This window comes from Paenibacillus sp. FSL R5-192, from assembly GCF_000517845.1.
GTDB classification, from domain to species: Bacteria; Bacillota; Bacilli; order Paenibacillales; family Paenibacillaceae; genus Paenibacillus; species Paenibacillus amylolyticus.
The window spans coordinates 115,344-173,014 of record NZ_ASPR01000049.1 but is presented as its reverse complement, the minus strand read 5'-3'; the positions used below and the strand labels follow the sequence as shown (position 1 = coordinate 173,014).

54 protein-coding genes (1 of these 54 only partly in view) are annotated in these 57,671 nt (G+C 46.6%); 40 read left to right on the top strand and 14 right to left on the bottom strand.

Going from position 1 to position 57,671, the window contains the following annotated elements; translation table 11 throughout:
• The first annotated feature begins 140 nt into the window (after nt 1-140).
• The 10 genes from C161_RS25980 to C161_RS25935 all read left to right on the top strand — a co-directional run bounded on the left by C161_RS25980 (nt 141) and on the right by C161_RS25935 (nt 12,005).
• Nucleotides 141-869, top strand: coding sequence for an FCD domain-containing protein (locus tag C161_RS25980; RefSeq protein WP_235193939.1), 729 nt, complete (start codon nt 141-143; stop codon nt 867-869).
• Nucleotides 870-910: 41 nt separating this feature from the next.
• Complete coding sequence (locus tag C161_RS25975) at nt 911-2,959, top strand: hydantoinase/oxoprolinase family protein (protein WP_036673741.1); 2,049 nt, start codon at nt 911-913, stop codon at nt 2,957-2,959.
• Nucleotides 2,956-4,929 (top strand): hydantoinase B/oxoprolinase family protein, encoded by a 1,974-nt coding sequence (locus C161_RS25970; protein WP_036673740.1) that lies wholly within the window; start codon nt 2,956-2,958, stop codon nt 4,927-4,929. The genes C161_RS25975 and C161_RS25970 overlap by 4 nt, the downstream gene beginning before the upstream one ends.
• Nucleotides 4,930-4,997: 68 nt before the next feature.
• Nucleotides 4,998-6,134, top strand: a complete 1,137-nt coding sequence (locus C161_RS25965; RefSeq protein WP_036673739.1) for an ABC transporter substrate-binding protein — start codon at nt 4,998-5,000, stop codon at nt 6,132-6,134.
• A 72-nt stretch (nt 6,135-6,206) separates the two neighbouring features.
• The gene (locus C161_RS25960) at nt 6,207-7,337 is read left to right on the top strand and encodes an ABC transporter ATP-binding protein (protein WP_036673737.1); all 1,131 of its coding nucleotides are present in this window, start codon (nt 6,207-6,209) and stop codon (nt 7,335-7,337) included.
• Nucleotides 7,334-8,251 carry an ABC transporter permease gene (locus C161_RS25955; protein WP_036673736.1) on the top strand — a complete coding sequence of 306 codons (918 nt, stop codon included), beginning with the start codon at nt 7,334-7,336 and terminating at the stop codon, nt 8,249-8,251. The genes C161_RS25960 and C161_RS25955 overlap by 4 nt, the downstream gene beginning before the upstream one ends.
• The gene (locus C161_RS25950; RefSeq protein ID WP_036673735.1) at nt 8,244-9,089 is read left to right on the top strand and encodes an ABC transporter permease; all 846 of its coding nucleotides are present in this window, start codon (nt 8,244-8,246) and stop codon (nt 9,087-9,089) included. Before C161_RS25955 ends, C161_RS25950 begins: the two co-directional genes overlap by 8 nt.
• The gene (locus C161_RS25945) at nt 9,082-10,299 is read left to right on the top strand and encodes a M24 family metallopeptidase (protein WP_036673734.1); all 1,218 of its coding nucleotides are present in this window, start codon (nt 9,082-9,084) and stop codon (nt 10,297-10,299) included. The genes C161_RS25950 and C161_RS25945 overlap by 8 nt, the downstream gene beginning before the upstream one ends.
• A gap of 82 nt (nt 10,300-10,381) precedes the next feature.
• On the top strand, nt 10,382-11,569 hold the full coding sequence (locus C161_RS25940; protein WP_036673733.1) for an MFS transporter: 1,188 nt from the start codon (nt 10,382-10,384) through the stop codon (nt 11,567-11,569).
• Between the two features lie 85 nt (nt 11,570-11,654).
• On the top strand, nt 11,655-12,005 hold the full coding sequence (locus C161_RS25935) for a hypothetical protein (RefSeq protein ID WP_036613800.1): 351 nt from the start codon (nt 11,655-11,657) through the stop codon (nt 12,003-12,005).
• Between the two features lie 281 nt (nt 12,006-12,286).
• Here the strand turns inward: C161_RS25935 and C161_RS25930 are convergent, their stop codons facing one another.
• A complete protein-coding gene (locus tag C161_RS25930; RefSeq protein WP_036613802.1) occupies nt 12,287-12,913 on the bottom strand; it encodes an FMN-dependent NADH-azoreductase in 627 nt (208 codons plus the stop codon).
• Nucleotides 12,914-13,149: 236 nt separating this feature from the next.
• Between C161_RS25930 and C161_RS25925 the strand changes: the two genes are divergently transcribed.
• The 6 genes from C161_RS25925 (at nt 13,150) to C161_RS25900 (ending at nt 19,928) form a co-directional block, all read left to right on the top strand.
• Complete coding sequence (locus tag C161_RS25925; RefSeq protein ID WP_036613997.1) at nt 13,150-14,088, top strand: sugar-binding transcriptional regulator; 939 nt, start codon at nt 13,150-13,152, stop codon at nt 14,086-14,088.
• A 213-nt stretch (nt 14,089-14,301) separates the two neighbouring features.
• Nucleotides 14,302-14,952 (top strand): deoxyribose-phosphate aldolase, encoded by a 651-nt coding sequence (gene deoC / locus C161_RS25920; protein WP_036613998.1) that lies wholly within the window; start codon nt 14,302-14,304, stop codon nt 14,950-14,952.
• Between the two features lie 230 nt (nt 14,953-15,182).
• Nucleotides 15,183-16,370: a NupC/NupG family nucleoside CNT transporter gene (locus C161_RS25915; RefSeq protein ID WP_036613804.1), complete on the top strand. Its 1,188-nt coding sequence runs from the start codon at nt 15,183-15,185 to the stop codon at nt 16,368-16,370.
• A gap of 29 nt (nt 16,371-16,399) precedes the next feature.
• Nucleotides 16,400-17,578, top strand: a complete 1,179-nt coding sequence (gene deoB, locus C161_RS25910; RefSeq protein ID WP_017688192.1) for a phosphopentomutase — start codon at nt 16,400-16,402, stop codon at nt 17,576-17,578.
• Between the two features lie 97 nt (nt 17,579-17,675).
• The gene (gene deoD / locus C161_RS25905; protein WP_017688193.1) at nt 17,676-18,383 is read left to right on the top strand and encodes a purine-nucleoside phosphorylase; all 708 of its coding nucleotides are present in this window, start codon (nt 17,676-17,678) and stop codon (nt 18,381-18,383) included.
• Nucleotides 18,384-18,626: 243 nt separating this feature from the next.
• Nucleotides 18,627-19,928 carry a pyrimidine-nucleoside phosphorylase gene (locus tag C161_RS25900; protein ID WP_036613808.1) on the top strand — a complete coding sequence of 434 codons (1,302 nt, stop codon included), beginning with the start codon at nt 18,627-18,629 and terminating at the stop codon, nt 19,926-19,928.
• Nucleotides 19,929-20,049: 121 nt separating this feature from the next.
• Here C161_RS25900 and C161_RS25895 read toward each other — a convergent pair whose 3' ends face one another.
• Both C161_RS25895 and C161_RS25890 read right to left on the bottom strand, forming a co-directional pair.
• Nucleotides 20,050-21,033, bottom strand: a complete 984-nt coding sequence (locus C161_RS25895; protein WP_051449950.1) for a TIGR03943 family putative permease subunit — start codon at nt 21,031-21,033, stop codon at nt 20,050-20,052.
• A gap of 84 nt (nt 21,034-21,117) precedes the next feature.
• On the bottom strand, nt 21,118-22,158 hold the full coding sequence (locus tag C161_RS25890; RefSeq protein WP_036673731.1) for a permease: 1,041 nt from the start codon (nt 22,156-22,158) through the stop codon (nt 21,118-21,120).
• A 224-nt stretch (nt 22,159-22,382) separates the two neighbouring features.
• On the opposite strand from C161_RS25890, the gene C161_RS33445 reads away from it, so the two are divergent.
• Nucleotides 22,383-22,481 carry a GTP-binding protein gene (locus C161_RS33445; protein ID WP_156946167.1) on the top strand — a complete coding sequence of 33 codons (99 nt, stop codon included), beginning with the start codon at nt 22,383-22,385 and terminating at the stop codon, nt 22,479-22,481.
• Between the two features lie 23 nt (nt 22,482-22,504).
• Nucleotides 22,505-22,792, top strand: coding sequence for a GTP-binding protein (locus tag C161_RS25885; protein ID WP_036673730.1), 288 nt, complete (start codon nt 22,505-22,507; stop codon nt 22,790-22,792).
• Nucleotides 22,793-22,861: 69 nt separating this feature from the next.
• On the opposite strand, the gene C161_RS25880 is transcribed toward C161_RS25885, so the two are convergent.
• Entirely contained in the window at nt 22,862-23,719 is an 858-nt protein-coding gene (locus tag C161_RS25880) for a stalk domain-containing protein (protein ID WP_036673729.1), read from the bottom strand.
• A 169-nt stretch (nt 23,720-23,888) separates the two neighbouring features.
• Here C161_RS25880 and rpmG point away from each other — a divergent pair, with 169 nt between their 5' ends.
• The 6 genes from rpmG (at nt 23,889) to C161_RS25850 (ending at nt 28,277) form a co-directional block, all read left to right on the top strand.
• Nucleotides 23,889-24,038, top strand: coding sequence for a 50S ribosomal protein L33 (rpmG, locus tag C161_RS25875; RefSeq protein WP_036613813.1), 150 nt, complete (start codon nt 23,889-23,891; stop codon nt 24,036-24,038).
• Nucleotides 24,039-24,087: 49 nt separating this feature from the next.
• Nucleotides 24,088-24,795: a metal ABC transporter ATP-binding protein gene (locus C161_RS25870; protein WP_036673728.1), complete on the top strand. Its 708-nt coding sequence runs from the start codon at nt 24,088-24,090 to the stop codon at nt 24,793-24,795.
• On the top strand, nt 24,741-25,634 hold the full coding sequence (locus C161_RS25865; protein WP_036673727.1) for a metal ABC transporter permease: 894 nt from the start codon (nt 24,741-24,743) through the stop codon (nt 25,632-25,634). The genes C161_RS25870 and C161_RS25865 overlap by 55 nt, the downstream gene beginning before the upstream one ends.
• Nucleotides 25,621-26,691, top strand: coding sequence for a metal ABC transporter substrate-binding protein (locus C161_RS25860; protein ID WP_036673726.1), 1,071 nt, complete (start codon nt 25,621-25,623; stop codon nt 26,689-26,691). The genes C161_RS25865 and C161_RS25860 overlap by 14 nt, the downstream gene beginning before the upstream one ends.
• A gap of 165 nt (nt 26,692-26,856) precedes the next feature.
• On the top strand, nt 26,857-27,339 hold the full coding sequence (locus C161_RS25855; protein ID WP_036673725.1) for a hypothetical protein: 483 nt from the start codon (nt 26,857-26,859) through the stop codon (nt 27,337-27,339).
• A gap of 236 nt (nt 27,340-27,575) precedes the next feature.
• The gene (locus C161_RS25850; protein ID WP_036673724.1) at nt 27,576-28,277 is read left to right on the top strand and encodes a M50 family metallopeptidase; all 702 of its coding nucleotides are present in this window, start codon (nt 27,576-27,578) and stop codon (nt 28,275-28,277) included.
• A 115-nt stretch (nt 28,278-28,392) separates the two neighbouring features.
• Here C161_RS25850 and C161_RS25845 read toward each other — a convergent pair whose 3' ends face one another.
• The 5 genes from C161_RS25845 to C161_RS25825 all read right to left on the bottom strand — a co-directional run bounded on the left by C161_RS25845 (nt 28,393) and on the right by C161_RS25825 (nt 32,371).
• Nucleotides 28,393-28,764: a DUF4363 family protein gene (locus C161_RS25845; RefSeq protein ID WP_036673723.1), complete on the bottom strand. Its 372-nt coding sequence runs from the start codon at nt 28,762-28,764 to the stop codon at nt 28,393-28,395.
• 26 nt (nt 28,765-28,790) lie between these two features.
• Nucleotides 28,791-29,519: a DUF421 domain-containing protein gene (locus C161_RS25840; RefSeq protein WP_051447333.1), complete on the bottom strand. Its 729-nt coding sequence runs from the start codon at nt 29,517-29,519 to the stop codon at nt 28,791-28,793.
• Between the two features lie 206 nt (nt 29,520-29,725).
• Nucleotides 29,726-30,589: an SDR family oxidoreductase gene (locus C161_RS25835; protein WP_036673721.1), complete on the bottom strand. Its 864-nt coding sequence runs from the start codon at nt 30,587-30,589 to the stop codon at nt 29,726-29,728.
• A complete protein-coding gene (gene uxuA / locus C161_RS25830) occupies nt 30,586-31,653 on the bottom strand; it encodes a mannonate dehydratase (RefSeq protein WP_036673719.1) in 1,068 nt (355 codons plus the stop codon). Before uxuA ends, C161_RS25835 begins: the two co-directional genes overlap by 4 nt.
• 40 nt (nt 31,654-31,693) lie before the next feature.
• Entirely contained in the window at nt 31,694-32,371 is a 678-nt protein-coding gene (locus tag C161_RS25825; RefSeq protein ID WP_051449975.1) for a GntR family transcriptional regulator, read from the bottom strand.
• Nucleotides 32,372-32,643: 272 nt separating this feature from the next.
• Here C161_RS25825 and C161_RS25820 point away from each other — a divergent pair, with 272 nt between their 5' ends.
• Together C161_RS25820 and C161_RS25815 are read left to right on the top strand one after the other, a co-directional pair.
• The gene (locus C161_RS25820) at nt 32,644-32,946 is read left to right on the top strand and encodes an ArsR/SmtB family transcription factor (RefSeq protein WP_017688208.1); all 303 of its coding nucleotides are present in this window, start codon (nt 32,644-32,646) and stop codon (nt 32,944-32,946) included.
• A 90-nt stretch (nt 32,947-33,036) separates the two neighbouring features.
• Nucleotides 33,037-34,440, top strand: coding sequence for an aldehyde dehydrogenase (locus C161_RS25815; protein WP_051449949.1), 1,404 nt, complete (start codon nt 33,037-33,039; stop codon nt 34,438-34,440).
• Nucleotides 34,441-34,470: 30 nt separating this feature from the next.
• Here the strand turns inward: C161_RS25815 and C161_RS25810 are convergent, their stop codons facing one another.
• Nucleotides 34,471-35,382, bottom strand: coding sequence for an AraC family transcriptional regulator (locus C161_RS25810; RefSeq protein ID WP_036673718.1), 912 nt, complete (start codon nt 35,380-35,382; stop codon nt 34,471-34,473).
• A 220-nt stretch (nt 35,383-35,602) separates the two neighbouring features.
• Here C161_RS25810 and C161_RS25805 point away from each other — a divergent pair, with 220 nt between their 5' ends.
• From C161_RS25805 to C161_RS25765, 9 genes are all read left to right on the top strand, one after another.
• Nucleotides 35,603-37,792, top strand: a complete 2,190-nt coding sequence (locus C161_RS25805) for a glycoside hydrolase family 52 protein (protein ID WP_036673716.1) — start codon at nt 35,603-35,605, stop codon at nt 37,790-37,792.
• Entirely contained in the window at nt 37,789-39,936 is a 2,148-nt protein-coding gene (locus C161_RS25800) for an alpha-glucuronidase family glycosyl hydrolase (RefSeq protein WP_051449948.1), read from the top strand. The genes C161_RS25805 and C161_RS25800 overlap by 4 nt, the downstream gene beginning before the upstream one ends.
• An 81-nt stretch (nt 39,937-40,017) precedes the next feature.
• Nucleotides 40,018-41,085 (top strand): NAD(P)-dependent alcohol dehydrogenase, encoded by a 1,068-nt coding sequence (locus C161_RS25795; RefSeq protein WP_036673715.1) that lies wholly within the window; start codon nt 40,018-40,020, stop codon nt 41,083-41,085.
• 164 nt (nt 41,086-41,249) lie between these two features.
• Nucleotides 41,250-41,516, top strand: coding sequence for an HPr family phosphocarrier protein (locus C161_RS25790; RefSeq protein WP_026081056.1), 267 nt, complete (start codon nt 41,250-41,252; stop codon nt 41,514-41,516).
• Between the two features lie 144 nt (nt 41,517-41,660).
• Nucleotides 41,661-41,912 (top strand): type B 50S ribosomal protein L31, encoded by a 252-nt coding sequence (locus C161_RS25785; protein ID WP_036613829.1) that lies wholly within the window; start codon nt 41,661-41,663, stop codon nt 41,910-41,912.
• Nucleotides 41,913-42,061: 149 nt separating this feature from the next.
• Entirely contained in the window at nt 42,062-42,367 is a 306-nt protein-coding gene (locus tag C161_RS25780) for a Dabb family protein (protein WP_036673713.1), read from the top strand.
• Between the two features lie 151 nt (nt 42,368-42,518).
• On the top strand, nt 42,519-43,280 hold the full coding sequence (locus tag C161_RS25775) for an SDR family NAD(P)-dependent oxidoreductase (RefSeq protein ID WP_036673711.1): 762 nt from the start codon (nt 42,519-42,521) through the stop codon (nt 43,278-43,280).
• 257 nt (nt 43,281-43,537) lie between these two features.
• Nucleotides 43,538-45,265, top strand: coding sequence for a ubiquinone-dependent pyruvate dehydrogenase (gene poxB / locus C161_RS25770; protein ID WP_036673710.1), 1,728 nt, complete (start codon nt 43,538-43,540; stop codon nt 45,263-45,265).
• 323 nt (nt 45,266-45,588) lie between these two features.
• Complete coding sequence (locus C161_RS25765; protein ID WP_036673709.1) at nt 45,589-46,344, top strand: SDR family NAD(P)-dependent oxidoreductase; 756 nt, start codon at nt 45,589-45,591, stop codon at nt 46,342-46,344.
• Between the two features lie 108 nt (nt 46,345-46,452).
• Here the strand turns inward: C161_RS25765 and C161_RS25760 are convergent, their stop codons facing one another.
• The 4 genes from C161_RS25760 to C161_RS25745 form a co-directional block, all read right to left on the bottom strand.
• Complete coding sequence (locus C161_RS25760; RefSeq protein WP_036673708.1) at nt 46,453-47,637, bottom strand: MFS transporter; 1,185 nt, start codon at nt 47,635-47,637, stop codon at nt 46,453-46,455.
• Between the two features lie 228 nt (nt 47,638-47,865).
• The gene (locus C161_RS25755; protein ID WP_036613842.1) at nt 47,866-48,150 is read right to left on the bottom strand and encodes an ArsR/SmtB family transcription factor; all 285 of its coding nucleotides are present in this window, start codon (nt 48,148-48,150) and stop codon (nt 47,866-47,868) included.
• Between the two features lie 171 nt (nt 48,151-48,321).
• Nucleotides 48,322-48,663, bottom strand: coding sequence for a ribosomal protein L7/L12 (locus C161_RS25750; RefSeq protein WP_036673706.1), 342 nt, complete (start codon nt 48,661-48,663; stop codon nt 48,322-48,324).
• Between the two features lie 40 nt (nt 48,664-48,703).
• On the bottom strand, nt 48,704-49,903 hold the full coding sequence (locus C161_RS25745; protein ID WP_036673705.1) for a cytochrome P450 family protein: 1,200 nt from the start codon (nt 49,901-49,903) through the stop codon (nt 48,704-48,706).
• Between the two features lie 189 nt (nt 49,904-50,092).
• Here C161_RS25745 and C161_RS25740 point away from each other — a divergent pair, with 189 nt between their 5' ends.
• The 5 genes from C161_RS25740 to C161_RS25720 form a co-directional block, all read left to right on the top strand.
• The gene (locus C161_RS25740) at nt 50,093-51,070 is read left to right on the top strand and encodes an aldo/keto reductase (protein ID WP_036673957.1); all 978 of its coding nucleotides are present in this window, start codon (nt 50,093-50,095) and stop codon (nt 51,068-51,070) included.
• A 421-nt stretch (nt 51,071-51,491) separates the two neighbouring features.
• Entirely contained in the window at nt 51,492-52,592 is a 1,101-nt protein-coding gene (locus C161_RS25735; protein WP_017688223.1) for an ATP-binding protein, read from the top strand.
• A complete protein-coding gene (locus tag C161_RS25730; RefSeq protein ID WP_036673704.1) occupies nt 52,580-55,048 on the top strand; it encodes a DUF5682 family protein in 2,469 nt (822 codons plus the stop codon). Before C161_RS25735 ends, C161_RS25730 begins: the two co-directional genes overlap by 13 nt.
• A complete protein-coding gene (locus tag C161_RS25725; RefSeq protein WP_235193938.1) occupies nt 55,033-56,256 on the top strand; it encodes a VWA domain-containing protein in 1,224 nt (407 codons plus the stop codon). Before C161_RS25730 ends, C161_RS25725 begins: the two co-directional genes overlap by 16 nt.
• 19 nt (nt 56,257-56,275) lie before the next feature.
• Nucleotides 56,276-57,671, top strand: the 5' portion of a protein-coding gene (locus C161_RS25720) for a DUF4132 domain-containing protein (RefSeq protein WP_036673703.1). Its footprint extends 2,162 nt past the window's final position; the window shows 1,396 of its 3,558 coding nt (coding positions 1-1,396); the start codon lies at nt 56,276-56,278; its stop codon lies beyond the right edge, outside the window.

Here is a 57,671-nt window from a genome sequence, read left to right as displayed (position 1 = left end):
TGAAGAAATAATTCGCACTATTTTGATGAGAATTGTTGAAATTGTGATGTCTGCAAGGTATACTAACGTTAATCATCAGTGAGTAACAACAATAAGATAGAAGATTAAAAACAATTAAGTATCTAAGAGGGGTGAAATCAGTGGGTCCTGAGCTAAACGAAATGGAGTTGGAATACGAACTGCTGAAGCAGCTTCGAGACGCTAACGCTCCCATCGGGGCCAGTACGTTGGTTCATACTTTGGGCAAAACGTATGGTCTGAGTCAGGCAACCATCGGAAGAAGACTTATGGAGATGGATGTTGAAGGTTTTACAGTTCTGGAAGGTCGCAAGGGAAGAACTTTGACCGAACAGGGTCTGGATCGAATGAAGACGTTGGAAAAAGATTTGCAGCAACAAAGCGTGAACTCACAGTTAATTCAGATGCTGAACCATTCCGGGGAAAAGGCTCTGCTAGATGTTCTCGTTGCCAGAAGGGCACTTGAGCGAGAAATCGCTTCCCTGGCAGCACAGCGTGCCTCGAAAGAATACATAGTACTGTTGCAAGCATCGATTAACAACCAGCATGAATTGCTTTCCAAGAATATTATACCATACGAGGAGGACCGGGAGTTTCACAGATTGCTGGCTTATGCTGCGCAAAACCAAATTCTTCTGCATGCGGTTGAACTGGTATGGGAGACAAGCCGCGATTTTCTGGAAACAGCGTATATTCGCCGGAGAGTAGGAAGTGAATTAGTTGTGGATCATCAGCAGATTCTGGATGCTATTGTAGCGGGCTCTCCGGAGCAGGCTGAAGCGGCAATGGTGAATCATATCAACCAAATGATCGATGATGTCAAACGTTATTTCGCCATGCAAAACCAATAACATTCCTTAGAAACAGACCCGGTGATAAAGGAGTTGAGCTTGTGGACACAATCTACCGTTTAGGCATAGATATCGGAGGTACTTTCACGGATGCGCTGGTGATGGACCATCAGGGCAGGGTGATTGCGGCGCTGAAGACGCCATCGATTGCAGTAGCTCCTGAACAGGCGATTTTTAACGCACTTGATCAGTTGAAGGCGAGTGGCGTGAATATTCATGAGATTGATCTGTTTGTGCATGGAACAACGCTTGGCGTCAACACGTTGATTGAGCGAAATGGCGCAGTTACAGGTCTGCTGGTCACTAAAGGATTCCGTGACATTCTTGAAATCCGCCGGTTGCGACTTGAGGATACAACCAATCTGTATGGTGACAAGACCGATGCGCTAGTACCGAGACATCGCGTTAAGGAAGTCGATGAACGGGTCATTGCGAGTGGAGGCATACTCCAGCCACTGAATGAGGAACAACTGTTGCAATCGGTGGATGAGCTGGTGGAGGATGGCGTTACCGCTTTGGCGATTAGCTTTTTACATGCTTATGTGAATCCTGCTCATGAGCAGCTTGCAGAAGATCTGATCAGGGAACGTTATCCGCAACTGTTCATCTGCCGAAGCAGCGCCATCTGGCCACAACAGCGTGAGTTCGAACGAACACTCGCAACGGCCATGAACGCTTATGTAGGTGAACGGATGGGGTCTTACTTCCTGCGTCTGCAAGAAGGGATTCAGGCATACGGCCTCAAAGCCAACTTGCTGTCGACCATGTCCAACGGTGGAATTATGACGGCTGCCAGAGCGGCTAATGAGCCGGTACGTACGCTGCTGTCCGGGCCTGCTTCCGGTGTAATCGCCGCGACCCATATTGCTGAACGAGCGGGCATTCATCAGGTCATCACATTTGATATGGGTGGGACAAGCGTTGATGTCGCCCTTATTGACAAAGAACCGAGTTATTCTTCTGAGAACAAGGTTGGAGATTTTCCTGTCATCATTCCCGCTGTTGATGTAACGGCTATAGGAGCTGGTGGTGGTTCAATTGCCTGGCTTGATTCCGTAGGCGTACTCAAGGTCGGGCCACGCAGCGCGGGAGCCAATCCCGGTCCGGCATGTTATCAGCGCGGGGGAGAAGAGCCGACAACCACAGATGCCTATCTACAGCTCGGTATCCTGCATGCTGACCGTTTCCTTGGCGGACAAATGCGTCTGTATCCCGAACTTGCAGAGTGTACTCTGGGCAATCTGGGAGAGAAGCTTGGACTGAATGCCGAACAGACTGCGCAAGCCATTCTTGATGTGGCAACCGCCAATATGTATGCCCAGTTTTCTCCCCTCATGGCTCGCAAGGGCGTTGATCCCCGCGATTTTACGTTGCTCGCATATGGTGGAGCAGGCCCGATGCATGCTTTTCTGATGGCACGCGAGGTAGGTATCGGCAGAGTGCTGATACCGCCATCTCCGGGAACACTGTGTGCCATGGGCTGCACGGTCGCCAATCTCCGCAATGATTTCGTTCATACGTTACACAAAAGTACCCAGACTCTGGAGTCTGGTGAATTAAGCTCTCTTTTTGCTGAATTGGAAAACCAGGGACGTAGCTGGATTGATGAGGAAGCCCGTGGTGGTGTCAAGTTGGACAATATTTATTGCCTATACAGTGCGGATATGCGATATGAGGGACAGGCCTTTGATCTTGAGGTCACGCTGACATTGGAAGAAATTGAAGATCCCAAGAAGGCAGGGATTAAATTCCATACGTCTTACCAAAACGTGTTTGGCATTAGTCAGCCAGAGGCAGAGGTCATGTTTGTAAGTCTCAGAGCGACCATTGTTGGTGTTTTACCTACCCATAACACGGTAGATCCGGCAAATTTGCCATTTGATGAGAGTGTAGCGGAAGAAAGGCTCATCACCTTTGACCATGTACAGCAGATTGCCAAGGTACTGAAAAGGGGACAAATTCCATCGGTGGATGCCCCCATCCCCGGGCCCATTATTGTGGAGGAATATGATACAACGATCTTTATTCCGCCAGGATATAAGGTATACCGGGATGTGCATGGGAACGTGATTGGGGAGGTGGAAGCATGATCGGTGACAAGGTCTTTCTTGAGATTTTTAACAACCGAATTCAAGCTGCCGTGGAAGAAATGGCAAATGTTGTTCTGCGCACAGGATTCACCGCTTTTGTCAAAGAAACTGGCGATTTTGGAACCTACCTCTTATCTCCATCCGGGGAAACGTTCGGATCGCCGCTGGAGACGGGTTACAATCTGTCCCTGGGCATCCCTGCTGCTGCGACCATTAACAGTATAGAAGACTGGAAAGAAGGGGATCTCGTCATATGTAATGATCCTTATTCCACCAAAGGCATGGTCACACACCTTCCAGACATTCATCTCATCAAGCCTTATTTTCACGAAGGGCGAATCATTGCTTACGGCATGTGCTTTGTCCATTCATCCGATGTGGGCGGCAAGGTACCGGGGAGCGTATCTCCCAGCGCCTACGATATTCATATGGAAGGCATTCGAATTGCACCAGTCAAGCTGTATGAAGCTGGTGTTCTCAACGAGCAGATCCTGCGAATGTTTATGGACAACAGCCGAATTCCGGAGCAAAATCTCGGTGATCTCAAAGCGCTTATGGCTGCATTGAATCGGGGAGAGCAGCGGCTCGAGGATCTCATACAACGTTATGGCGTGGAAAAAATTCAACAGGGCATCGAACAATTGCTGGAATATGCAGAGCTGAAGGCACGTGTTATCGTGCAGGATATCCCGGACGGTTCCTATGACTTCTGGGACTATCTGGAGAAAGGACCAGGGGGATATCCTATTCGGTTACGCTGCAAAATGACGATTGCAGGCAGTGACATTCATCTGGACTTTAGCGGCACCGATCCTCAGGTCAGGGCTTCATTCAACATTCCTACCCACAACCAACAGGGGCATTACATGCTGGTGCCCGCACTCATTCGTTATTTCCGTACGCTCGATCCGACAATTCCGTGGAATTCGGGCATGATTCGCATGGTGCGAAATTACGCGCCGCCTGCTTCCGTACTTAACCCGGAGCCGATGGCAGCAGTTGGGGCACGTGCTGCGACCTTTATCCGGCTGATGGACGTTATCACGGGAGCACTAGGGAAAGCTCAGGGCAGCATGGTTCCCGCGGCAGGAGCTGGACAAGCTTGCATTGTCATGATGGCGATGACAGATGCATCCGATGGCAAGAAAAAGGTGGGCGTAATTCAGCCGATCTGCGGAGGTTCGGGAGCTAGGCCGATGAAAGACGGCATTGATGGCATGGATTTTGCGGTCGGTCATCTTCGGAATATTCCTGCGGAAACGGTGGAATCCGAGATGCCTGTGTTGATTGAGCATTATGGTCTTCGTGCTGACTCGGCGGGTGCAGGAACCTTCCGTGGCGGAAGCGGGATTGACCTGTGCGTCAGAATTCTAACACCGGATACGGTGATGACGGCCAGAAACATGGAGCGTATGGAGTTCCAGCCCTGGGGCAGGCTCGGTGGTGGCGTAGGTTCACATGGAGAAGCGATTCTTAATGCTGGACGTGCAAGTGAGCATCATCTGGGAAGAATTGATGAGCTGCTGCTTCAACCTGGAGAAACGGTTACGTTCCTGTCGCAAGGCGGAGGCGGATATGGTGATCCACTTGAACGTGAACCACGCCTAGTTCTGGAGGATGTAAGAAGTGGACTAGTATCCCCGGAGAAAGCCCTTGATTTATACGGTGTTGTGATTGACGACCTGGAGCTGAACGAGAGCGATACCGAACAAATGCGAGCCAAGCGACCACGGCAGCAGGAGGAATTCGCCTTTGGCAAGGCGCGGGAGCAATTTGAAGACATATGGAGCGATGAGATGCAGGTAACACTGAATCAGGCCTTGCTGAATGCTCCGCTTGCACTAAGAGACTATCTGAAGCGTCAGACCATGGGCGTTGTAGAGGAGAAGTATAAGGATTCCCTATCTGTAGATCCACGGGAGATATCCGACATTATGGAAGGTTTACGCCAGCAAATAGGGTTGCATTGATCAAGTGTATGGAGACTATCTAGTTCTGTCTTATCGGTAAAACCAACTACATGGATGGGGGAATTTGCATGTTCAAATCCAACAAAAAACGCTTTCTCAGCCTCGCCTCTCTAACACTGGCTGGTACATTGGTGCTTTCCGCCTGCGGTGGAGCAGGCAGCTCAAGTAATACTGCCGGAGAGACCGACTCTTCAGGAGCAAGCGGAGACAAAGTTAAGCTGACGATGTTTATCTGGGCTGGCTCCAATCAGGATGTCGTTCCGAAAGAAGTGGTTGCCGAGTATGTGAACGAACATCCCAACGTTGAAGTCACCTTTGAGGAATCCTCCAATTCGGTAATGTACCCCAAGATGGTCGCAGGCAAGCAGGCTGATGCCAACAATCCGGTGGTTAACTTCGGTTACTTCAATGCAGATGCGACGGCAAAAGGATTGAATGATGACATGTGGGAGCCACTGGATACCAGCATCGTGACCAATATCAAGGATATTCCGGAGTCCTTCCACAAGCCAGACAATAAAGGTGTGGTTTGGGGCGTTTCGAGCTTTGCCTTGGTGTATAACAAAGATCTAGTGAAAACGCCGCCTACCAGCTGGAACGATCTATGGGATAACGAGGAGTTCAAAGGAAAAACGGCGCTCTGGGACTACATGTTCTATTCCTATATCTCCCCACTTATTGCTACCAAAGGTCAAGAGATTGGCGCATCCTATGAAAATCCCGAGCCAGCCTTCCAGTTCTGGGCAGATCGCAGTGACCAGATTGGCACATTGGTTTCATCCAATGATCAGCTGAAGGCACTCCTGGAGTCTGGTGATGCGCTCATTGCCCCATTCAGTGCACAGGTTGCACAGACATGGATTGATGGCGGTTCTCCACTGGCCGTAGCATATCCGAGCGAAGGTGCCATCTCCTTCCCGTACACACTTCAGGTAGTGAAGGGCTCAACACCTGAGCAGGCACGTGTTGCAAATGAAATTATTAACGAGTTGTTGAGCGCAGAGGCGCTGTCACAATATGCAGAAGCAACGGGTACGCCAGTAACCAGTACGACAGCTGCAGTTCCGGACAAGTACAAGGATGATCCTTCATTCTCCGTCGAAACGCAAAGTAACGGCATTAATCCAGACTGGGATGTGCTTGCACAGAACAGTTCTTCCTGGAAGGAACTATGGGACCGCCTCGTGAAAACAAAACTTCAATAAAACGATTGTTGCCAGGCACACAACCATTCCGGGTTCTGTTATGAACCCGGAATGGATGGGAGGGAATCAGAGATGAGCAGCGGACAAGAGACCATATCCATTGAAACAAGGGAAGTCACGAAAACTTATGGTGAGCGAGCCGCCGTTGATCAAGTAACACTCCAAGTGAAAAAGGGCGAATTCGTTTCCTTGCTTGGTCCGAGTGGCTGTGGCAAAACAACACTGCTGCGCATGCTTGGCGGACTTGAGCAGCCGGATCAGGGCACCATTATGCTGGGAGGTCGGGATGTTACTGGCATCCCGGCTTATGGACGCAATAGCAATATGATTTTTCAGCAGCTTGCGCTGTTCCCTCATATGGATGTATTCAACAACATTGCCTATGGGCTAAAGGTGAAGAAGTTACCAAAAGCCGATATCCAACGGCAGGTAGGTGAAATGCTTGATCTGGTCCAGCTCGGAGACTATGGCAGGCGTGCTGTATCCGAGCTGTCCGGGGGTCAGGCCCAACGCGTCGCCATTGCTCGCGCACTGATAAACAGACCCGAAGTGCTGTTGCTTGATGAACCTCTCTCTGCATTGGACATGCAGCTGCGTCTCGATATGCAGCGTGAACTGAAACGCATCCAGCGTGAATTCGGCGGAACGTTTATCTTTGTAACGCATGATCAGAGCGAAGCCATGAATATGTCTGACCGAATTGGCGTTATGCGCGATGGAAGGCTGCTGCAATACGCAACCCCTGATGAAATCTATGAAAGACCGACCGATAGTTTCGTGGCCAAGTTTATTGGAGATACCAATCTCTTTGAGACGGAAGTACTGGGACATGATGTGAATGGAATTCGGGTGGAATGCTTCGGCAAGCCATTGCTGGTGAAAGTCAGTGATGGCAATGCTGTACCGAAAGCGGGAGCACGACATTCCTTATCAATCCGCAATGAGTATATTCGACTTGGAGAAGATGCAACTCATTGCCTGAACAAGCTGGATGGACACGTGATTGAAGCGGTGTATGGCGGAGCAAATATTCGATACAACGTGCAGATTGCTGAGGGTTTTCTAGTTCAGGCCTGTGTGCTGCATCAGCGGGGAACCTCACGTTATAGTCCAGGTGAGCCAATACAGGTTGGCTTTGATCCAGAGGACGCGCTCTTGTTATCCGAACCCATTGATGACCGTGTACAGGGGGCAAGAATATGAACCGGATCGCGGAACGGATCGTGAATCTGTATTCCTTTGGAAACCGCACATGGGTAACCCGGTTACTGCTTCTGTTGCCTGCGCTTGCTCTGATGGGCATCGTGTATCTGGGTGGGTTGCTGATCTTTGGCAGATATAGCTTTGATATGTATGAGAATGGAAAGCTTATTCGGGGCTGGGATTTAGGAGCTTATCGTGCGTTTCTGTCCGACCCTTATTATTGGAAGCTGATTGGCACAACGTTTCGCATTGCCTTCAAGGTTACGCTATGGAGTCTTCTGCTTGCCTATCCGCTGGCCTATTGCATTGCGGGTCTAAAGAAGCCTGGCATGAAGCAATTGTTGCTGCTGCTCACGTTTCTTCCGCTACTGGTCAGTGCCGTTGTGCGTTCTTACGGATGGCAGCTTTTGTTGTCCAAACAGGGCTTCATGAACTGGCTGTTCATCCGTCTGGGGCTAACCGAGGAAGGATTCAGCATGATATACAACGAGACAGGTGTTGTCGTGGCCCTTGTCCATATTTTCCTGCCGTTTATGGTCTTTCCGATCTTGAATGTACTGTCCCAAAGTGACGCTTCCTTAAAGGCAGCTGCTCAGGATCTGGGGGCGGGCAGCTGGAGAACATTCCTGACCATTACCCTGCCTTTATCGGCAAGAGGTATTGCAAGCGGGGTGCAGATTGTGTTCACGCTATGCCTCACCGCCTTCACCACACCTCAACTGATCGGTGGGGGAAGAGTCATGACACTTCCGGTGTTTATATATCAGCGAACCTTGGACACCAACTGGCCGATGGCTGCGGTTGCCAGCCTGTTTTTACTTGTGTCTTCCATTGTTGTCTCGTTGCTTGTGAATAAAGGAGCAGAAATGCTGATGTTCCGTCGTTCCCATAAGGGAGGTCAGGCGTATGGTTAAGTCGAACAGGGGCACCAAGCTGTTGCTCTACATCTTTGTGGGCGCCGTAGCGATTTATTTGCTGCTGCCACTGCTGATGATTATGTTGACATCTGTAGGCTCAGGTTCAGCCAGCAAATTTCCCCCGGAAGGTCTCACCTTGAAATGGTATGCCAATCTGAGTGAGCAGACCCAGTTTCTCGATGCATTCAAGAACAGCCTTATTGCTTCTACAGGGGCGGTTCTGCTGGCTTTGATTACAGGTACGCTTGCTGCATTAGCAATCGTGCAATACCCTTTCCCGGGTTCGGGTATCTTAAGGGCATTTTTTGTATCTCCGATGGTTATGCCAAAAATTACGCTGGGTATCGCATACCTGATTTTATTCTCGAAAATGCATATTGCTGGTGGACTGTTTGCACTTATTTTGGGTGAAGCGGTCATTGTGCTTCCATTTGTGCTCACTATTGTGGGCAGTGCGTTAGCCAATCTGCACCCGGCTCATCGGGAAGCTGCCGCGGACCTTGGCGCAGGGCCGATGCGCATTTTTTTCACAATTACGTTGCCACAGCTCCGACTATCCCTGCTTCTGTCAGGGTCAATCGCTTTTGTCTTCACTTTCGATCAGGTAGAGGCTGCTCTGTTGCTGCTCCGTCAGGACAGCTACACGTTGCCAATACAGCTATTCCTGTATATGGAAAAATGGCAGGACCCAACAATTGCTGTTGTGTCTGTAGTTCTGATCGCTTTTGCGCTGGCTCTGTTTATGACGATTAAACTAGTGTTGCGCTCTGTACCAGGACTTGAAAGTTTGTTTGGTCGCAGGAAAACAAAAGGAGGTCTGGATCAAAATGAATAATTCACTGCATCTATCCCATAGCTCAGGTCTGAACCGGGACCGGGCGGAAGAAGTGATGAAAGCTCAAGGGCTAAGCGCCCTGATCGCAACAACTCCAGAGAACATTCACTATGTCATCGGGTCTCAGCTACGTGCAAGCAACTGGACCATGCAGATTTATGCTGTTTTACCTGCCGACAGATCTGCTAAGCCTTGTATCGTCATTCCAACGAATCGGTTAGGCGTTGTGGCCCAATTCGGTATCACAGGGGTGGATATATTTGCCTATAGTGATTTCTTCGTAGAAGGTTCAATTGAAGGCAAACCTTCCACTGACGACATTGATCTCTTTTATTCTCTCCTCCAAACGACGGTTATTCATCCAGGTCCTGTTGAAGCACTCAAGGCTGCATTAAAACAGCTTGAGATCGAAGATCAGCCGATTGGAATCGATGAGATGCGGATCGCTCCCGATATTCTGGCTAGAATCAAGGAGGAGGTTCCTGAAAGACCGGTAATTCCCGCATATAAGTTGTTCCGAGAAATCCGTCTGGTCAAGACACCTTTCGAAATCGAGCAACTTCGTCAGGCTGCCCAATTAAATGAACGGATTGAGCAGGAACTAATTGACCTGATTGCAGCAGGTGTTCATGAGAAGCAACTTGCCGATCATTATCGTCTGGCTGTGATGAGAGCGGGTGGAACTCCGGCAATGACAGCGGTAGGGGCAGGGCCACGTAGTGCGCTACCACTCATCGAAAATTATTTTCATATGATTGAGGTTGGAGATCAGGTCCGTTTCGATCTTTGCCTGCAGCTGGAAGGATACTGGGGAGATACGGGCCGCACGGTTGTTGCAGGGGAGCCTACCGCTTGGATGAAAAAACATTTTGCTGCGGTCAAAAGTGGATGGGAGACGGCACTTGAAACGGTGCGCCCTGGCGTCAAGGCGTCGGAAGTATTCCATGCGGCAGTATCTCGCGTACAGCGTGAAGGGATTCCACATTACCGACGTCAGCATGTCGGACATGCCATCGGGTTGGAACTGTACGACGATATAACCCTCTCCCCTGGGGACCAGCGTATACTGGAGCCCGGTATGGTGTTATGTGTTGAGGTACCGTATTACGAGCTAGGTGCTGGTGGATTCCAAATCGAAGATACAATTGTTGTAACGCCAGATGGTTATGAGTTTTTAACCCATATGGAGCGGAAATTGTTCACTAAATAACGATAGATGGAAGGCTTCGCTGACCGGCGATCAGACCACAGTCGATCCAAGAAGCTTTCTTACTGGGAAAGTTGGAACATCCATGATTCAGCAGGGAACTAAGACGTTTCGTAACATTAGCCTTGCACTGTTCGCCGGAGGTTTTGTCACTTTTGCTTTGCTCTACAGCCTCCAGCCCCTGATGCCTGAGATTAGCAATGCATTCTCCATTACGCCGGCACACGCCAGTCTTACGTTATCCGTTACAACGATCGCCATGGCACTGACGATGCTGTTCATCGGGTCCTTGTCTGATTCTGTGGGCCGACGCTTTATAATGACAGCTGCACTGGTGATATCTTCTGTTTTTGCTTTGCTCAGCGCATTCAGCCCGGGATATACGGAGCTTCTTCTGCTTCGTATTCTCCAGGGTGTGGCACTCGCGGGGTTGCCAGCGATAGCCATGACATATTTGTCAGAAGAAATTGAACCTAGAAGTCTTGGTTATGCTATGGGCCTATATATAAGTGGCAATTCGATAGGAGGCATGGCCGGCCGTTTCATCAGCGGTGTGGTGACAGATTGGTTCAGTTGGCGCGCTGCTGTGGGTTTCATTGGTATTCTTGGACTGTGTGCAGCCGTTATTTTTTGGCTTGTCATCCCGCCATCCCGTCATTTTGTCAAAGCTGCACCTGGATTCAAAAATCCAATACCTCTTTTGTGGTCACAATGTCGCAATCCAAGGCTGTTATGCCTGTATGGACTCGGTTTTCTCCTGATGGGGGGATTCGTGACCCTGTTCAACTATATCGGTTTTGAATTAACGGGTGAACCCTATCATCTTAGCCAGTCTATCGTTGGAAGTCTTTTTGTGGTATATCTGATGGGCACAGTCAGCAGTACCTGGATGGGCAGGATGGCAGATCGGTACGGCAGGTCACATGTGCTTGGAATCGCGCTGGGAATTATTCTGGCTGGTGCAGTCTGTACCGTTCATCCAGCGCTTTGGGTCAGAATTATCGGACTCGCCCTGTTTGCCTTCGGTTTCTTTGGCGGTCATTCCATCGCAAGCAGCTGGGTTGGACTCGTGGCCAATCAGCACAAATCTCAAGCCAATGCGTTGTATTTATTTTTCTACTATCTTGGTTCAAGCGTAAGTGGAACAGGAGGTGGACTGCTTTACAGTCATCTTGGATGGATAGGCATTGTGGGGATGATCGGTGTGTATGTTTTGATCGGTTTTGTCTTGTGTAATTTGCTTGTTCACAGGTTGAAGGGACAGGCTACATAAATCAACTTTTTCCGACAGCTATTGCATATCCTGAAATACCGAGTATAATACTTGGTAAATAGACGAAAAGGGGATGCAATAAACGATGAAAACACATGCTGAATTGAACTCACTTCTTGTTGACGATTATCTGGATCTCCTGAACATTGCGAAACAGCTAGGTGATGACGAATGGAAAGATGCTATTCTGCAAGCATTGAAGGAAGAAGTCGATGCGAATCATCATCTGGATTCCAAAGAGGTAAGACAGGATTTATGGATTCAATTTGAAGGCATTAATGAACAAATGCATGATCTGTTAATGCAATTGAAGCATGCCGACAGTCCTGAGGAGAAAGAACAGATTATTGAAATGATCTGGGGATTGAAAGTAGACCGTCATGCGATCACACGTAAACTTGAAACCATGAGCCGTGCCAGTGCTGGACATCAGTAAGCTCTAGGTTGATTATACATTGAAAACCCGCGTGTTTCCTGGGATTATCCCCTAGGTCGCACGCGGGTTTTGTTTTTGCTTTATTGTTTACTACACTTTAGTGAGTGTTCAAAAAGGTCGGTTTTCAGTACCGAGAAGATGGGATGAAGCTAGAAATGGAGTAGCGGAGCGTAGGGAAAACTACGTGAGCAACGGACATTTCGGCTGAATTCCATATTCGATGCTGATGATGCCATTAGGCATCCTTCGTAATCAAAAGCGGACTTTTTGAACTACTTCTATTAAAACTGTTTTGCGAAAGTGCGTGCTTGTTCGATAGCTTGTTGCTTGATCTCATCTGCACGATCTTTATATTGATTATGCCCCTCAACAAAAATGCCATCAAGCTTCGGCACACCGAGGAATGACATGATAATGCTTAAGTAACGATGACCGGATTCCATTTGAGCCGCTGGGCCTTCGGAATAAATGCCACCGCGCGCCTGAATATGCAGTGCTTTTTTGTCGGACAACAGTCCAACAGGACCTTGTTCGGTATAACGAAATGTTTTGCCAGCTACGCAGATCGAGTCGACATAAGCCTTCAGAATAGGAGGAAACGAGAAGTTCCACATCGGGGTTACAAAAACATATTTATCTGCTGAGGCAAATTGATCCGATAGTTCATTCAAACGGCTTACTTTGGTCTGTTCTTCGGCAGTCAGATCACTGCCCGATTGCAGTTTGCCCCAACCACTGAAGACATCCGCATCGATATGGGGGATATCCGAGCGATACAGATCGAGGTGAACAACCTCATCAGAAGGGTGACTTTCACGATACGCATCAATAAATGCTTTGCCCGTAGCCATGCTGAAGGAGGTTTCATGATCGTGAGGATGGGCAGTAATATACAATAAGGTAGACATGTAATTCTTCCTCTCTGTGCGATTCATGGGGGAACCGATGTTTGTTAGTAATAAAGCGACCGCAGTAGTATGCATCGTTTCCCCCGTTTTATACGTCAGAAAGGGATATGTATGGATTGATCATGATACTGAATTAGATGCTATATAGTGACCGGATACTCAATCCATGTATAATATACAGGACGAGTATTTATTTTCCAAAGACAATAGGATGAGTGAGATGAGCGCACATGGGAATGGACCTGGAGAAGCAACGATTAAGCATTGAAGCAGCGAAATTGTATTATCAGTCCGATTATAGCCAGCAGGATATTGCCGCAAGGTTGGGCGTGTCGCGTCCAACCGTATCAAGGTTACTTCAGTACGCCAAAGATCGTGGATATGTCCGGATTGAAATTATGGACCCGCTGGAGGATATCGACATCATTGCCGGAGAACTTAAGTCAAAATATGATCTGGATACGGCACTTGTGTGTTTTACCCCGTTGAAGAGTGATGAGGAAATACAGAAGCATATCAGTAAACGAGCAGCGGATTATCTTCAAGAGACGGTTCAGGATGCAGATATTATCGGGGTGACTTGGGGAACAACCATGCATGCTGTAGCACGCCAGCTTCGTCCCAAGCAGGTTAAAGGTGTCGAAGTCGTGCAATTGAAGGGGGGCGTAAGCCACTCCCATGTCAATACGTATGCCGCTGAGATTGTTCATTTGTTCGCTGAGGCATTCCATACGGTACCAAGGTATCTGCCGCTGCCTGTTATTTTCGACAACATTGAAGTAAAAAACATGGTAGAAGCGGATCGACATATCGGCAGAATCGTGGAACTTGGCAGACAGGCCAACATTGCTTTGTTTACCGTGGGTACTGTGAAAGAAGATGCATTATTGTTCAGGCTCGGTTACTTCAATGAAGAAGAGCAACAATTGCTGATGAACTCCGGTGCAGGTGACATTTGTTCACGCTTTTTCGATGCGGAAGGTCAGTTGATCAGTGAAGAGATTAACAGCAGAACCGTTGGAATTGATCTAGCCGAGTTGAGAAATAAGGAAAAATCAATCCTTGTCGCTGGGGGACAACGCAAAATTGAAGCCATACACGCCGCGCTCAAAGGTCATTACGCAAATATTCTGGTCACGGATCAGTACACAGCGCAGGCATTACTTCGATTTTAATTTCAAATGGATATGGATGACAACATCTGCCACGTAAAAAGGGCGGATGTTTTGCTTTTTTAGGAAGAAAATATAACGAAGAAGAAATGTAAGTGTAACTGTGAACAAAAGTTCAAGTTGATTTTTACATATGTTCATGTTAGTGTAAGTGTATAGAAAATAACTAGTTCAGATAAGGGAGAGATTTAATTGACTACACCACAATTAGCGAAAATGATCGACCATACGTTGCTTCGTGCGGACGCAACGCAAAGTGAAATGGCCAAGTTAACCGAAGAAGCGAAACAATACCAGTTTGCTTCCGTATGTGTTAATCCAGGCTGGGTTGCTTATGCTGCTGAGCAGTTGCAGGGTACTGGCGTAGATATCTGCACCGTTATTGGTTTCCCTCTGGGAGCATCTACATCGGAGACAAAAGCTTTCGAAACTAAAGATGCGATTGCTAAAGGTGCAACTGAAGTCGATACGGTCATCAACATCAGTGCTTTGAAAGATGGCAAAGATGATTACGTTGAACAAGATATTCGTGTTGTCGTTGAAGCGGCTGCGGGTAAAGCTTTGGTGAAAGTTATTATTGAAGCTTGTCTGTTGACGGATGAAGAGAAAGTACGTGCTTGTCAGGCAGCTGTGCGAGCTGGAGCTGATTTTGTTAAAACTTCTACAGGTTTCTCCACAGGTGGAGCAACGCCAGAGGATATCGCTTTGATGCGTCGTACTGTAGGTCCTGATGTTGGCGTTAAAGCTTCCGGTGGCGTACGTAGCCTGGAAGATATGCAAAAAATGATCGAAGCGGGTGCAACTCGTATCGGTGCAAGTTCTGGCGTGAAGATTATGCAGGGTGGTCAGTCTACATCTTCTTATTAAGCAAAAGCATCTTATTAAGAAAAAGCTTAATAAATAAAAGTAATGTTATATTCTCTGTACTTGGGCATTCGACTCAGGTACAGGGAATACAACTTACACTTGTATTTTAAATAACGGAACTAATTGTAAGCGCTTCATAAGTTTTCTGAAAGATTACTGATAAGAATGCTTAAGAGCCCTTTGAGCTGAATTTTCACATCCGGCTTAACTACCTTCAAAGGAGAAATCAAATGAAATTTCTAATTGCCATTATCGGCTTACTCGTTGTTTTTGGACTGGCTTATATCGCAAGCAACGGCAAAAAGCAGATTCGTTACCGGCCGCTGGCTATCATGATTGTTTTGCAAGTTATATTAGCTTATGCTCTGTTGAATACAGGAGTGGGTACTTTTTTAATTGGCGGTTTCGCGACCGTATTTAAAAGTTTACTCGACTATGCGAATGAAGGTATCGCATTTGTATTTGGGGGTTTGACTACTGTAGGTGCCGAAAGCGGGGGGGCACCGTTCTTCCTCAGCGTATTGATGCCGATTGTTGTCATCTCCGCCCTTATCGGTATATTGCAGTATATCCGAATCTTGCCTTTTGTTATAAAATATATTGGTCTGGTATTAAGCAAAATCAACGGAATGGGCAGACTGGAATCATATAACGCGGTTGCTTCGGCTGTATTGGGGCAATCTGAAGTGTTCATTTCTGTGAAAAAACAAATTGGGTTGTTGCCAAAACATCGGCTGTACACCTTGTGTGCTTCGGCGATGTCCACGGTATCGATGTCGATTGTTGGTGCTTATATGACCATGATCGAGCCGAAATATGTGGTTACAGCTCTTGTACTGAACCTGTTTGGCGGTTTTATCATTGCTTCGATTGTGAATCCTTATGAGGTTACAGAGGAAGAAGATATATTGGAAGTACAGGAAGAGGAGAAACAGTCCTTCTTCGAAATGCTTGGCGAATACATCCTGGATGGATTCAAAGTTGCTATCATCGTAGCTGCGATGTTAATCGGTTTTGTTGCCTTGATTGCACTTGTTAACGGAATTTTCAGCGCGGTGCTTGGCATTTCGTTCCAAGAGCTACTTGGTTATGTGTTTGCACCATTTGCCTTCATCATGGGTGTTCCATGGAAAGAAGCGATTCAGGCAGGAAGTATTATGGCAACCAAAATGGTATCCAACGAATTCGTAGCTATGCTTAATTTGAAGGAGACTGCAATGTCTGCCAGAACAACGGGTATCGTATCTGTCTTCCTCGTGTCGTTCGCCAACTTCTCCTCCATCGGTATCATTGCTGGTGCGGTGAAGGGACTCCATGAGAAGCAAGGTAATGTGGTCGCCCGCTTCGGTCTGAAACTGCTTTACGGTGCTTCGCTTGTCAGCGTGCTGTCAGCGATCATTACTGGACTGTTCTTGTAAACCGGATTATTGGAAGGAGTGCTTAGGTTATGTCAACATTCAAAAGAGTACATCTAATCGTTATGGATTCTGTAGGGATCGGCGAAGCGCCGGATGCAGCAGAATTTGATGATTTTGATGTAGATACCTTCGGTCACATTGCACGTGAACGCGGAGGTCTGAAAATGCCTCACATGGCCAGTCTCGGACTGTCCAACATCAAAGAAATTGAGGGTGTCCCTGTAGCGGATGCACCTAAAGCGTATTACACCAAGATGCAGGAAGCATCCAGAGGCAAAGACACAATGACAGGTCACTGGGAGCTAATGGGTCTTTACATTGATACACCTTTTCGTGTGTTCGAGAATGGTTTTCCTGATGAGTTGATTCAACGCATTGAAGAGAAAACGGGCCGCAAGGTGATCGGTAACAAACCGGCCAGCGGCACGGAAATTCTGGATGAGCTGGGTGCAGAGCATGTTGAAACTGGCGCGCTCATCGTTTATACATCCGCCGATTCGGTTCTGCAAATTGCAGCACATGAGGACGTTGTTCCACTGAAAGAGCTGTATGAGATCTGTGAGTTCTGCCGTGAAATTACACTTGAAGATCCGTATATGCTCGGCCGCATTATTGCACGTCCATTTGTAGGTGAAGCGGGTAACTGGAAACGTACTGCAAATCGTCATGACTATGCGCTTAAACCTTTTGGTCGTACGGTTATGAATGAACTGCAAGATGGTGGATTTGATGTGATTGCTTTGGGTAAAATCGCAGATATCTATGATGGCGAAGGTGTAACCAAGGCTGTTCGTACCGTCTCTAACATGGATGGCATGGACAAGTTGTCTGAAACAATGGATGAAGAGTTCACTGGACTCAGCTTCCTGAACCTGGTTGATTTTGATGCCCTGTACGGTCACCGTCGTGATCCGCAAGGTTATGCTCAGGCACTTGAAGACTATGATGCACGACTGCCCGAGATTTTTGCCAAAATGACCAATGATGATCTGCTGCTGATCACAGCTGACCATGGTAACGATCCAACATACCGCGGTACAGACCATACACGTGAATATGTACCACTGCTTGCCTATTCTCCGCGCTTCAGCGAGGGCAAAAAGCTTGATCTGCGCAGCACATTTGCTGACCTTGGTGCAACCGTAGCCGAGAACTTTGGAGTGAAAATGCCGGAATACGGCACCAGCTTCCTGAAAGATTTGAAATAAGTTTTTCAAAACTGGATAGGGGAGGTCGGAGTAGCTTGGGCTGCTCCGGTCCTGCCATCATAATAGACTAATTTGTATAACTGGAGGAGATTCATTCATGAGTACACATATTGGAGCAAAACCCGGGGATATCGCAGAAACGATCCTATTGCCAGGAGACCCTTTGCGCGCGAAATATATTGCAGATACGTACCTCGAAGATGTTGTATGTTACAACGAAGTTCGTGGAATGCTCGGTTACACAGGTACATATCAAGGACACCGGATTTCGGTGCAAGGTTCAGGGATGGGTATTCCGTCCTTCGCAATCTATGCTAACGAATTGATCAGCGAATATGGCGTAAAAAACCTGATCCGTGTGGGTACTTGTGGCGGTATGCAGGAGCATGTACGTGTACGTGACGTTATCCTTGCACAAGCAGCATGTACAGATTCCAGCATGAACAAACACGTATTCGGTGGTTATGACTTCTCACCAATCGCTACGTTCTCCCTGTTGAAAGAAGCATATGACCGTGCAACAGCTAAAGGTATGAAGATTCACGTTGGTAACGTATTCAGCTCCGATTCTTTCTACCGCGATGACCGTTCCGTAACCGAGAAGTTGATGAAACACGGCGTACTCGGCGTAGAGATGGAAACAACAGCATTGTACACTATTGCTGCCAAGTTTGGTGTTAACGCACTGACCATCCTGACGGTAAGTGACCACTTGCTGACAGGCGAAGAAACATCTGCCGAAGAGCGTCAAAAAACGTTTAACGACATGATGGTAGTTGCCCTGGACACAGCAATCACACTGTAATTGTTGCATTTTATATTTATAATCAATTGATGTGGATCGAAACTTTTGTTTTAAGCACAGAGTGAAGGACCCGGAATCGATTCTGAAGAAGCAAAGCGTTCGCCTTTGTCTCCGAGTTTTCTCCATTACAAATGGAATCAAAAAAACTTGGAGACAACAGCGATCTAAGGAACGATCCGGAGCCGTAACGGACTAACAACAAAGTGTTCAATACAATCAATACACACACAAGGAGAGATCATCATGAGAATGGTAGACATTATTGCTAAGAAACGCGACGGAAAAGAACTGACAACAGCTGAGATTGATTTTGTTGTTCAAGGATACACACAAGGAGAAATCCCCGACTATCAAGTCAGCGCATGGGCGATGGCAGTATTCTTCAAAGATATGACAGACAAGGAACGTGCCGATCTGACGATGTCGATGGTGAATTCCGGTGAAACGATCGATCTGTCTGCTATCGAAGGCATCAAAGTAGACAAGCACTCCACAGGAGGAGTGGGTGATACAACAACACTGGTACTTGCTCCGCTTGTTGCTGCGCTGGATGTACCTGTTGCCAAAATGTCCGGACGTGGACTTGGTCACACGGGTGGTACAACAGACAAACTGGAATCCGTTGCAGGTTTCCACGTAGAGCTTGAAAAAGAAGAGTTCATTCGTCTCGTAAACGAACACAAGGTTGCAGTTATTGGACAAAGTGGTAACCTTACGCCTGCAGACAAAAAGCTCTATGCACTACGTGACGTAACAGCTACCGTTAACTCCATTCCACTGATCGCCAGCTCCATCATGAGCAAGAAAATTGCAGCAGGTGCAGATGCAATCGTATTGGATGTTAAAACGGGTGCTGGTGCATTCATGAAAACAACGGAAGATGCAAAAGAATTGGCACATGCCATGGTAAGCATCGGTAACAATGTTGGACGTAAAACGATGGCTGTTATCTCCGATATGTCCCAACCACTAGGTCTGGCGATTGGTAACGCGCTTGAAGTGAAAGAAGCCATCCTCACACTGCAAGGTAAAGGTCCAAAAGATTTGGAAGAACTGTGTCTGGCACTTGGACGTCAGATGGTATTCCTTGCTGGCAAGGCAGATTCCTTGGAGCACGCTGAGGAGAAATTGAAAGAAGTGATCCAGAACGGTAAAGCACTGGAGAAATTCAAAGATTTCTTGGCAAACCAAGGCGGAGACGCTTCGGTTGTCGATCATCCAGATCGTTTGCCACAAGCACAATATCTGGTTGAAGTCCCAGCAGACAAAGACGGCTATGTTGCCGGAATCGTTGCTGACGAAATCGGAACTGCAGCAATGCTGCTCGGCGCAGGCCGTGCAACAAAAGAGTCCGAGATCGATCTCGCTGTTGGTCTTATGCTGAACAAAAAAGTGGGTGACCCAGTCAAAGCTGGTGAGTCCCTCGTAACAATTCATGCCAATCGTGAAGACGTAGCAGACGTCATCGCGAAGATCAAAGAAAACATTACAATTGCGGATCATGCCGATGCTCCTGTATTGGTTCATGATATCGTAACGGAATAATACAATCAGAGAAGACGAGATGTAATCTCATGTCTGACTGAACATGAAAGCCCCAAAGCAATGTAGTCCATCGCTTTGGGGCTTTTTGTCGTTGATGACACGCTGCTGTTAATGATAGCAATTAACGGCTCTTTATTTTCTCATACGCCATCACCGAGTCCGCATTGGTATAAATATAAGGCGTGGATGGCTCGGATACAGGTGTCACCTTTGTAGCCCGAATCTCAATGGTGTCCTTACCATTTACCTGTGCTGAGCCGATGCTGCCATCGATTTGAACCCAGCTGTCTGTAGGGAAGCTATCTGCTTCTGGGATGTGAATCATCACGCCAAAGGGAGCCGCATCAGCAGGGCAACACATGACCAGAAATCGTCCCAGCGCAAAATGTGATTCATGATCCATGCTTTTGTCACGGTAGACAAACCCGGTTAACGAGATATCTTTGCCTGCAAATTGTCGCTGGAACATATCGATCGTACCGAGGGTTTCAGAGAAAATTTCAGGATAGACTCGAATGACCTGTTCTGCATACAACTTCTCCGCCAGTTCAGCGAATTCGCGGCTATACTCGTCTGGGGGAATGAATTGTACTTTGGTGACCGAAGCAGCCTGAACAGCCGTTGGTTGTTGTGTACGATCTTGTACAATCAATTGCGTTGCCGGATCAGGTAAAGGCTCTTTTCGACGAATCTCGGGAGGGACATAGGTGAGAGACATGCCTTTCTGACTGGCCATGGAGCTGCCGAGAGCCCGGTCAGGTAACAGAAATCCCAGCAACAAGGGGATAGCAATCAGACCATATACCATTAAGCTACGAAGGAACCCCGAGGGTGGTGGATGTTCACAGTCGCAATGAACCTCGTTTCTACCGAACAGTCCGTGCCATGCCATGATAACGGCAATAAACAATAAGGGAACAGGACAGCATAATAGCAGTTTTTGCATGGTAGGAGCCAAATAATAATGAAGCGAATCACTTGAATTCAACTGAATAATGTACACTGCCACCCCGCCGATCCAGCCTGCACGGATCAGGTTATGCCATTGGATGACGTGTGACCTTAGAACAGGAGGTTTGGTCATCGTATAGATAGTGTGGTTCATATATCATCACCTCATCTCTATTCATCGTCAGTATGAAAGTTCATGGGGTTAACCATTCAGGTCATGAAGTATTGGGCTCAACCTTTATACCAGCAGGTTAATCAACCACGAGCCGGCAAAGACGAGTGTGATAATCGCTAGACTTAAACCTATAACAAACCGAGTACGGAAGGTTGAGAGTAACATGAGCGTGCTTTTGAAATCCAGCATTGGACCAAGAACAAGGAAGGATACCAGCGGCCCCAGTGCAAACGTATGTGAGAACGCAGAAGCCACAAAAGCATCAGAAGTGGAGCAGAGAGACAGTACATAAGCAAATCCCATCATGAACACATAGGAGGCAACAGGACCATTACCAAGAGAGATCAGATCGCTGCGGCTAATGAATGTTTGGATGCAGGCTGTAATCAAGGCACCGATCACCAAATATTTGCTCATATCGACAAATTCGTCTCCGGCATGAATGAAGAAGCTGCGCCAGTTTTTTACATGGTTATGGTCATGTGCATTTGTGTGTGCATGAGCATGAGGTTGCGCCATTTTAAAACCAGGATGTGTTTTAACTTCTGTCACTGCGACTTTTGGCATCCGAAGGGGATTTCGACGAACAAACACATACACAAGCATGCCTATGGAAGCTGCTACAGCAAAGGCCAGTCCCATGCGGGCAATGGTAATCTCAGGATGGGAGGGAAAGGCAAGCAAAGTTGCGGTAAATACGATGGGATTGACTACGGGACCACTCAAGATGAACGTAACTGCGATATAGGCTGGCATGCCTTTGTGCATCAACCTTCTCACTACGGGGATCATGCCACATTCACAAATGGGAAAAATAATACCGAGCAGTCCTGCGACCAGCACACCACCGATCGGATTTTTGGGCGTGAGTCTGCGGACCATTTCTTCAGATACGAACCACTGCATGAGCGAGGACAATAGCACACCCATGAGCAGAAAAGGTGCGGCTTCAAGGAAAATACCTATGAATACGGTTTTCATATTTTGCAAAGCTTCACTGTTCCATGCTTCCTTCAAGTCTGGAGCCATTGTGATCAACACGGGAACAAGAAATGCACAAGGGACCAGGAAGGACAGGAGCTTCAGGTTGGCTGCCATTTTCATGAAACAGACCTCCACAACTAGGACTTTGCTAAAATATATGCTTGTACGTGCGGCAACATACATCATTCCTATGGTCTAATCAACATTTTTACGATTAATCAAGATTTTTCATCATATTAGATGTTGACAATCCAAAGAAAACTACGGTATAGTTCGGATTGATCATCATTAATAGTAATAATTACTATTAAAGTTTAAACTTAAACAGAGTGGAGGAAGCAGAAATGTCAGATCAACAGGTTCAACAGCGGGTTCCAGTAACCGTACTTAGTGGATATTTGGGTGCAGGCAAAACGACACTTCTCAATTATGCAAAGGCCTGATGTGGCTGGCGACAAGAAACCATATGGCAATCTCTTTCAGTCATGCAGGTACATCGAAGCAGCTTGCACCAGCAGGAATATGGGTAGGTGCGATGAGTGAGGAGGAAAGGGAACTTCATTTTGGCGACACGCTGCCAAGCACACCGGACTGGGATGATGAGTGGGGTGACCGGGTAACCAAATTAGTATTCATCGGCATTGACATGGACAGGGCGGAGATTAAACGTACATTGGATGAGACCCTTCTTACGGAGGGGGAGATGTTGATGAACTGGCGTGAACTGAAAGATCCTTTTCCAGCGTGGAGTTGAAGTGAAAAGAAAAGATCTTCAAGTGCAATAGTGCCCCTGAAGATCAATGATTATATTGCATTAATGACTTTAGCTAAAGTACAAATCGCCAAGATAAAAATCACCATTGCCACTTTTTTGCGGACTAAACACAAAGGTAAGGTACACTCCATAGGAACCCGTCCATCCTTGTGGATAATAAATGGCTTTGTAACTGTGTCTTGTTTTGGTTTTATCATTCATTGCAATCACTTTAAAATCAGCTGATTTCACATTAATCAACTGATCTGCATATTTAGTCAGCGTTTTTTTATCATTTGCTGCAATGATACCTTTGACTGTAGTCTTAAATTTATCTTTCTGGGATTGCTTACCCAGATCAAAAATGTCGATCTCAGGATTTTCAATAACTTTAGCATCTATGTATTTATCAAATTCACTAGTGCTACCTGTTTTAAGTGCTTTACCATACATTTTGATCAATGTTAAAGATTCTTTCTGCAATTTGACTATCATCTGAGCGTCAGTTCCAGTCATCTTGATTGAGCCAGAAGTGCTTGAGTTACTTGAACTACTTGGTTTACTTGAATCTTCAGAACCTTTGGTACCTGTACTGCTGTTATTACTACTCGAACTGCTTGACTTACCGCTACCTGAATTAGTGATACTTACAACTTTGTTGCTAACATTCAGAGATACGTTGGCTCCGAGTGCTTCTGCTGTGGTACTTACAGGCAAGTATACATCACCGTCATATACCAGTGCATTCAGTTTGTCTCCAGCTTCATTCTTGGGTGTCCAAGACAAACCGTTTACTTTAAAGCTAATGTTGCTGTCGAGTGCTGCTTCAATATCTTGAATTCCGTTTGAAGCTGCTACACCCAGGGCACCGAAAGCCAAACTGCATGCTACCAATGACCCAATAAAAGTTGATTTTTTGATCTTCATCTAGTTCCTCCGTAGGTAAAGTATAATGCTACCAAAGCAGTATATCATATGAAATTATATTGTGCATACAAAATTTTACTGTAACAGATATAGAGTTGACAAACGAAAAAGCATAGGCTACTATCGTTAAATAGTAATAATTACGATTAAATAAGAGGAGGCAACAATCATGAGAGTCATTGTAACTTTAGCCTGCACCGAGTGCGGGGACCGCAACTACACAACAACCAAGAACAAACGTAACCATCCGGAGAGACTGGAGATGAAGAAGTACTCCCCACGTTTGAAGAAAATGACGATCCACCGGGAAACCAGGTAAATTTTTTTGTTATTTTTAAATCGTAATATTTACGAAAAGAGGGAATGGCATGATACTATCCTCCATGCGTGATGTTGTATTTGGATATGGCAAAGAGCCGGTCATTGATCAACTGTCGCTGGATATCCATGTGGGAGAGTTCATAGGCATCACAGGTCCCAATGGTTCTGCCAAAACGACCCTGTTAAAGCTGCTACTAGGGCTATTAAAGCCCTGGAGCGGCACGATACATATGAATCCGCAGTTGAAACGTGGGAACAAGTCCAATATTGGTTATGTGCCCCAGCAGGTGGCATCGTTCAATAGTGGATTTCCCAGTACGGTGAATGAACTGGTCCGGTCCGGGTGTTACACCAGGCTGGGACTATTCCGAAGCTTCACAGCAGAGCAGGTTGCCATCGTTGAACGCAGTCTGCGTGAAGTTGGCATGTGGGAATATCGGAATACACGCGTCGGTGAGCTGTCTGGTGGACAGAAGCAGCGGATCTGTATTGCAAGGGCTATGGCTGGGCAACCGCAGGTTCTGGTACTGGATGAGCCAACAACGGGAATGGACCGCCACAGCCGTGAAGGATTTTACAATCTGATGCACCACTATGTTGATGCTCATGGGATAACTATTATTATGGTTACTCATGGACTGGAAGAGATGGGGAATCGATTGGATCGAACGATTACTTTGGAGCGGCAAGAAAGTGAGGAATGGCAGTGTTTGAGTACGAATTCATGCAACGTGCCTTCTGGGCAGGTGGACTGATTGGAGTCATCGCTCCAATTCTGGGGGTCTATCTGATGCTCAGGCGGCAGGTCCTTATGGCAGACACGTTATCCCATGTCTCACTCGCAGGGGTTGCGCTCGGTTCGGTCATGAATCTTAACCCCGTGATCTGCGGATTCACCATTGCAATTATCGGTGCATTACTGGTTGAACAACTACGGCGAAGCTACCGAACCTACAGCGAGGTACCTGTGGCGATCATCATGACTTCAGGACTGGCTCTTGCTGTAGTGTTGATGAGTCTCAAAACCAATCTGTCCAAGACATTCAGCTCATACTTATTCGGATCTATTGTCGCGGTTAGCGATATACAGTTGTGGATGATGGCAGGTGTATGTGTCATTGGTTTACTTTTTTTCATTTTACTCCGGAGACCGCTCTATAGCTTTACCTTTGATGAAGAGACTGCTTCCATTGGGGGCGTTCAGGTAAGAGGTTTATCGTTTGCATTTGCCATTCTGACAGGAATGACTGTAGCTTCAGCCATGCCGATCGTCGGAGTGTTGCTGGTGTCTGCTCTCATTGTATTACCTGCTGCCTTGGCATTGAGAGTGTCTCGCAGTTTTACAGCAGCGATTATTGTCGCGGTAATTACAGGATTAATCGGTATTTTTAGCGGGCTCACAACATCTTACCATCTAAATACACCACCGGGAGGAACAATTGCACTCATCCTTTTGGTTATCCTATTGACTGGAATATCAGCGCAAAAGCTGATTGTACGATATAACCGCAAGCGTCACCGCAAAGAAACGAAATCACAGCACGTCATTCTGGTCAACCATTCTAGGAGGAATACATCACATGAAATTCAGTAAAAAAGCAACGCTCGGATTGTTGTTCAGTCTCACACTTATCGTCGCAGGCTGCGGACAAAAATCCGCTTCTGATGCAAATACAGCTTCGACAGGCACTTCCGTTCCAGTCAAGACGGAAACCGCAAAATTAAACGTGCAGGTCAGCTTCTACCCGATGTATGAGTTCACCAAAAATGTGGCAGGTGATCTGGCCGATGTGCATACACTCGTTCCAGTAGGAATGGAGCCCCATGATTGGGAGCCTACACCACAAGATATTGCCAGCATTGAAAAAGCGGATGTGCTTGTATACAACGGTGCGGGCATGGAATCTTGGATTGATCAGGTCACCGGAAGTCTGAGCAATGCTTCACTCATTCAGGTGGAAGCGAGCAAAGGCATCAACCTTCTTGAAGGTGGAGAGCATGAACACCATCAAGAAGATTCAGAGGCAACAGAACATGACCACGATCATGAGCATGCGAATGAAGCGACTACAGAACAACACGACCATGATCATGACGCAGAGGCAGAAGCAGGACATGATCACGGTGGACTCGACCCCCACGTATGGCTGTCACCTGCATTGGCTGTAAAGGAAGTGCGCAATATTGAAGCAGGTTTGGCGCAGGCTGCCCCGGAACATGCTGAACAGTTCCAGCAGAATGCAGATGCTTACATTACTCAATTGGGGTCACTGGATCAGGACTTCAAGGCGGCTGTGACGGATAGCAAACGTAAGGATTTCATCACACAACACGCTGCATTTGGCTACCTTGCCAAGGAATATGGATTACAACAGGTGCCCATCGCAGGATTGTCTCCTGAGCAAGAACCTTCGGCAGCACAGATGGCATCTGTCATTGATTTTGCAAAAGAGCATCAGGTGAAAACGATTTTCTTCGAAACACTGGTTTCATCCAAAGTGTCTGAGACAATCGCAAGTGAAGTGGGGGCCAAGACGGCTGTATTGAATCCGATTGAGGGACTCACCGAGGAAGAAATTGCGGCGGGAATGGACTACATTAGCGTGATGAGACAGAATCTGGAGGCTCTGAAACTGGCACTAAACGAATAATTAAAAATCAGTTTGATGCCTGTCACCGAAAAAGGTACAATAATACAACATGCTGAGGAATGGATCGCCATTCCTTTGCCTTTTTGCAAAGCAGAGAGCACAGTGATGTGCTCTCTCTTTGTTGAATAAGGTGGCCGGATCAAGGAGAACAGGAGGACGCATTGCATGAATTTAAATGAGGAACATGAAGTGCTGTTAAGTGAACAGCCTGCCCATCTGTGGAGACGGCGTAAGCTGGAGCTGATGCACTGGACGGAACGTGATAAACATACAGTATCCGCGAAGAAAACAGAGATTTGGAACGGTGTTGAAGTTGATGCCGAACTCGTGAAGGCATTGTCCATACTTCAGAGTGCGGGCGTGAGGACGGAATTTTCATGTGCAGGGGTGAGTCCGCTTGATGAACCTGTCGATCATTCCCTTTATGCTTATGTTACCCTGATACAAAGTGAGGTAGCAGATCAATTCGTGCACTATGCCCTCCGTCGGATGCGGAATCGACTGCTCGTTACGCTAGAGGCCGAAAAGGGCCGCTATGATCTATCTTCTTTTTTCATTGGACACAATCGGAGCTTCTGCTGGTGGATGGAGCACTGTGCCTTACAGTTTGGAAGCCGAAACGAATCGAGTGAAAAAAGCGTAGTATAAGTGCGTGTTCAAAAAGATCGGTTTTCAGTACCGAGAAGATGGGATGAAGCTAGAAAAGGAGTAGCGGAGCGTAGGAAACTACGTGAGCAACGGACATTTCGGCTGAATGCCATATTCGACGCTGATGATGCCATTAAGCATCCTTCGTAATCAAAAGCGGACTTTTTGAACAACCTCTATAAAGGATAGGCTTGTTTACTTGATTGTTTACTTTAAGGTAAAGGAGGTATACACGATTGAATAAGTGGGTCAAAACGATACTTTTTCTACTAGGCTCCGTCTTTCTTACACGATTCATCCCATTTTCGTCCTTGTTCCGTAACCTGGATACGATGATTCACGAATTCGGTCATGCACTAATGACACTGGTATTGTCCGGCAAAGTGCTGCGCATTGAATTATACGCTGATCATAGTGGTGTAACTTACTCTTCCATGCTGACGCCAGGCAGATCGATCCTGGTTTCTCTGGCGGGATATATCAGTGCATCTCTGTTCGCCTTACTGTTGTTTTACTTATACCGCAAAGGCTTACACATGTGGGGACTTGGTATTATGACGGCTGTCGCTCTGGTGTCGCTCCTGTTATATGTAAGAGGGGAGTTCGGCATGTTATGGCTGACCGGGTTCATCGTACTGAACGTTGTCATTATGATTTTTGGCGCCAAGATCGTGAAGTTCTATTATCTGTTACTGGCGTTTCTTACGCTGGAAGAGTCGGTTGTTAGTGCGGTATACGTTGGACTGATGTCCTGGACTCAACCTTCACGGGCAGGGGATGCGGCGAATCTCGCTCAGCAGACATTCCTTCCGGCGCTATTCTGGGGCACGCTGTTCGCTTTGTTTGCACTGTGGTGTGCCAAGGGAGCACTCGGTCTCTTTTTCCGCAAAGAAGGTACTTCGCGATCGTCACGGTCTCGGGGATTACGAAGAGCGTAATGGATATAAAGTTATATCAAAGCAAAGAAGGCACTTCCTTTCTTCATAAAAGGATAGTGCCTTTTGTTGTTGGACTTACTTCTTATATTCAAGCCTGATATTAAAGATATTGAACCTAATCTCCAAGATTATCCCATAACACATAAAAGTAATAAATCTCTTCCATAATCGCCTTATCATCCTCTGCCGCAACGCCGCCCTTGATCCGAGCAAGCGTGCCCAGAATATCATATATCGTTTCACGTTCCACACTGAACTGAATGCGGTTGACGACTTTATCCCAGGCCTTCATTGCGTAATTAACTTGAGACTTGGCTTCAGTCCATTTTTTACCCTCAACCTGTTTCTCTAACGTTTGTATAGATTCAAGCAAGCGATCATCGGTACCAAAGGGCTTTTTGAGAAAGGCTCCGCTAGCCATAATCGCAACGAACACAAGAATGAGGAAGATCGGAAGCACATATAACAGCCAGAAACGCGTTTTCATTCAACCGCCTCCTTGATGTAAAGAGTTTAGAAAGGCCCCTCATAATCGCCCATGTCGATTTTTTCGGTGATCTTATCCTTGAACAGATCAACATACAATTTGTCATTAGGCAATATGGCGGCAAAAGCAATATCCTGTATCGTGATCTTTTGTTTCTTAAGCTGTTCACTGAGCCAATTAATATCTTTGTGTCTTTCCTCCAGATTTTGCTTAATCAGCAGGCCATCAATGATAATCTCAGTCATCAGCTTACTCTTTGGAGGATGCATATGCATGTCTTTGGCGGTTACAGGCTGATTCTCAGGTTTCAAAACAACCGAGAGGCTGCCATCCGGTTCCAGAATCGCATAATCCAGCGTCGTAATATCAAATACATCCTTTTGCCGCAGCATCATGGTCAATTCGTCAAATTTGACTCGCATTTTACTCAGGTTCTGTTCGAGAATTTTACCGTTCTGGATGATCAATGTGGGGTCTGAGTCCATTAATTTGGAGATGGTGCGATTCTTCAGCGTAATATACTGAAAGATGATCGTAATGATTGTGAAAATGGTCAAGGCCACAAAATGAATCCACGCCTTGGACGAGAGATCGGTTGCAAACGTACCCGCAATGGAACCGATTGTGATACCGTTAATGTAATCAAAATACGTCAAGTTACCCATCTGCTGTTTGCCCAGCACCCTTGTATAGATGATCAGGGTCAGAAAGGCAATAATAGACCGTACGGCAACAACCCATGTTTCTTCCATCATATATGTATCACCTTCCTTTATTTCACGATAGCTGTATTAAGAGATTGTTTAAAAAGTTTGCTTTTGAACATGTATTATAACAAGCTTTTCCTACGCTGGAGGATCTTATGCTTGAACGCAAAAAACCGAAACCTGGGTATGTATCCCAAGCTTCGGTTTCATTAAATACCTATATTAGTTGAACTGATTCATGTACACGTTAATCGTTAAACACCGGAATACGCCATAAATCCGCCATCTACCGGAATGACTGTGCCAGTGACAAAGCCGGACTGCCTTTCATCCGCAAGCCACATCAATGTGCCAAGCAGGTCTTCCGGTTTGCCAAAACGGCGCATGGGTGTATGCGCAATAATTTTACTGGAACGTTCCGTTGGTGAGCCGTCAGGTTGCAGTAATAGATTACGGTTTTGCTCGGTCAGGAAGAACCCGGGTGCAATAGCGTTGACACGAATACCGGATTCGGCCAGATGAACGGCGAGCCACTGCGTGAAGTTGTTAATGGCTGCCTTCGCAGCACTGTACGCTGGAACTTTCGTCATGGGCGATGGGGCGCTCATGGAAGAAATGTTTATGACAGTAGCGGGAACATCACGCTCTATCATATGTTTTGCAAAGATTTGAGTAGGGATGAGAGAACCGACAAAATTCAAATCCATCACCTGACGAAACCCCTCTACACTCACATCGAAAAACGTCGTGACGTTCTGCTGTTCCAGATCTTCCAATCTGAAAATTTCATTGGTGGTGTTGGCACTGGCGTTATTGCCACCCGCGCCATTGATCAGAATATCACATGGTCCGAGCTGTTCCAGCACCGCATCTGCCGCTGCTTGCACACTATCGGCCTGGGTTACGTCACAGGCAATAGCAATCGCTTTGCCACCGGCAGCTTCTATCGCAGATACAACTTCCTGTCCCTTGGACACCGTGCGGTTCAGGATGGCTACACTTGCACCGTGCCGAGCGAGTTCTTCCGCCATGGAGCGGCATAATACTCCAGCACCTCCGGTGATTACAGCTGTTCTGCCTTCAAGACGAGATGAGCGTTCATATTGACGTTCACTCATGCTTTTGCCCTCCTTTGCAGGGAATCCCAGACGCCCCAGAGATACATGATGCCCAAAGCCCGGTCATAGAGTCCATACCCAGGTCGGCACTGTTCTCCCCAGAGATGACGACCGTGGTCGGGTCTTGCATAACCTTCATAACCGATATCGTGATAAGCCTCAACAACCCCTGCAATATCAACACTGCCATCCTGACTGCGATGTGAGGTTTCGATAAAGTCACCATTATCGTAGATTTTGACATTACGAATGTGGGCAAATGGAATCCGATCCTTGAACTCGTGTATCATCCCGATAATGTCATTATCAGCATTCGCTCCCAAAGAGCCACTGCATAGTGTCACGCTGTTGTAAGGGCTATCATAAAGATTCAAATATTTCCGAACATTCTCCTGACTTGTAATAATCTTTGGTAATCCAAAGATTGGCCATGGCGGGTCATCCGGATGGATGGCCATTCGAATCCCCAGCCGTTCGGCTGTAGGCATAATCTCTTGCAGGAAATAACGTGCGTGCTCCCACATATGATCCTCGGTTACATCCTTGTAGGCTTCGAACAGACCTGTTAAATACTGCAATCGTTCCGGTTCCCAACCTGGCATAGTGAGTGCGGAGTTCTCCGTAATGCGTCGAACGAGTTCTAGAGGTTCTATATCTGCGAGTTTACTGTGCTCATAGAAGAGGGCAGTTGAGCCATCCTCCATTTCCTTGTGCATATCCGTGCGAAGCCAGTCGAAGATCGGCATAAAGTTGTAACAGATGACCTTCACACCCACCTGAGCCAGTTTCTCCATTGTTTTAATATAATTTGCAATGTATTTATCCCTTGATGGCAGGCCCAACTTGATATCCTCATGGATGTTCACACTCTCAACGACATCCAGATGTAACCCGGCCTTGTCTGCTGCTGTTTTGACAGCGAGTATTTTGTCCATTGGCCATTCCTCGCCAGCAGGAACATCGTGCAGTGCCCACACAATACCTTCAACACCCGGAATCTGCCGGATATGATCCAGCGTTACCGTATCATTGCCTTCGCCGAACCAGCGAAAAACCATTCTCATCACGTTCACCTCATCATGAATAGTAGGAAAAAAAATTCAGTTATTGAAAATAGGACGGATATGTATCCTGCAGGACAGCCAAATCGGTGACAGTTAAATGCAAATGTTCCTGCATCAGTCGCTCTGCTGTGTCGGCATCATGCTGCTGAATGGCCTTGACCATAGACCGGTGCTGTTCAATCAGGTGATCCCACTGGTGGTCCGAGGACAGGCGTAACATGCGACTTCGATTCAAATGTACATTCATCTGCTGGATAACAGTCCAGGTGTTGCTTTTGTTGCAGCCTGCAAAAAGAGTGCTATGGAATTCCTCATCCAATTGGAACATTCGTTCATCATCCGGTTTGACCCTGCATTCCTGTTGCCACGCAAGGTTCTGTTCAAGAGCGACCATCTGTTCGTTCGGAAAGTTCTCGCAGGCGAGCCTGATTACGGCTCGTTCGAGCTGTTCACGCATGAACCGTGCTTCCTCAACGAGATCGACCTGAATCAGAGAGACGTATGTGCCACGCTGTGGATACACTTCCAGCAGACCTTCCTGTGCAAGCCTTACAAAACTTTCTCGAACAGGTGTCCGGCTTACCTGGAACTCCAGCGAAATTTCCTTCTCAGAAATAGCTGTTCCCGGAGGCATTTTCAAACTCAAAATGAGTTGTTTCAGCGTGAAGTAAACGACATCTCGCGTTGAGAAAGATTGCTTATTATTCATGGAAGACATATTGCTCGCAACAGGTAACAAACCGGCTTTGGATGATAACTTTGGGGTATATTCCACAACTTCAACTCCTTCAATGACATACTACCATACTTGTATGGTAGTATGGAAGCGCTTTATAAGCATTATATTAAATTTAGTTGATGGTTCACTTGCAGTTCAAGTGATTAAAGAGTACAATTCAGTCATTGGGTTCGAATGTTTAAACCAACAGACATCAAACAGAGAAAATATACGTAGAAATAATGAAGAAGAAATAGTATAGAGGTGAAACTATGGGACAAAAAGCAATTAGCGTTTTTCAAACCTGTATTCCGTTATTTCAGGTGTTAAGTGACAACCATCGTCAATCCATTTTGCTGACACTTACCGAGAAGGGCAGAATGACGGTGAATGAAATTACCGAACAATCCAGCCTATCCCGGCCAGCCATATCTCATCATCTCAAGCTGTTGTTAGAGAAGGGGCTTATATCTGTGGAGCAGAAGGGCACACAGCGCTATTATTCGGCTTCATTGAATGCATCGGTGGAACTGCTGAAGGAACTGGTAGCTGCTTTGGAAGAAGAGTGTCTGTAGATTAATAGTGATCAAACATGCTTTTGCATGTGTCTTATAGGTTCGTAAGTTTAAACGCTTGATCAATAATAAATAGAGGAGTATGTATATATGACAACGACTATACAGGAAGTAACCAGTCAGGAAGTTGAACAGATTTTGGAGCAGCAACGACAGTTCTTTCGTTCCGGGGCAACAAGATCGGCAGAAGCTCGAATTGCACGTCTGACCCAACTGAAGCAGGCTATTCAAAAGTACGAATCCAGACTGACAGAAGCTCTGTATCAGGATTTGGGCAAAAGTGAGTTCGAATCCTACACAACCGAGATCGGATTTATGATGGATAGCATCACACACACCATTCGTAAAGTGAATAAATGGGTGAAACCCGTTAAAGTGAAAACGCAAATGGCGCTCCTGGGTTCGAAAAGTTATATCATACCCGAACCCTACGGGGCGGTTCTGATTATCGGACCGTTTAATTATCCTTTTCAACTCTTAATTGAACCATTGGTAGGTGCGATTGCAGCAGGTAACACAGCCGTGCTCAAAGCGTCAGAGAATACACCTGAGGTGTCCGCTGTTGTACGTGAAATGATTGCGAGTGTGTTCGAACCGGCATACGTACAAGTGCTTGACGGTGCTAAAGATACAACAACAGCGCTGATTAACGCGCCATTCGACTATATCTTTTTTACAGGCAGTGTACCGGTAGGCAAGATTGTGATGGAGGCAGCTGCCAAAAATCTCGTTCCCGTCACGTTAGAACTGGGAGGCAAAAGTCCGGTCATCGTTGATGAACAGGCGGATATCAAAGTAGCAGCTGAGCGCATTATATGGGGCAAACTGCTCAATACAGGACAGACCTGTATCGCACCCGATTATTTACTTGTGCATGAGCGCGTGAAGGAAACGTTAATTACAGAGATGAAGGCAGCAATCGTGTCTTTCTTTGGTTCGGATATCCAGCACAACAAGGACTATGGGCGAATCGTGAACAAGGGACATTTTAAACGTCTGACGACTTTGATTGAGCGGGATCAGGCCAAAGTGATATATGGGGGAGCTTCGGATGAGGAAGATCGCTTCATTGAACCTACACTGATTGATGCGGAGTCATGGGATGCAGCAACGATGGAAGATGAGATTTTTGGACCGATTCTGCCAATCATTAGTTATCGTAACTTGGATGAAGCCATTGTAGAAATCGTAAAGCGGCCGAAACCGCTCGCCTTGTATCTGTTTACTTCCGACACCCGGGTTCAGGACAAAGTGCTGCGCGAAGTTTCTTTTGGAGGCGGCTGCATTAACGATACCATCACGCATGTAGCGAATCCACGTCTGCCGTTTGGCGGTGTTGGTCATTCCGGTGTTGGCTCGTATCATGGGCAGTACAGCTTCGAAACCTTCTCCCATCTCAAAAGTGTACTGAAAAAAAGCACCAAGTTGAATCTGCCGATTCTGTATCCACCGTATGATAACAAGCTGAAGTTGATTAAGCGTTTGTTGAAATAAATAAGAAAGACAAACAGCCTGCTACTAGACCTATTCCAGAGCAGGCTGTTCCTGTCGGTAACGGGAGGGTGACATGCCGGACCAGCGCTTGAATTGACGACTGAAATGGGCAATATCCTTATAACCAAGCATGACAGCAATATTTTGAACGGACAGCTTCGGATTGCCCAGAAGAAGCTTTGCTTCATGCAAAACCAACTGGGATAATACAGCACGAGGAGACTGACCGAACACCTCCTTGAACACGCGATTACAGTGAGAAGAACTGATGCCCAGCTCTGCTGCAATATCATCAATGCCATAGTGACCGTTGGACTCGTGTCCCTGTTTGAATTGCTGACTCATCAGGCCTTGCAACCGATTACGAATCTGGTGGGCGAGTTCGATCTTCTCGTGTCCGTCGGTAAACCAGTGAGCTGCCTCTTTCGAGACCGCCTCCCACAGATGGCCAAATAGTTCAAATACCGCAGATTGCAGCTGCATACGCTGTACCATCGTATTTGCTGTTTCATCATCCGCAGATGACATCAATTTGCGCAAAACCGGCTCAATCTGCTGTGTAACCGGACTATCCGCACTGAATCGCACTTGTTTGATGCGCGCCAGCAACGATAGGAACAACTGATCATCAATGTCAAAATGCATGCAAAAATACGTGAATCCCTTGCCGTTATGGCTCTGGCTGGAATGAATGCTTCCCGGAGGAATCAGGAGCAGTTCGCCAGCCTTTTGAATGTATAGGGTACCATTCACCATCATGCGTTGCTCGCCTTCCGTGACATAATTCAATTCATATTGAGGGTGCTCATGTGCCGGATAATCCCAGTCCACACCTACACTTCGTAAATGAATGGCGAACAGATTGACCGTTGTTTGCACATCTGGATAAAAAACTTCATGGACACTTTCTCCCAAAGTAGGAGGCAAATACGTTGAAGACATGGAAGATCCTCCTTCATAAGAGGTTGTTCAAAAAATGTGATTTTGATTACGCACGTATATCAAATGGAATGTTTTTTTTGTAACCGCTTTAATCTATTATAGTCTATCAGCTTGATTTGGGTAAATATCCGATTGATTTGATCATGGTCGGAGGTGGAACCACGTGTTAGGATGGGGCTAATGAAAACGTATGCAACCATTCTGAGAGGGGTTATGATTCATGAATACGTCCAAATCCATCTTTTATAATGCACATCACGCACCGATTGGTGCTTTTGCGAGTTTTACACTGGGTTACAAAGGAGCCAAAGGCGGGCTGGGTCTTGAACTCGGCAAGCCGGCTGACCAGAATGTATATATTGGATTACAATCTCGCGATGGCGACAATTATCAGGCGCTTCCTTTTTATGAAGCTTCCGAGGATGAGAGCAGCCGCTATGATGTAGAGAAGCTGGAGAATGGGGACCCGGCGTCGACAAACGCGACCAAAGCTCCACAACCTCTTATTACGGCTTTTCGCGATGAAGATATTACCCGTGAATTTACCTCAGGTACGGATACGTGGACTGCTGGAGATCTGACGTTCCGTATCTACTCGCCTGTACGTCCAGTACCTGATCCAACGAATGGGGATCGTGAAGAATTAATGGATGCACTCGTACCTGCCGTATTGGTAGAGATGACGATTGACAATACGGAAGGTCAACAACCCCGCAAAGCCTACTTTGGTTATCAGGGCAATGATCCGTACTCTGCGATGCGTCTGATTGGGGGACCGGAAGGTGGCTCCATCACAGGTGTGGGACAAGGTCGACTTACAGCGATTATGTCAGCAGATGACGGACTGTGGCCCGCACGCGGATTTACGCTGGAGAAACTGTTGCAGGAGAAACATCGGGAGAATCTGGCATTTGGACTTGGTTCAACCGCTGCACTACTGATGGAGGTTCCGGCTGGAGAGAAACGTACGTATCAATTCGCAGTATGTTTCTATCGCGGGGGCATTGTGACGACAGGAATGGACACAACGTATTGGTATACGCGGTACTTCTCCGATATTCAGGCAGCAGGAGAGTATGCACTACAACGCTTCAGTGAGTTGACCGCATCCTGTGGAGAGGTTGAACAGCGCCTTGGATCGGCTGCTTTGACCGAAGATCAATCATTCATGCTTGCTCATTCCATTCACAGCTATTATGCCAGTACTCAACTGCTGGATGCCGATGGCGAGCCACTATGGGTGGTGAACGAAGGGGAGTATCGGATGATGAACACACTTGATCTGACAGCTGATCAGTTGTACTTCGAGCTTGCCTTGAACCCATGGACGGTGCGTAATGAGCTGGAGTGGTTTGTGAAACGATACAGTTATACGGATCAGGTTCGTTTCCCGGGGGAAGAGAAGTTATATCCGGGCGGAATCACCTTTACCCATGATATTGGTGTTGCCAATGTGTTCTCACGCCCTGGACACTCGGCATATGAGCTGGTTGGCATTGACGACTGTTTCTCACAGATGAGCCACGAGGAGCTGGTGAACTGGCTCTGCTGCGCGACAGTATACATTGAACAGACACAGGATCAAGCTTTTGTGAAAAACATGTTGCCTGTTATCCAAGATTGCTTCGAAAGTATGCTTAATCGTGACCATCCCGACGCAGAGCAGCGTAACGGTCTGATGGGTCTGGATAGCAGCCGTACCCAAGGTGGAGCGGAGATTACAACTTACGACAGCCTGGATGTGTCACTTGGTCAGTCTCGCAATAATATCTATCTGGCGGGTAAATGTTGGGCGGTCTATGTTGCATTGGAGAAGCTGTTCGCAACTGAGAAGTTGGCGGATCTGTCCCATCAAGCTGGACTTCAAGCGGATCGCTGCGCTGCCAGTATTGCTGCACAGTTGACTGATGGCGGCTACATTCCAGCTGTTATTGCAGAAAATAATGATTCTCGAATCATTCCGGCGATTGAAGGTTTGGTGTTCCCGTACTTTACAGGCTGTGAAGCAGCACTGGATGTCAATGGTCGTTTTGGACCTTATCTGAAAGCACTCCAAACTCATCTGAAGACGGTTCTTGTACCGGGAACATGTCTGTTCGAAGATGGAGGCTGGAAACTGTCCTCAACAAGCAATAACTCGTGGCTGAGCAAAATCTATTTGTCCCAGTTTATCGCTAGAGAGCTGCTGGGTGTGGAATGGAATGAGACAGGCAAGGCAGCAGACGCGGCTCATGTCAACTGGCTGCTGCATCCGGAGGAATCCTACTGGTGCTGGAGTGACCAGATCCTGTCTGGTGTAGCGGTTGGCAGCAAGTACTATCCGCGTGGTGTAACGTCGATTCTATGGCTACTCGAAGGAAAAGGGAATCACCTTGGGCAGATCTATGCCAGCAAGGAGGCGGTACAATGAGCCAATCCGTCATTCAATCTGCCTTGTCAGGTCCACAGTACGATGCGTGGCTGGGGTATCACTCCGAATTGCCAGAAGCGAATGGACTTGCCCAAAAGACGGCTCCTGCATGGAGCAAACTTATACTGGCGGAAGAGAACCATGGAGTGATCACAACAGCTCTGACCGAACTTTCACGGGGACTGGAGAGGTTATATGGCGTGAAACCGTCGGTCAGTCATCTGTCTGATGCTCAGGAAAATGAACGGGACAATCTCGCTTCCGCTCCCGCAATACGAATCGGCACTTGGACAGGGAGCGATTCCGTGGCTGGGTTGTTCAGCGAGACAGAGCGTTCAACTGTTCAAGGGGAAGGGTACATCATTCGTGAGACCGAGACCGAGGGTGTACTCGTCATTGGGTCAGAGACTCCCCAAGGTGTGCTCTATGGTGCATTCCATCTGCTTCGAGAGCTGACAATGGATCAAGGAAGTGCACATGAGGCGGATGACGCTGTGAATAAGTGGAGCTTCATTACAGAACAGCCAACCAATGCGCTACGGATGATTAATCAGTGGGATAACGTGGACGGCAGCATTGAGCGTGGTTACGCAGGAGACTCCATTTTCTATGATAACGGGGAATTTACGCTGGACTTGGTACGCATCCGGGATTACGCACGTTTACTCGCTTCCACGGGCATTAATGCCATATCGATCAACAACGTTAATGTACACCGCCGTGAGAGCCTGTTTCTGACGGAACGTTATCTTAGTGATGTGGCGAAGGTTGCCGCAGAATTCAGAGCGTATGGTGTTCGATTGTTCCTGAGCGCCAACTACGCGAGTCCAATTGAGATTGGCGGATTGCGTACGGCTGACCCGCTGGATGCGCAGGTACGGGAATGGTGGAATATTCAAACGGCCAAGGTGTACGCAGCGATTCCGGATTTTGGCGGTTACCTGATCAAGGCAGACTCCGAGAATCGTCCGGGACCATTCACGTATAACCGTGATCATGCCGATGGTGCGAACATGCTGGCCGAAGCCCTTCGGCCATTCGGTGGATTGGTTATCTGGCGTTGCTTTGTCTATAACTGCAAGCAGGACTGGCGGGATCGTTCCACTGACCGTGCACGTGCAGCTTATGACCACTTTACGCCGCTGGATGGGCGTTTTGCCGAAAATGTCATTTTGCAGATCAAAAACGGGCCGATGGACTTTCAGGTGAGAGAGGCGGTATCCCCGCTGTTTGGCGCCATGGAAAATACAAATCAGGTGATTGAATTTCAGATTACACAGGAGTATACCGGGCAACAACGTCATCTCTGTTATCTGGTTCCCCAGTGGAAAGAAGTATTGGACTTTGACACATACGCTAAAGGCGAAGGTTCAGAGATCAAGCGAATCGCGGACGGTTCTCTGTATAAACGGCCATACAGTGGCTTCGCTGCAGTATCCAATATTGGTGCAGATGCCTGTTGGACAGGACATCCACTCGCGCAGGCGAATCTATATGGATACGGGAGACTGGCGTGGAATCCGGAGCTGACCGCGGAAGAGATTGCCGATGAGTGGGTGAGACTCACTTTTGGGCATGAAGACGAAGTTGTGCGGCAAGTTACGGGCATGCTTTTGACATCACTAGATATCTATGAGAATTATACGGCGCCTCTTGGTGTGGGTTGGATGGTTAACCCGGAACATCATTACGGGCCGAATGTAGATGGATACGAGTATTCCAAATGGGGAACGTATCACTTTGCCGATTGTCATGGCATTGGTGTAGATCGAACCGTGAACAGCGGTACAGGATACACTTCACAGTATCACCCTGAGAATGCTGATCGCTATGAGTCCGTAGACACCTGTCCGGATGAGCTGATCTTATTTTTCCATCACGTGCCGTACACCCATGTTCTGCATTCGGGTAAAACGGTCATTCAGCATATTTATGATACACACTTTGAAGGTGTTGCGCAGGCGGAGGCGTTAGCCGAGACATGGAGACAGCTGGAGGGCAAAATCGACCCGGTTATTTTCAGTAAAGTTGCTTCATTACAGGACAACCAGGCCGAACATGCCAAGGAATGGCGGGACATGATCAATACGTACTTCTATCGCAAGAGCGGCATTGCGGATGAACAGGGTCGAACTATCTATTGATTGGTGATGTGAAGAAAGAAGATACCTTGTTTTCTTTGATGTACAATAGACAGCATGGACATACATGAGGAGGAGAACCGTATGGGACAATATCAACTGCCCGAGACCATGAAAGCTGCTATCATGACAGAGCCAGGACACATTATTATTGAGGAACAACCCGTCCCGCAACCGGCAGCGGATGAGGTGTTAATCCAGGTAATGGCCGTCGGGGTGTGTGGCTCGGATGTGCATTATTTTGAACATGGACGCATTGGCAGATTTGTGGTGGAGAAACCGATCATTCTGGGTCATGAGTGTGCGGGGATCATTGCTGCTGTTGGCTCGAACGTATCCCGTCTGAAAACAGGGGATCGAGTTGCTATTGAGCCTGGGGTGACTTGCGGACGTTGCTCGGCATGCAAGGAAGGTCGTTATAACCTGTGTCCGGATGTACAATTTCTAGCGACCCCTCCGGTGGATGGGGCATTTGTACAGTACATGGTGATGCGTGAAGATATGGTATTCCCGATCCCGGATCATCTGTCTTATGAGGAAGCAGCTATGAACGAGCCATTCTCTGTTGGTATTCACGCTGCACGCCGCAGCAAGTTGGCTCCGGGTACAACCCTGGCGATTATGGGTATGGGTCCCGTTGGACTCATGGCTGTGGCTGCTGCCAAATCTTTCGGTGTAGAGAAGATCATTGTAACGGATCTGGAGGAAGTTAGGCTGGAAGCAGCTCGCCGCATGGGTGCCACTCATACCATTAATGTGCGGAATGAAGATGCGCTGGCTGTGATTCGCGAGTTAACAAATGGTGTGGGTGTGGATACCGCATGGGAAACAGCGGGGAATCCGAAGGCGCTACAATCTGCTCTGTATTCACTTCGACGTGGAGGAAAACTTGCGATTGTGGGCCTGCCTGCACAGGATGAGATCGCACTTAATGTTCCATTTATTGCGGACAATGAAGTTGATATCTATGGCATATTCCGTTATGCCAATACGTATCCGGCAGGAATTGAGTTCCTGAGCTCCGGCCAGCATGACGTGATGTCTCTGATTACAGATCGTTATTCACTCGAAGAGACACAGCAAGCGATGGAGCGTGCATTACACAATAAAAGCGGCAGTCTGAAGGTCATGGTATATCCGAATGGTATGTAAGAACAACCTGGAAGAGTCCTGCGGTTAAGGACTCTTTTTTTGTTTTTTGCAAAAAAAGTATGGGTCAAGCTCCCATAACATGGTATAATTCATGAAGATTTTAATATATAAATGGATACACACCATATTGGTGAATAAGTACTTAGCGAAAGGAACTGAAGGTTGTGAGAGTACATGAATTTATGATACACGCTGATTTTCATCGGGATGATCTGATGTCGGTATCTTCTCAAGCGTCACGTTTTTCCTCGGATATTATTTTGTCGTATATGGAGTCTGAGCATGAGCATCGTGTAGATGTCAAAAGCCTGCTTGGAATGGCGTTACTACCCATTCGATATGGTAGTGTTGTCAGATTACAGACAAGAGGCAGGGATGAACTGGAGGCTTTGGAGTACATGTTGAATGTACTGGAGAAAGGGACGGCGTGACACTCGATTAGGTGCAAAGTCACAGATATCATATTTTTTTTAGTTATTCCTCAAAACCTGCTGGTACTTTGTCCAAAAAAAGAGTATAATAAAATGTAGTTTGATTCTAAAGAAGTACCCATATTAAAGGAGTGTAAATAGATTATGCCAAAAGTTGACATCCATCCAAAGACACAACTCGTAATTTTTTACGATGCAAGTGCTGATTTCAAATTCCTGAGTTCTTCCACGAAGTTCTCTAACGAAACTATGGAATGGGAAGACGGTAACTCTTACCCAGTAATCCGTGTGGACACTAGTTCCGCATCCCACCCGTTCTTCACTGGTAAACAAAGAAACGTGGATATCGGTGGCCGTGTTGATAAATTTAACCGTAAATACAACATCACCAAATAAGTTTGTCCATACATTACAAAAAAACCTCGGGATTTGTCCTGAGGTTTTTTTGTGTACATTAAAAATTAATTCAACCAATTATTGCGCTTACAACACATTCGGATGTACACTAGGAAACGAGTACGAACATATTGGAGGAGGAAATAGAGATGAGCAGCATCACACATATGGTAACGTTTACACTTTACGCGGGTAAAGATACACCGGAGGCCGAAGCCTTTTTGAAGGAAAGTTCAGATGCACTGGCTGTCATTCCTGGCGTAGAGCAATTTCAGGTTCTGAAACAGGTAAGTGAGAAGAATGAGTTTGACTACAGTTTCTCGATGGTCTTTGCGGATCAGGTTGCGTATGATGCATACAACAATCACCCGGTTCACCGTCAATATGTAGAAGAGCGTTGGGAAAAGGAAGTCAGTCGCTTCCAGGAAATAGATCTCATTCAACATCATAATTAATAGTCTCCACATATAGGGAAAAAGTTGAACTACCATATACAGCATTGAACAATGCTGTATATCTCTCTGAATAACGCGTCATTAATGAACAAAAATAACATATTTACGAAATCGTTTTCGAACAAACGAATACAAGGAGGTTTTCACTGTTATGCAATTGGATCTCTCAGGAAAAACGGCTCTGGTTACAGGCGCAACCGGACAACTGGGGAGAGTCATCGCCCGCACGTTGGCAGCCTGTGGCGCCAATCTGGCTCTACATTACATAAATAATGATACCAAGGCTCGGGAGCTTCAAGGTGAGATTGAAGCACTCGGTCGTCAGGCTGTTATTGTACAGGGAGATATTACAAAGCAGGATACGGCAATTCGGATGCGTGATGAAATTCAGCCTGTCCTCGGTGGAGTGGATATCGTTGTTGCCAATGCAGTCATTCAATATGAATGGACAACGGTGTTGGAACAGTCTCCTGAAGATTACTTGAGCCAGTTTGAATCCTGTGTCATGCAGAGTGTGTATCTTGCCAAAGCTTTCATTCCACATATGCAAGATATCAGAGCCGGTCGGTTCATTGGTATCAATACGGAATGTGCGATGCAAAATTTCTCTCATCAATCGGCCTACACCGCTGGTAAGCGTGGAATGGATGGTGTATATCGCGTGCTTGCCAAGGAGGTTGGCGAGTATCAGATTACCGTAAACCAGGTTGCACCTGGATGGACAATTAGTGAACGTGATCGGTCCAGTGAGCCTGGACATGATGAGGCATATACGCGAACCGTGCCGCTGAAGCGCAGGGGTGAAGATCAGGAAATCGCCAATGCGGTAGCTTTTCTCGCTTCGGATCTGTCCTCATTTATCACAGGTGCCTATATCCCGGTAAGTGGTGGCAATGTGATGCCTGCTATCTAGTGTCTGATTTGGATTTGGGAATTCACATGAAATAACAATAAACGTAGTTTAACCGTAATCCGTTTGTCATTCGACAAGCGGATTTTTTGGCATTTTGCTAACAATGAAATAACGGTTCAAGGGTGTGTTTTTTGTTTCATATATCCAGACATACATATTGAGTTGGTTCGGGTTTCAGAAGATTGGGGTATAAGAATAGGTATATTAACCGAGTGGAAACATAATCAAAATGAGCAATTAAAGGAGACCCATCACTTATGAAAAAAACAGTCGCGGACGTTCTGGTTGAATCCTTATTGAACGCTGGTATCAAACGCATATATGGCATTGTTGGAGACTCCTTGAATGCGGTACTCGACTCCATCCGTCGTTCGGGCAAGATCGAATGGATTCATGTACGTCATGAAGAAGTAGCTGCATTTGCTGCTGGGGCGGACGCTCAGGTCAGTGGAAGTATCGCTGTCTGCGCAGGTAGTAGTGGTCCTGGTAATATGCATCTGATCAATGGTCTGTACGATTGTCACCGCAATCGTGTTCCTGTACTCGCCATCGCTGCACATATCCCAAGTGACGAGATTGGCAGTGAATATTTTCAGGCGACCCATCCGGAGTATCTGTTCCAGGAATGTAGCGATTATTGTGAAGTCATTACAACAGCAAAACAGATGCCGCGTTCTCTGACGATGGCCATTCAGACAGCGGTCGCACGGTCAGGTGTGTCCGTCGTTGTATTGCCGGGGGATGTAGCAGGACTTGAAGCAGCGGATCTGCCTGTGCCTGAGCATGTGTATCATGCAACCAATCCAGTGGTACATCCTTCTGAGCCAGAACTCGTTAAACTGGCGGAGTATCTGAATCAAGGCAAAAAAATTACGTTGTTGTGCGGTGCAGGCTGCGCGGGCGCTCGGGAACCCCTTATGCAGCTCTGTGATCGTTTGAAATCCCCGATGGTTATTGCGCTACGAGGCAAGGAATATTTGGAGTATGACAACCCCTATTCCGTCGGCCTTACCGGCCTAATCGGGTATTCATCCGGTTATCATGCCATGATGGACTGTGATGTACTATTGATGCTCGGAACGGATTTCCCATATCGTCAATTCTATCCCGAAAATGCGAAAGTCCTTCAGGTCGACATTCAATCTTCTCATCTGGGTCGGCGCACGAAGCTGGATTACGGCGTATGTGGGGATGTGAAAGCGACCATTGAAACTTTGCTTCCTTATCTGACAGAAGAACACAGTGACAAACATCTGCGTAAAAGTGTGGATCGTTATGTGAAAGTACGCAAAGATCTGGACGAGCTGGCCGTTGGAAAACCGGGTAAAAAGCCCATTCATCCGCAGTACCTGACCAAGGTCATTAGTGATGCCGCAGCTGAAAATGCCATCTTCACCTGTGATGTCGGTACTCCGACAGTATGGGCGGCCCGTTATATCGAGATGTCTCGTAATCGCAGACTACTCGGTTCATTCAGTCATGGTACGATGGCAAACGCTTTGCCACAGGCCATTGGCGCTCAGGTCGCTGATCCGGGCAGACAAGTCATCTCGTTGTCGGGTGATGGTGGTATTACGATGCTGATGGGTGATCTGTTGACATTGAAACAGCATAATCTGCCGATTAAAGTTGTGGTGTTTAATAATGGAGCACTCGGTTTTGTTGAGCTGGAGATGAAAGCTGCCGGATTCCTGGAGTCCGGGACAGAGCTTGTCAATCCCAACTTTGCGATGGTTGCTCAGGCCATGGGCATGGAAGGTATTCGGGTTGAGGATCCGGATGATCTGGAAGGAGCTGTGCAGCGTGCGCTTCAGCATGATGGTCCTGTGTTGATTGACGTGGTGGTGAATCGTCAGGAATTGTCCTTACCTCCGAAGATTGATATCAAACAGGCGGAAGGATTCACCTTATGGATGATGAAAGCCGTGCTCAATGGACGCGGTGACGAAATTATTGAATTGGCAAAAACGAATTTGCTGCGTTAAAGTGTTTTGATAAGCGGATATGCACCGTTTGAAGTTGTAGAGATACCGACTTAAAAAGTATTGTATATGTAAAAGAGGAGCATGCAACAAGACGTAATAGTTGTGTGCTCCTTCAATTGAAATGCTGAAAATGTGACAGGTGATATAGTATGAATACATATTATATGATTTGTTTTTATGTCGAAAGTCTATTAGAATAGGTAAAGTCAGGAAGGTTTTATGCCATTTTTGACCTACATATTGCATCATTGCATGTAAGTACGTTTCATATCGTATTCATCGATCCAATCACAAGATGACACACACACATGGAGGAGATCAACATGAGTCACGCAGGAAAAGTAGCCATTATTACTGGAGCAGGAAGTGGATTGGGCCAAGCAGCAGCATTGAAGCTGGCTGAGAAGGGTGCATCCATTGTCGTTGTGGATCTTGTCGAAGAGACAGGTCTTGAAACGGTTAAGCAGATTGAGAAGCTGGGAAGTAAAGCTATTTTTGTACAAGCAGATGTAAGTAAAGCACCTGAAGTTGAGAATTATGTGAAAAAAACAGTCGAAGAGTTCGGACGAATCGACATGTTCTTTAATAATGCAGGTATTGCAGGTCCTGGGATCAAGCTGATTGAACATACGATTGAGCAGTTTGACCAGATTATTGATATTAACCTGAGAAGTGTATTCTACGGGTTGAAGTATGTAATTACTGAAATGCTCAAAACAGGTGGAGGTTCCATTCTGAACACGGCCTCTACGGCCGGTATTGTTGGTGTACCCGCAGTTGCACCATACGCAGCAACCAAACATGGCGTGGTGGGCTTGACCCGTACAGCTGCGATTGAATATGGTAAGGACAACATTCGTGTAAATGCGATTGCGCCAGGTACAATTGAGACACCGATGGTTGTTCAGTTTGGTAAAGACAACCCTGAAGTGTTCAAGGCAACCGTTGATAGCATTCCATCCGGACGTCTGGGCAGACCGGAAGAGATCGCGAATTTGGTTTCCTTCCTGCTTGGAGATGAAGCGCCTTATATCAATGGTGCAGTATATCCGATCGATGGTGCAGTTACGGCCCAATAAGAGTTCTGCTTATCGGTAATAGAATAGCCGTTAAAATGGTTAAAGAGAGGCCACTGTATACGTACAGTACCTCTCTTTTTGGTTTGTCTTTTATACTACTAATTCATATCAGGCAACGTTGTGCGATGTATTGGTTTGTGTACTTTTGACAGGTGCTGAACGATACGAGCTTATAACGATGATGACGGCAACAGCAACCCCCACAGCGCCAATCCAGGTAATGGATGATAATGAAACGCTGCTGACCGCGATTCCGCCAATACCTGCGCCGGCAGCCATGGCTAATTGCATCACCGAACTGTTGAGACTTAGCATAATGCCAGAGGATTCCGGAGCCATGGTGACCAGGTTATATTGCTGAGTTGGACCCGAAGACCAGGCGGCAAAAGACCACAAAATCAGAACAAGGAAGACAGCGAGATGAGAGCTTGCTGTTATATTCAACAGGACCAGACTTACGATATGTAATGTCATGCCTGTGATCAGCGTTCGTTTGACACCCAATCGGTCAGCACTGAACCCTCCAACTTTTGAACCGATCAGACTTGCTATGCCAAATGCGAGTAAAGCTGAACTGAGTAGTGCTTCGCTCATTCCTGAAACGGATACAAGGTAAGGTGAAATGTACGTGTAGGCAATGGAATAACCACCTAACCAGAAAAATGTCACCAGCAGTGCCAGTACAATTCGTGGCTGTTTGAGCAAAGACAGTTGTTTCTTCAGCGGAACAGGCGCTTCTGCTTTGGAAGGCGGAATGGCGGCCGCAATTACCAGCATGGCGAGAACGCCAAGAACAGCGATACCGGCAAAAACAAGCTTCCAATCCCAAGATGCAGCTACAAGCCTTCCGAGCGGAACGCCAATGATCAAAGAAGCCGTAAATCCAGTGATTACTGTGGCGATTGCACTAGCTTGTTTGCCCTCAGCCGCTATTTGAGAAGCAACCGTTAATGCCGTGACAACAACAACACCCGCGCCTAAAGCCATCAACACTCGTGCTGCGACGAACAGTCCATAGCCCGGCAACAGGTAAGCAAGAACATTAGCCACAACGAATAGACCGAGGAAGTATAACAACAGCTTGCGACGGTCCCAGCGCGAAGTCAGTGCAATAATGACAGGTGTACCGAGAGCATATACGAGTGAAAAAATCGTAATAAGCTGTCCGGCGGCGATTAAAGAGATATTCATCGTATCTGCAATTCGATCCAAAATGCCGGCAATGACATATTCGGACGTTCCCACAAGGAAACTGACCAAGGCAAGAACATAGATTTTGAGCGTAGAAGACATGGAAACATAACCTCTTTCTGATTATTATTATATTTTTAGAAATATAGAAATAAAGACGATAGAACAAGACATGAATGCTCTGAATGCAACCCATCTGCGCGAATGGTAATGTTACAACCTAGATAATGAATATTGGAATAAGCGTAAACTTAGGTGACCTGGTTTTACTAATAAATATTGTGCGTTGTTTCAATATTTCTAATTATATAGAAATATGACTCAAATTTTTTATTTATTTAGCAGATAGGGAACAAACTTTTGTGCGGTCTCCGTGTTTAGGCTGTAGTAGATATACGTACCTTTCTTTTGCGATGTAAGCAGACCACAATCGGACAGCTGTTTCAGGTGATGAGACAGAGTCGATAGGGCAACCGTAACAAGGCGGCTCTCCAGATCGGCAGGACACAGGTTGCTTTCGCCCGATAAAATCTGAATGATTTTGTAGCGTGTTTGTTCGCCCAGCGCTTTATGAATTTTGACAACTTGTTCAATCTCATTCGAGTTTGATTGCATAATGATCGGTCCTTTCGTCTTTATTTCTTATTTCTAGTAATATAGAAATAACAGTAGCATATGTTGTTTGAAAAGTAAACTCTCGGACGAAGATTCCATACTTTCTACTGCGTCTGTGTTAACAGCCGAAAGTCTGGAGTGACTTCCCCCGAGAGTTATGTGAGTTGTATATTACCGATCTAGGGAATCAACATAGTCTTTGGCTTCCTTCAACGAAAGACCTCGGGCTTCACGCAGTCGTTTGATCGCCATAATTTTTTTCCCTTGTTGTATCAGTGTAAGCAGTTCCTGATCCAGATCCGTTTGGGCTGGTTGGCTTGTGTGAGAAAGAGATGCTTCTTTCGGCGACAAGGTGTAATTGAAGTCGGATCGGACGCTGTCGGTTGAACCGTTCTCCAGACGCTCGACATCTCTTTTCAGTTCATTTAATTGGCGTTGCAGGCTGGTGACTCTGACCAGTAACACAAAGATCAGAAGCAGCAAAACGATCCATACCAAGGTGTTCATTTCCATGATGTCATGTGCCTCACTTTCATTTATTCATATTTAGCCATTATTTTAGTTGAACCGGGATTTCCTTGACACCACGAACATTCATACCTGGTCTCCATTCCAGTTCATTCACATCTGCCTGAAGCTGTATATTTGGAAAACGATTCAGAAGTGTGCTGACTGCAATCTCACCTTCCAGACGAGCAAGCGGTGCTCCCAAGCAGAGATGAATGCCTTTGCCAAAAGCCAGATGCGAACTCTTCTCGCGTGTGATATCGAAAATATCAGCATCCTTAAACTGCTGTTCGTCCCGGTTGGCGGAATCAAGCGCAACAATGACAAGATCACCTTGAGCGATACGTTGTCCACGGAATTCAATATCTTCCAGAGCCCAGCGGGATGTGCTGAACTCCACCGGTCCGTTATAGCGAAGCATCTCTTCAATGGCATTGTGAATAAGCTCGGGCTGGTTGATCAGCAGTTCGCGTTGCTCCGGATGCTCCAGCAGGGCGAGAATCCCATTTCCAATCAGATTCACGGTTGTTTCATGACCGGCAATAATTAATAAGGAGACAACGCCAAGCAGTTCTTGTTCAGTTAACTGTTGCCCGGATTCTTCCGCAATGACGAGCTGGCTGATCAGATCAGTGCCGGGATCTTGGCGAACTTTTGCAAACCAGGCCGTCAGGTAATCCGTAAACTCTCTGGCATGCTGCTCAAACAGCTCGGCGCTCTCGGCTATGGAAGCATCAATTATCGTATTGGACCAGATGCGGAATTTGTCACGATCGTCAAGAGGGACTCCCAGAATTTCACTAATGACAATGATGGGCAGCGGGAAGGCAAAGTCATCGATCAGATTCATTTTTTCCTGTGACGGGAGGTTGTCCAGCAGTTCATCAGCAATGCCCTGAATATGGCTCCGCATGTCTGCGACCATTTTGGGTGTGAATGCTTTCTGCACAAGTCCCCGAAGACGCTTATGATCCGGCGGATCGGAGAACAACATATTATTGGAGAAGATGCTTTGATTGTCAGCGCCGTAACGTCGGACCATATCTTTGCTGAAGCGAGGATCTTTCAGGATCTGAACTGCATCCTCGTATCGCGTAATAATCCAGCCGAATTCCCCGTGAGGAAACATGACTCTGAAAACAGGCTCCTCTTTTCTTAACATTTCATATACCGAGTAAGGGTTATGCGTGAATTCTTTCGTGAAAAACGCTGGCTTTGAGGACTCGTTGGATTCATTCGGATTCAAATGCAAAATCTCCTCTCATATTTCTGCATAATACCTGCACCCTCTATATATTCAATACACAAGCTTTTGAAACCTTGTTTTTTCTTCATATGGATGATAGAGCAGGAAAATAGAGGAAGATGGAAGAAGACATGGTAGAGAGAATCGGTTATTATGCTTGGTAAAAATGAAAATGAGGTGAACGCTGACATGTCTTACGCACAACTTCCTTTGCATCATCACCAGATTCCGGCAAGTCGAATGGTTCTTGGCTGTATGCGGTTTGGGGGTGAATGGGATGGGTTCCCCATTACTTCAGATCTTGTCGTAGAAGGTCATCGAGCGGTAGAAGCAGCTATCGAAATCGGCATTAATCACTTTGACCTGGCGGATATTTACACACGTGGTAAGGCAGAGCATGTCTTGGGACGAGTTTTATCCGAAACTCCCGGTTTGCGTGAACAGATCATTATACAGTCGAAGTGTGGTATACGTCTTGTGGGTGATGATGAAGGGCCACAGCGTTATGACACCTCAGGTGCACATATCCTGGCGAGTGTGGACGGTATCCTGGAACGGCTCGGAATCGGATATCTGGATATTTTGCTGTTACATCGTCCTGACCCACTTGCCCATCCGCAAGAGATTGGGGAAGCACTGGCTGAGCTGCATCATTCCGGTAAAGTGCGCCATTTTGGTGTGTCCAACATGGGTTCTGAACAGATTCGTCTTCTTCAGCTTCATAGTAAAGTACCTCTGATTGTGAACCAGTTAGAGATGAGTTTAGACAAAATTGGATTCGTAGAAGCTGGTGTGACGGTAAATCGTCCTCAAGCCAGAGACAACGTGTTTCCCTATGGCACGATGGAATATTGTCAGGCAGAGCATATTCAACTGCAAGCTTGGGGTCCACTTGCTCAAGGGCGATTTACTGGCAGGGTAGTTGAGGGACAGCGTCCTGAGATTGAGCATACGGCTCAATTGGTTGATCGAATGGCCAAGGAGCGTGGGGTGACACCAGAGTCTATTGTACTGGCTTGGTTAATGAAGCATCCAGCAGGGATTCAACCTGTCATTGGTTCGATTCGACCAGAACGTATTCTGGCCTGTCGCGATGCAACGAATATTGAACTTACCCGTTATGAGTGGTACCAGCTGTATTCCGCCTCATGCGGGCGTAGAATGTAAGTAGAGACTTCTGAGAGATTGGTTAGTTTTGATCAAAATTTATAGATATTGGGTGAAATTTGAACATATAAGAAGACACAGGCTGCTGATGACCTGTGTCTTCTTTGTAATAATCGGCTTCATTTGGTTGAAACACACGATCGAAAGTGTAATGATTCCTAAGGTCATATGGCCTACAATGCTTTTAAATGGGTAATAAGCATGCTGATTCTGATCCGAAACCAGTGTGTTGGCACGGCTGTAAGGATATTTCACCTTCATATTTGCGCTAGAGGCTATGTCCATGGACTTAGAAGAAGTGCTGATAAGAAGGACGTTTCAACCATTTTTATCGTTTTACCGGGTAGTTGCTGGAGTGCTGTGATAAAATGATAGGAATAAGAACATACGATCTGTTTACGTGAGAGGAGACACCTTGACGATGGAGATGCTTAAACCACCCGCCGAGACATTATACGAGGTTGAATTACGTGCGCTGCGAGAGGAAGATCAGGGGAAACGTCCCCCGAACTGGCTGTTATCTCCCGCCTATGTGCGCGATTTTATTATTGGCAGGGATAAGCCTGCGTTATTAAATGGAGAAGAAATCACGATTACCCGCAAATTCTATGGCAATGACGTGTTAATTGAACGTGCAGTGGTTACTCTGGCAGGCAATCGAGGATTAATGCTCGTGGGAGAACCCGGGACAGCCAAGACCATGCTTAGCGAACTGCTGACCGCAGCGATCTCCGGTACCAGTCTAAACACGATTCAAGGTACAGCAGGCACAACAGAGGATATGATCAAGTATTCCTGGAATTACGCCATGCTGCTTGATAAAGGCCCTTCGGAAGCTGCACTTGTGCCATCACCGTTATATAACGGCATGAAGAAAGGTATTCTTACCCGTTTTGAAGAGATTACACGTTGTCCGGCTGAAGCGCAGGATAGTCTGATCAGTATTCTCAGTGACAAGGTCATGAGCATTCCTGAACTGGATGGCGGTGTACTGTTTGCCCAACCAGGATTTAACGTCATTGCTACAGCTAATATTCGTGATAAAGGTGTTAACGAAATGAGTGGTGCATTGAAACGTCGCTTCAATTTTGAAACAATCAAGCCAATTCATAACGTAAAAATGGAAGCCAAAATCATTGAATCCCAGGCACGAAGCCTGTTATTACATAGTGGAATTGATATTGATATTAACCCGGACGTGGTTGAATTACTGGCTACAACATTTATGGAACTGCGCACCGGCATGACACGGGAAGGGTACAAGCTTGACACCCCTCAAGCATCCATGAGTACGGCGGAAGCGGTGTCTGTCTATGTCCAGAGTGCGATGACTTCCTATTATTACGAAGATAAAGCTATTGGGCTGGATCGGTTGGTGCAGAACATGCTGGGGACCATTGCAAAGGAAAACGACAAGGATCTGTCCATTCTCAAAACCTATTTCTCCAAGGTCGTAAAAGAGCGTTCCAGAGAAGAGGGAATGTGGAAGGACTATTATGAGGAGAGAAAATGGATCGGTTAAGAGCAGTACTGGACCCTGATGTTGATCAGTTACAATCCTTGTTCGAGTCCCAGGTATATGACCTGAGTAATCATACGGTTTATTATCCAATACGACACCATAGCCCTGCATGTTCATATCACTTGTTACGATTAATCGGGGACTACAAACCGGATATTATTCTGATCGAAGGACCGGAGAGCGGTAATCCATTAATTTCGGTGCTGAGTGATGAGGCAACGATACCTCCTGTCAGTCTGTACTATACCTATGAGAGTGAATTGGAGAGAGAAGCTTGCTATTATCCGATGCTTCGTTATTCGCCTGAATATGTAGCTTTGAAAGAAGCAAAACGGCTGGATATTCCGGCGAAGTTTATTGACCTAGACTATCAACACTTCTCCACTCGTGCATCCAAATCCGGCCAGACAGAACAAAAGGAGATCTCCATTCAGGACGAAACCTTGCTTGCGGGGTCTGATTTCATTAACCGATTATGCCAAAAAACAAACTGCCGCAGTTTTGATGAATTGTGGGAAAAGGTGTTTGAAATTGGTGGTCTGGAAAAATCCACTCAGGCATTCGTGCAGGATGTATTCACGTATTGTACTTTATCCCGAATGTGCTATTCCACGGAACGATTACAGTCTTCAGGTGATCTGGCAAGAGAAGCACATATGAAACAACATATTCAACAAGCGGTGCAGGAGCATGACCGTGTGCTTGTCATTACCGGTGGGTTTCATACGTATGGACTGTTGATGTCAGAGCAACATGAATCCCAATTGGAACGGCCAGAAATGGATAAACGGCATACAGACCATCGTTTGGATGGACAAGGTAAACCAGGAACGTCTCAACAAAGTGCGGTTAATCCAGATACGGTTCACCAACAAATGTACCCAATGGTCTATACCTTTGCTGAAGCGGATCGGCTTAATGGATATGCGAGCGGCATGCCTTATGTAAATTATTACGATCAGATCTGGAACCAGCTGCTTCGCAAAAAGAGTACACCGTATAATCTAACGGCTCTGGACTTGTTATCCCGGCTGATGCGCCAATTACGGGATGGTCACGAACATGTATCAACGAGTGATGCGATTGAGGCGTACAGCATGATTCAAGGTCTTGCCGGGCTTCGGGGTAAAAGGGAAGGCGGCGTCTATGAGTTGATGGATGCAGCACTCTCTTCCTTTGTGAAGGGGGAGCTTACCTTGGCGACCGATAAACCGCTGCAAGAGCTGCAGCAGTTATTGACTGGAGACGTCATTGGAAGCGTGGCTCCCAATTCATTCAGTATTCCCATCGTGGAGGACTTCAAGGCGCGTTGTACAGAGTACAAACTGCAGATTCGTACAACAGGTCAACACAAGAAAGTGCTGGATCTGTATGCGAAACCGGAGCATCGTCAGATAAGCCAATTGATTCAATGCATCACCTATCTGGTTCCGGAATTTGCGAAACGGCAATCGGGGCCGGACTGGATCGCAGAGCGTGATATGAATCTTGTTCGCGAAACCTGGGTTTATATGTACTCATCCCGTATTGAAGCCAGATTGATAGAAAACTCTCTCTATGGCGGAACACTTGCTGGAGCAGCCACACGCAAAATGGAAGAACAGATGCAAGAAATACCGGATCATCATAGCGGTGAACTTGCCCGACTCATGCTTCAAGCGTTGCTCATGGGGCTTCAAGACACAGCGATGAAACTCTATGAACAGGTGCGCTCGGCGCTGAGAACCGACGGGAATTTTCTATCCTTATGTAACAGTCTGCATATCTTGAACCGAATTCATCAACACCGCAGGTTGCTGGGATTATCTGACGAGCAACATCTCCCTGATCTGGTATCCGAAGCTTATAGAAACGCCGTGGACAAGTTGTTACAGCTCTCCAGAGCCAATCCGGATGAACATGAAGCCATTATTCAGGGATTGAAGCTGTTAGCTATGCTCGCGGAGTCATCAGAGGAGAATTTTCAGGATGAGACATTCCGAATTCACCTGAATGAGCTTCTGTCTGATCACCAGCTTCCGGCTCAGCTGGAGGGTGTGTGTGTGGCTATTTCCTCAGGGCTCGGTGACAGGCCCAGGGATGAGATTGTTGATCGTGCTCGCGGGTATATCCATGGTACACCGGATCAGACCCGTCAAACGGCACTTTTTTTACAGGGAGTATTCACTGTAGCACGTGACGCTTTTTTATATGAAGATCAGCTGTTGTCTGAGTTGAATTATCTGATTGAACAGCTGTCATACGACGACTTCATCAGTATGGTACCGGAATTGCGGTTGGCATTCACCTACTTTACACCAATGGAGACGGGCTTGATTGCGGAGCGGGTGGCGAGTCTGCATCAGGTTGAACCAGAGGAGATGTTGAGGCCTGCGGTGGATGAACAGATGCTGATTCAGTCCAAGACGTGGGATGAAGCGCTTCGAAAGGAGTTTGCCGCATGGAAGCTAATATGAATGAAGCGAATCGGACAGCGGAAGGAACCGGAGAAATCAATGAAAGTTCCAATCCGGATGGAAGCAACCGAGGGGATCAACATTCTGCTGAAACCTTAAATCGATGGCGTCTGATTCTCGGTGAATCGGCGGAAGAAGGGTTGTGTAATACAGACCAATACACTTCTGTTGAATTTCAATATACGGAAATCGATGAGATTCTGGGGTATCTCTATAACCGTGAATACGGTGAAGAACAAGGTTATCGAAAAGAGGGAGGACGCGGTGCATCTAATCTGACTGTACCAAAATGGCTGCACAAAGTAAGGGATCTATTCCCCAAACCAACGGTAGAAATATTGGAAAAACAGGCGCTTGATCGTTATGGGCTGACAGAATTGTTAACGGACAAAAAGCTGCTTGAATCCCTTGAACCCAACATGAATCTGCTCAAGAACATTATGCAGTTCAAAGGACGGATGAAAGGTGAGGTATTAAAGAGCGCCAAGGATATCGTGCGAACTGTGGTTGAAGAGCTCCGCAGCAAGCTGGAATCGCAGACCCGAGCCAGTATCATGGGCAAGCGCAGTCGCTATACCACCAGTTCAGTGCGATCCTTGCGCAATCTGAATTTCAAGCGAACCATCACCAAGAATTTGAAGAATTACGATAAAAACAAGCGCAGGTTTGTGATTGATCGTCTATATTTCGACGGGAATATCCAGCCCCATAACAAGTGGAACATCATCATTGGTGTGGACGAGAGTGGCAGTATGCTGGATTCAGTCATCTACAGTTCGGTGATGGCCAGCATCTTCTACCGCTTGAATGCGCTGCGCACCCAATTATTCATATTTGATACGCAGGTTGTTGATCTTAGCGACAGGCTGGAAGACCCTGTAGACGTGCTCATGAATGTACAGCTCGGCGGGGGGACACATATTACGAAAGCGTTGCGATATGGCGAGACGTTAATCGATAATCCAGGCAAAACCATCTTTATTCTGGTCAGTGATCTGGAGGAAGGGTACCCGATCGCGCAAATGTACAAAGCCTGTAAAGATATCATCGATACAGGATGCAAGCTACTGGTTCTCACTGCACTCGATTTTAACGGGGATTCAGTCTATAACAAACACGCAGCACAGACATTAACCAATATGGGGGCACATGTAGCAGCAATTACGCCTAACGAACTCGCGGATTGGATTGGCGAGATCATCACTTAAATTCAAGGAGGAATGTGTAATGCTTACCGCAGACCGCGCAGTTGAAACTTTGGTGGAGAAATTCGCAGTAACTTGTTCAAACGAGTATTCATTAAAAACAGATCGAAGCTCCGAAATTATTGATTACGTCTTGGGAACGACAGACAAGTTCCCGGATATGTTGGGAAATTCGAGTCATTATGTGTATCAAACGATTGATCTGCTCATGAAGCTTGCCAAAAAAGACGACGGAGATATCTTTTACCGTGCCGGGGCTATTGTGATATATCTGGAATCCAATTATTCCAAAAGAAATTCATGGAGAACGGATGCCTTTACTGTCTGTATGGGAAATGACTCCGAAGCTTATGGATTAAGCGGGAAGAGCAAAAGCGCTGATCGCATGGATGGATTGTTGTCTCGGTTGGAGAAGATCAAACAGTTTGCAGGCGAGAACGAAATTTTGACTGAATTAAAGAGTAAATTAAAGCGTGCCCAGTGGCTTTTTGATTCCAAAAAAGCGGACAGTCAAGGGGATTACCGGGATGTAATTAATGCATTAATGCTGCTGCAATTATATTCAAGACTCAGTGACACGGCTTCTCATCTTGCAGAGGTTCAATCTTCTGTTCAATCGTTACCAGTGTTGTTTCAACATGTAATGGCTAATGATGCAGATAAGTTGCGGGACGAGTTACATACGTTGATTGAACCTGTAGTGGTCAGTAATATTCAAGGAAAGCATAACGGATCTTCCCAAGAATTGAAGGATGAATTCCTCAAGGAGAAGCGTAGTCAGCTCATAGCTGAACTGTATCCCAATACGTCTTTCTCTTCAAAAGAGCAATGTTCAAACACAGTATTCCATCAAACTATGGTACTTGTGAGTGGTGCCTTGTTGTACCTGATTAACATTAGTGGAGGTAAACAACGGTTCCTTGATACAAATAGTGAGATTGGGCATGTTTTGCTTCACACAGTACATCAATTACATGAGATTTATCCACTTGAAGTTCGCCGTTACTTGCTGAGTATGGACCCTAGAGCCAAGAGTCCAAATGATCTGCTTGCTGGACTTGTGCCTCTGGATGAACCTTATCAGTTGATTGAAATGTTGCGGGACGAGCTTAATTCGTACACGGTATCTTGGAACATGTTACAATCCGCGATCGCGAATCGTCCTGAACAAGCGATTCGAGCATACGAGATTATCAAACCGCCATTCCTCAAACTCTGCATTCAGAAATTCATGGAGGATCAAGGATTGACATTGCCTAATGCGGAGGGGTCACTGGAGCAAGCGGTATTTAACGCTCTTCGGCATCCTTTGGACGGGGGACGTCAAGGACTTGCGATTGCAAGATACTTAAGTGGGGAAAACACCCTGGAGGAATATTGGGAGGACCCAAATAGTCGCGGGTTGTTTAATCAACTGA

What these genes read in the sequence shown, in the direction of transcription:
- C161_RS25955 (WP_036673736.1), top strand. Translation starts at nt 7,334, where the DNA reads ATGAACCGGATCGCGGAACGGATCGTGAATCTGTATTCCTTTGGAAAC.
- C161_RS25760 (WP_036673708.1), bottom strand. Translation starts at nt 47,637, where the DNA reads ATGTCTTCTACGCTCAAAATCTATGTTCTTGCCTTGGTCAGTTTCCTT.
- C161_RS25840 (WP_051447333.1), bottom strand. Translation starts at nt 29,519, where the DNA reads ATGATGGAAGAAACATGGGTTGTTGCCGTACGGTCTATTATTGCCTTT.
- C161_RS25960 (WP_036673737.1), top strand. Translation starts at nt 6,207, where the DNA reads ATGAGCAGCGGACAAGAGACCATATCCATTGAAACAAGGGAAGTCACG.
- C161_RS25765 (WP_036673709.1), top strand. Translation starts at nt 45,589, where the DNA reads ATGAGTCACGCAGGAAAAGTAGCCATTATTACTGGAGCAGGAAGTGGA.
- deoD (WP_017688193.1), top strand. Translation starts at nt 17,676, where the DNA reads ATGAGTACACATATTGGAGCAAAACCCGGGGATATCGCAGAAACGATC.
- C161_RS25885 (WP_036673730.1), top strand. Translation starts at nt 22,505, where the DNA reads ATGGCAATCTCTTTCAGTCATGCAGGTACATCGAAGCAGCTTGCACCA.
- C161_RS25860 (WP_036673726.1), top strand. Translation starts at nt 25,621, where the DNA reads ATGAAATTCAGTAAAAAAGCAACGCTCGGATTGTTGTTCAGTCTCACA.
- C161_RS25940 (WP_036673733.1), top strand. Translation starts at nt 10,382, where the DNA reads ATGATTCAGCAGGGAACTAAGACGTTTCGTAACATTAGCCTTGCACTG.
- C161_RS25950 (WP_036673735.1), top strand. Translation starts at nt 8,244, where the DNA reads ATGGTTAAGTCGAACAGGGGCACCAAGCTGTTGCTCTACATCTTTGTG.
- deoC (WP_036613998.1), top strand. Translation starts at nt 14,302, where the DNA reads ATGATCGACCATACGTTGCTTCGTGCGGACGCAACGCAAAGTGAAATG.
- C161_RS25750 (WP_036673706.1), bottom strand. Translation starts at nt 48,663, where the DNA reads ATGGAAATGAACACCTTGGTATGGATCGTTTTGCTGCTTCTGATCTTT.
- C161_RS25800 (WP_051449948.1), top strand. Translation starts at nt 37,789, where the DNA reads ATGAGCCAATCCGTCATTCAATCTGCCTTGTCAGGTCCACAGTACGAT.
- C161_RS25780 (WP_036673713.1), top strand. Translation starts at nt 42,062, where the DNA reads ATGAGCAGCATCACACATATGGTAACGTTTACACTTTACGCGGGTAAA.
- C161_RS25970 (WP_036673740.1), top strand. Translation starts at nt 2,956, where the DNA reads ATGATCGGTGACAAGGTCTTTCTTGAGATTTTTAACAACCGAATTCAA.
- C161_RS25865 (WP_036673727.1), top strand. Translation starts at nt 24,741, where the DNA reads ATGGCAGTGTTTGAGTACGAATTCATGCAACGTGCCTTCTGGGCAGGT.
- C161_RS33445 (WP_156946167.1), top strand. Translation starts at nt 22,383, where the DNA reads ATGTCAGATCAACAGGTTCAACAGCGGGTTCCAGTAACCGTACTTAGT.
- uxuA (WP_036673719.1), bottom strand. Translation starts at nt 31,653, where the DNA reads ATGAGAATGGTTTTTCGCTGGTTCGGCGAAGGCAATGATACGGTAACG.
- C161_RS25855 (WP_036673725.1), top strand. Translation starts at nt 26,857, where the DNA reads ATGAATTTAAATGAGGAACATGAAGTGCTGTTAAGTGAACAGCCTGCC.
- poxB (WP_036673710.1), top strand. Translation starts at nt 43,538, where the DNA reads ATGAAAAAAACAGTCGCGGACGTTCTGGTTGAATCCTTATTGAACGCT.
- C161_RS25775 (WP_036673711.1), top strand. Translation starts at nt 42,519, where the DNA reads ATGCAATTGGATCTCTCAGGAAAAACGGCTCTGGTTACAGGCGCAACC.
- C161_RS25740 (WP_036673957.1), top strand. Translation starts at nt 50,093, where the DNA reads ATGTCTTACGCACAACTTCCTTTGCATCATCACCAGATTCCGGCAAGT.
- C161_RS25925 (WP_036613997.1), top strand. Translation starts at nt 13,150, where the DNA reads ATGGACCTGGAGAAGCAACGATTAAGCATTGAAGCAGCGAAATTGTAT.
- C161_RS25900 (WP_036613808.1), top strand. Translation starts at nt 18,627, where the DNA reads ATGAGAATGGTAGACATTATTGCTAAGAAACGCGACGGAAAAGAACTG.
- C161_RS25945 (WP_036673734.1), top strand. Translation starts at nt 9,082, where the DNA reads ATGAATAATTCACTGCATCTATCCCATAGCTCAGGTCTGAACCGGGAC.
- C161_RS25835 (WP_036673721.1), bottom strand. Translation starts at nt 30,589, where the DNA reads ATGAGTGAACGTCAATATGAACGCTCATCTCGTCTTGAAGGCAGAACA.
- C161_RS25965 (WP_036673739.1), top strand. Translation starts at nt 4,998, where the DNA reads ATGTTCAAATCCAACAAAAAACGCTTTCTCAGCCTCGCCTCTCTAACA.
- C161_RS25725 (WP_235193938.1), top strand. Translation starts at nt 55,033, where the DNA reads ATGGAAGCTAATATGAATGAAGCGAATCGGACAGCGGAAGGAACCGGA.
- C161_RS25930 (WP_036613802.1), bottom strand. Translation starts at nt 12,913, where the DNA reads ATGTCTACCTTATTGTATATTACTGCCCATCCTCACGATCATGAAACC.
- C161_RS25870 (WP_036673728.1), top strand. Translation starts at nt 24,088, where the DNA reads ATGATACTATCCTCCATGCGTGATGTTGTATTTGGATATGGCAAAGAG.
- C161_RS25785 (WP_036613829.1), top strand. Translation starts at nt 41,661, where the DNA reads ATGCCAAAAGTTGACATCCATCCAAAGACACAACTCGTAATTTTTTAC.
- deoB (WP_017688192.1), top strand. Translation starts at nt 16,400, where the DNA reads ATGTCAACATTCAAAAGAGTACATCTAATCGTTATGGATTCTGTAGGG.
- C161_RS25880 (WP_036673729.1), bottom strand. Translation starts at nt 23,719, where the DNA reads ATGAAGATCAAAAAATCAACTTTTATTGGGTCATTGGTAGCATGCAGT.
- rpmG (WP_036613813.1), top strand. Translation starts at nt 23,889, where the DNA reads ATGAGAGTCATTGTAACTTTAGCCTGCACCGAGTGCGGGGACCGCAAC.
- C161_RS25890 (WP_036673731.1), bottom strand. Translation starts at nt 22,158, where the DNA reads ATGAAAATGGCAGCCAACCTGAAGCTCCTGTCCTTCCTGGTCCCTTGT.
- C161_RS25845 (WP_036673723.1), bottom strand. Translation starts at nt 28,764, where the DNA reads ATGAAAACGCGTTTCTGGCTGTTATATGTGCTTCCGATCTTCCTCATT.
- C161_RS25805 (WP_036673716.1), top strand. Translation starts at nt 35,603, where the DNA reads ATGAATACGTCCAAATCCATCTTTTATAATGCACATCACGCACCGATT.
- C161_RS25755 (WP_036613842.1), bottom strand. Translation starts at nt 48,150, where the DNA reads ATGCAATCAAACTCGAATGAGATTGAACAAGTTGTCAAAATTCATAAA.
- C161_RS25935 (WP_036613800.1), top strand. Translation starts at nt 11,655, where the DNA reads ATGAAAACACATGCTGAATTGAACTCACTTCTTGTTGACGATTATCTG.
- C161_RS25820 (WP_017688208.1), top strand. Translation starts at nt 32,644, where the DNA reads ATGGGACAAAAAGCAATTAGCGTTTTTCAAACCTGTATTCCGTTATTT.
- C161_RS25815 (WP_051449949.1), top strand. Translation starts at nt 33,037, where the DNA reads ATGACAACGACTATACAGGAAGTAACCAGTCAGGAAGTTGAACAGATT.
- C161_RS25810 (WP_036673718.1), bottom strand. Translation starts at nt 35,382, where the DNA reads ATGTCTTCAACGTATTTGCCTCCTACTTTGGGAGAAAGTGTCCATGAA.
- C161_RS25915 (WP_036613804.1), top strand. Translation starts at nt 15,183, where the DNA reads ATGAAATTTCTAATTGCCATTATCGGCTTACTCGTTGTTTTTGGACTG.
- C161_RS25730 (WP_036673704.1), top strand. Translation starts at nt 52,580, where the DNA reads ATGGATCGGTTAAGAGCAGTACTGGACCCTGATGTTGATCAGTTACAA.
- C161_RS25825 (WP_051449975.1), bottom strand. Translation starts at nt 32,371, where the DNA reads ATGTCTTCCATGAATAATAAGCAATCTTTCTCAACGCGAGATGTCGTT.
- C161_RS25895 (WP_051449950.1), bottom strand. Translation starts at nt 21,033, where the DNA reads ATGAACCACACTATCTATACGATGACCAAACCTCCTGTTCTAAGGTCA.
- C161_RS25735 (WP_017688223.1), top strand. Translation starts at nt 51,492, where the DNA reads ATGGAGATGCTTAAACCACCCGCCGAGACATTATACGAGGTTGAATTA.
- C161_RS25795 (WP_036673715.1), top strand. Translation starts at nt 40,018, where the DNA reads ATGGGACAATATCAACTGCCCGAGACCATGAAAGCTGCTATCATGACA.